We start from the raw sequence: 55,898 nt of genomic DNA, 5'->3' as shown, positions 1-55,898 counted from the left end.
GGTGCAGCCTTTACGGTGCCAGATATCTATCTCGAGAAGTACATTGGCGCCCCACGGCATATCGAGTTCCAAGTGCTCGCCGATGAGCATGGCAATGTCGAGGTGTTGGGCGAGCGCGAGTGCTCGATCCAGCGCCGGCACCAGAAGTTGATCGAAGAAGCTCCTTCTCCTGTCATGAGCCCGCAGTTGCGGGAGGAGACCATCGCGGCCCTGAAGAAGGCGCTGAAGGCGATTGGCTATCGCAACGCCGGCACGGTGGAATTTCTGATGGATGAACAGGGCAAGTTGTACTTCATTGAAGTGAACGCCCGCATTCAGGTGGAACATCCGGTGACCGAGATGATTACGGGGATTGACCTGGTGAAGTCGCAGATTCGCATTGCAGCTGGCGAGCGGCTGGAAGACATTCTCGAGGGACCGATCCGCCTGAATGGACATGCCATTGAGTGCCGCATCAATGCCGAGCATCCCGAAACTTTCGCACCCTGCCCTGGCAAGATTACCGGCCTCAATCTGCCCGGTGGCATTGGCGTACGCGTGGACACCGCTGTCTATACAGACGGTGTGATTCCGCCTTATTATGACTCTCTGGTGGCAAAGCTGATCGTCCATGGCCGTGACCGTACTGAAGCGATCGCGCGGATGAAACGTGCGCTCGATATGTTTGTGGTGGAAGGGATCTACACTTCAATTCCGCTGCAGCGGAAGATCATGGACGATGAAGATTTCGCTTCGGGCAACTTCGACACGACCTTTATCGCTCGCAAACTCGCTTCGATTCAGAAGCACTAAGAGAGATTCGCTTTGCGCGAACGCTTCGTTGCCCTTGGACTGATCACGGTTCTGGCCGTGGCCATCACAACGGAGCTCCTCAGCGCCGTGCACTGGATTGGGCGGCCAGCGATTGCGATTGTCTGGGCGGCCATTCTTGCGCTCTGGACGATGGGCCTGCGCGGGGTGAAGTGGGATTTCTCGTGGGAGTGGATTCCGGTTGCCGGGATCTGGGCTATTGAAGGCTTTACGGCACTGGTTAGCCCGCCCAATTCCAGCGACGCGATGGCATATCATATGCCTCGCGTCGTGATCTGGATCCAGCAGCATAGCGTCGAGTTCTTCGCAACGCCTTATCTCAACCAGATCATGCTGCAGCCCCTGCATGAGTATCTGCTGCTGCATTTTCAACTCTTGAGTGGCGGAGACCGCCTGGCCAACTGTGTCGCCTGGCTTTCCACCGGCGGATATCTGATTGCCGTCAGCCTATTGGCTCGTAACCTAGGCGCCGGCACGCGAGGACAGGCACTGGCAGCCTTTTGCGCCGCCACTTTACCGAACGGGATCATGCAGGGCTCTGGCGTAAAAAATGAGGCGCTGTTGAGCTTCCTGCTGATCACGATGGTCTCCTACGCGCTCTCTGGCCGGAAGTGGGCTGTGGCAACAGCTTGCGGGCTGGCCTGCTTGACCAAAGGCACTGCGTTTCTCTTCTGCGGCCCGCTGGTGCTCTTGCTGATTCCGCGGGCGATTCCCCATGTGGCGCTGCTGGTACTGCTGATCAACGGCCCTTTCTTCTGGCGGAACTATGACCTGAGCGGATCACCGCTTGGCTTTGATTCCGCCCAAGCGGACGGCCGCTACCGGTGGCGGAATGAGTATCTCAGTTGGCAGCCCCTTGCCTCGAATCTGATGCGCCATCTCAGCGAACAGATGGGGTCAGGATCACAGCGTTGGAACGACGGGGTCTATGCGATGACGCTCCAAGCCCATGAAGCCTTGGGCCTGCAGGCCAGCGATCCGGCCATGACCTGGCGAGGTGAAAAGTATGCGGCTCCCCGGCGGACGCTACATGAGACGGACTCGGCCAATGGCTGGCATCTGGCGCTGCTGGTGGGGGCGGCGATCTATCTGGCCTGGAAGCAGGACAAGCGGGCACTGCTGATTCTGGGGGCCATGGCGATGGGAACAGCAGCGTTCTGCTTCTATCTGAAGTGGCAACCCTTCATGTCGCGCATGTGGCTGCCGCTGTTCAGCCTTGGCATGGCGCTGGTGGGTGTGAGCCTGGCCCGCATGCATTGGCTTGTACAAGTTAGCATTTGCTTGCTTTTCCTGAGCGGTGCGCGGCTGATGCTGTTCAAGAACTGGGTGAGACCACTACGAGGACCGGAGAACATGTTCCAGTTCACGCGCGAGGATCTTTACTACAACGACATGAAACCGTGGAATGTGCGGAAGCAGTATGACGAGACAATGCAGCAACTGCGGGCTTCTTCCTGCCGCGATCTGGCGATGGATATCAACATATTTCAGTTGGAGTATCCGATTCAGGCGCTACTGCTCAAAGAGCATCCCGACACCCGCTTTGTCCACGTGAACACCACAAACCCCTCGAAGAAGTACGAAGCACGAATGGATGCGGTGAAGCCCTGCCTGCTGGTTTGCTTGGCCTGTGATCGCTGGGTGGAAACTATTCCCGCTCCGCCACGGCCTTGAGACGATCCAGATCTTCCGCCATCTTCGCCGTAGCCATCCGCATAATGATGGGCTGCAGGAAGCGGGCAAATCCGTAGTTGAAGTGAAAAGTACTGGAGACGGTGAGGGCGGTTCGATTGCCGCCGAGATCTTCCAGCAAGTAGTTGGTGGTGCCTGAGAAGGTCTCTCGTTCGATGAGCTTTACCGTGAGACGCTTCGGAGCTTCATCCACCGTAATCTCGGACTGGATCTCGATCTGTTGCGCGGCGTTGTTCTGGTCCGTCATGACCCAGACTTCTTTTGTTCCAACGCCCTTGGCGCCAGGCGTCAGTTGCTTGATTTCCTTGAGCGATCCGACCCAGGACTTTGCTTTTACAGGGTCATCGAGATAAGTCCAGACAACAGCAGCAGGCCGATTGATTTCCACCCGGTTGCTCATCGAATCGGCACCTTCGCGAAGGCCCATGAGGAAAATGGTGGCTGCAATCGAGCAGACCAGTGCGAGAAAGATGAGGAGAGCCCAGCGGACGTATTTCATTTTCATTCGCTCCGAGGAGATACCTAGCTAGTCTACAACCCGACGCGGCGGGAGAGTCCGAAAACGCGACGGGGATTTCCAAAAGCGGACAGTCGAGGAAGCATCTAGACACAAGAATCACTGTTTTTCCTGGCATTTCGATTGCTTCTGAGCAGATATGCGGATCTCGTGGGAGCCAGTGCGGTCGTTGGCCAGGATGCCGATCTTCACTGGGATTGCCCTGCTGACACTGTCGATTGCGATTGGAGTGAACACGGCCGTATTCTCGCTGCTGTATCAGATTCAGTTTGTTCCTCTGGCGGTGGAAGAACCCAAACAACTGGTGCGGCTTTGGGAAACTTCGCCCGAAGGGGCAAGCGAGATTCCCGTGTCCCCTGCAAACATTGTCGACTGGACCCGACAGTCGAACACGCTGCTTGATAGCGCGACGTGGATCCATGCAGCAGCCCGGCTCGATGGAACAAGCGTTGAGATTGTCGAAGGCCAGATGGTGAGCCCGAATTTCTTCGAGGTGTTGGGCGTGAGGCCGGCGCTGGGGTCGGGATTTCAAATCGCCGATGGGCGCTATGGAGCTCCGCTGGTGGTGATGATCAGCGACCGCTTGTTCACGCGACGCTATGGGCGGGATGCTTCGATTGTGGGCCAGTCGATTCCTGTGAATGGCCGGGACGCACTCGTGGTGGGCGTGATGGCTGCCGATGCATTCACGATGGGGAGCCCCCATTGCGATGTGTGGCTGCCCCTGCGCTTTCATCCGAAGCGCAAGGATCGTACCCATGTGGGGCGATATCTGAATGTCGTCGCACGACTTGCGCCTGGAGTGAGCATTCAGACGGCGCAGCTTGAGTTCAATGGGATCGCCCGGCAACTCGAACAGAAGTATCCGCGTTTCAATGCCAGATGGGGCGTGCGCGCCGTTGCGCTGCAAGAGAGTCTCACCGGAGCGCTCCAGCAACCGCTGCGGTGGGGTGCAAGCGCAGGATTCGCCATGCTATTGCTGGCTTGTGCCGCACTCGTGAAATGGTATCTGAAACGGCAGTCCAGGAGATCGCGAGAGCTGGCTCTCCGTGTGCTGCTCGGTTCGAGAAGGCTGCACTTCTTCCAGCTTTTCGCTGCGGAAGGACTTGTCCTGGGATTGGGCGGGGCAGTGTTTGGGCTGGCGTTGGCCAGGAGGCTGGTGGCGGAAGTTTGTGTATTTGTTCCCCAGATGGACAGTATGCGGTGCGATTCCATTTTTATCGGAATTGCTTTGGGACTGGGGATTCTTTGCGCGGTTCCCTTCTCCGTCGTGCCTGCGATGAGCATCCGCCTGGAGACGCGGGGAAATAGTCGCTTGCGGTAAGGCCCTGGATTCCTGCATTCCGCTGGGCTATATTGTTTTGCAACTCCATGTACACGAGTTCCGCACGCTCCGCGCGCGGTATGCTCGGCCCGCCCTGATCGCCCCGGCCGGGGCCCCGAAATCACAGGAGACACTCCCCATGCTTGCAGCAATGCCACAGTTGAAAGGCTATTCCCGGCGTCACGCGATGCGTGCCGCTACAATTCTCACCGCAGGCGCCGCCCTGCCCTTCTATCACGAGTTTGCAATGGCACAGGATGCAGCAGAGCGGCCCCGCGGCATGCGCGGCGCCATGCCAGCAGATGCCGTACGCATTGGATCGAATGAGAACCCGCTGGGGCCCTGTGCCGAGGCTTGCGAGGCCATCGCGAAGATTGCCAAGTATGGTGGCCGCTATTCGCCGTTCAATGAGCAGGGCGACTTCATCAGGGCCGTTTCCGAAGTGGAAGAATTGAAGCCGGAGTTCATCGCGCCCTATGCCGGATCGAGCGATCCGCTCCATCGCAGCGTGCTTGCATTTACGTCGCCGACCAAGGGATTAGTGATGGGCGACCCTGGCTATGAAGCGGGCGCGGGCACGGCGAAGTTTGTGGGCGTGAAGGTGACCCGGGTAGCGCTGCAGAAGGCAACCTATGCGCATGACGTGAAGGCAATGCTCGCCGCCGACCCGAATGCGGGCGTCTACTACATCTGCAACCCGAACAACCCGACCGGGACAATCACGAAGCGCGAGGATCTCGAGTGGTTACTCGCAAATAAGAACAAGGATTCGATTCTGCTGCTCGATGAGGCGTATATCCACTTCAGCCAGGAGATGCCGGGCAGCGACCTTGTCGCCAAGGAGAAGGATGTCATTGTGCTACGGACTTTCTCGAAGGCCTTTGGCATGGCGGGGATTCGCTGCGGCATGGCGATGGGGCGTCCGGATCTGCTCGCGAAGTTGCGTCCTTATGGCTCAGGGATGCTGCCGATTACGGGGCTGGTGGCCGGCACCGCAAGCTACCGAGCGAAGGGGCTGGTGGCAGAGCGCCGCGAGATCAATGCACGCGTGCGCGGCGATGTGCTCGAGTTTCTCGAGAAGAAGAATATCCAGTACATTCCAAGTGTGTCCAATAAATTCATGATGGAGGCGGGACGGCCGGGCGCCGAGTTGGCACGGGCTTTGGCGGCCGAGAAGATCTTTATCGGACGCACCTGGCCGGTGTGGCCGACGATGGTTCGGGTGACGGTGGGCACGCAGGCGGAGATGAACCAGTTCAAAACCGCACTGGCTAAAGTGATGTCCTAGGCGGGCGATAATCGGTTATGGAACCGAGCATTTCCGACTTGTTCCGCAGCCATTCGGTGCGGAAGTTGCGAGACATGATGGCGTTGATTGAGAAGTGGTGTGCGGGGATGAGCGAGGAGCAGGTGTGGCATCGCGAAGTCCCCGACGCCAATTCTGTCGGGAATCTTCTGATGCATCTGGAAGGCAATCTCGGCCAGTTCATTGGGCATTCTCTTGAAGGGAAACCGGATGTTCGGGTGCGGCCCCTGGAATTTTCGACGCGCGAAGGGATTGAGAAGGCAAGCTTGCTGTCTGCGCTGCAAGCGCGCATCGAACAAACCTGCCTGTTGGTCGAGAGGATCGACGATGAGGGTCTGAGGAAGCCGGTGACCACGCTACATGGCCAGATGACCGGGCTTGAGGTGATTTATCAAGTGGTAGGACATCTGCAGCAGCATACCGGACAGATCATCTTCGCCGCGAAGATCTTTGCGGGACGCTAACGCCGTCCGCCAAAGGTGAAGCCGACCAGGCCGGTGTAGCGGTTGTCGCGCTCCTGTGTCCGGCTGAAGCGAAGCTCGGGAGAGATGGTGACGAAGCGCGTGTGGAACTCAAGACCAGCCCCCGCTGTTGGCCCCCTGTGGGTGTTTGTCGATCTGAAATCGCTATCGCTCGGAGCGGGCAAAGAATAGTCAGCAGGAAGACAGGACCCGACAGGGCCTGTGCAGCGGATGCTTCGATCGCCACGAGAGGATTCGCGCGTCCAGAGGACGCCTCCGCTGACGAAGGGACGAATTGGGCCGAGCTTAAAGCGATACTTCAATAGAAGTGGCATGTCCCAGAAGTTACTTTTGGAGTGAGAGGAGAGTGCATATGCATTGAGCGTTGGAGCGAGTTGCATCGTGCCAGAGCGACTGAAGTTCTCATTCCGATAGAGAGCGTCGAACTCAATCGAGAAGCGTAGCGGGAGATGAAACTCGAAGGTGGGTCCGCCTGTCCAGCGGCTTTGTTGGTAGGAGTCTGCGTAGGCAGCCCGTCCTGAGGGGTTGTTGAGAGAAGAACCGATTTTGGCTCCGGCGGAAAAACTGAAAGGTGATGGAAACTGCGCCATCAGACTGGAAGCAAGAAGAAAGAAGCTTGCAATGTTACGCATAAGCTTAGGAGATGCAAGTGCGGAACCAATCCACATTTCCTGGAATTTTCTTGTATACTCCGATTCTGTTCTGTTACTCAGCAATTACAAGTGTGTGGATAAATCACAATTCAAGTGGGGTGAGTTGATGAGATTCTTTTTTGGGTTCGTTGGTATTGGTCTCTGTGTTCCGTTCATGAATGGACATTTCACGCTCATGGAGCCGAAGTCGTGGGTGGTGGAGAACCAACTCGGCAATCCGCAGAAGCCTGCGCCGTGTGGCGGCGAAGAAGGACCGGGAGTTGTCGCGACAAATGCAGTAACGCCAGTGACAGGCGGGCAGAAGCTGCATATCAAGTTACAGGAGACTGTCTATCATCCGGGGCATTACCGGATTGCGCTAGCCGTGAATTCGAGGGCCGAACTACCGGCCGATCCGGAAGTGCTGACTCGCGATACGGACAAGGGGCCCCGATCGATTTCGGCAGTGATCGATCCGGATCCAAAGCCACCGATCCTTGCCGATGGATTGTGGCAGCATGCGGCGAAGGTGACAGGACCGTTTGAAACCGATATTGAAATTCCAAACATCAATTGCCCGAAGTGTACGCTGCAGATTCTCGAGTTCATGGCCGAGCATGGGTACAACAAAGAGGGCGGATATTCCTATCATCACTGCGCAGTGTTGCAAGTTACAGCGGATCCGAAGAAACCGATCGATCGCCGTTGGCCCGTGGCGCGCTAGGAGAAGGCCGGAAGCCGACGGTGTCGTCGTGAGTGGATTGGCGGATGGAATTGTAGATCGGGCTCATGATCTCGATCTGCGCGTCGTCAAAGGTGTCCTGGATGTGGCGATAGAGCTCTGAGCGAATTGCGACGATCCTGTTGGCCTCGCGGGTGTAGGCGTTGAGCTCGTAGCTGACATTGAAGTCGTTGAGCGCAGTCTGGAGGATGAAGGGCGATGGATCGGACAGGAGGTGGGGAGTTCTCCGGGCTGCCTCAAGCAAGGCCTGGTGTACGTCCGGCCAGGGCACATCGTAACCAATGGTGACTTCCGTGTGGATGATGAGTCCTTCGGCTTGTGCGAGCGTGGAGTAATTGGTGATGTGCGTCGTGAGCAGGATCGCGTTGGGGATGGTGACCACTTCGTTCTTGATCGTCTTGACACGAGTGACGAGCATGGTCCGTTCGATCACGTCCCCGGAGGTATCGCCGATCTTGACGCGGTCCCCGATGCGCAGGGCGCGCATGTAGGTAAGGATGGTGCCAGAAACAAGATTCGAGACCACGCTAGAGGAGCCGAGCGAGAGCAGCACGCCCAGGAAGACCGAGATGGTCTGGAAGGCCGGGCTCGAGGAACCAGGCAGATAGGGAAAGATGCCGACCAGCGCCAGGGCCATAGCCAGAAAGCGAATCAGCTTGTAGGTCGGATCGGCCCAATCGGGATAGAAACCGGAGATGACGATGCGGCCCGAACCAACCTCACGAAAGATCCGGTGCACAATCGCGAGCAGGTAACGAGTGACGATAATAATCGCCAATGCGTTGAAGAGGTTTGGGATGTAGGCGATGAAGTCATCGAAGATGCGTTTGAAGGGGAGAAGAACGACTTCGACGATCCAGTGTCCGGCTTCCTGGGTCTCTTTATAGAGCTCGAGCACATAGGACAGATAACGGATGAACGCAACAACACCGATGGCCGTGCAGATTGCATTGAGCAGGATGTGGAGACGGGCAGCAACTCGATCTGCAGGGAGAATCCGGCTGGCGGTGGCGGCCAGTCCTTCTTTACTCGTGTGACGCCAAGCGTCCAGTTTGCGTGCAACCAGCTTCCGCAGCCAGAGCAACAATGCGATGAGCGCCACGATCAGTGTCGTGGCGCCCAGGGTCTGCCAATAATTGTTAGGCAAAATCACTGCTTAATAATTGTGCCATCCCTTTTGCGAACCTCACCCCACCCACCGTTGTAGAGCTTGCGTTCCCCACTCTCGTTGGCGCCAAAGGGGTACTTCTTTGCGGCTGCTTCATTCACTTCGATGCCCCAGCCAGGAGTATCGTTGACGTACATATAGCCGTTCTTGAGCGTGGGGCAACCGGAGAAGACTTCCTGGACCCGTTCATTGAAGGCCGAGAATTCCTGGATGCCGAAGTTGGGAATGGTGAGGTCGAGCGTGGCGTTGGCGGCGTGACCGATCGGCGAGACGTCGCCGGGGCCGTGCCAAGCGGTACGGACGTTGAAAGCTTCGCAAAGCGTTGCCAGCTTGCGGGCCGGGGTGAGACCGCCAATCATCGTGAGGTGGCAGCGGATGAAGTCGATCAGGCGTTCGCTGATGAGGTCCATCCATTCGAGGGGATGGGTGAAGAGTTCGCCCATCGCGAGCGGAGTGGTGGTGTGCTGCCGGATGCGGCGGAACCACGCGACGTCTTCCGGGCTGAGCGGATCTTCCCAGAAGAAGAGTTTGAACTGCTCGATGTCCTTGCCCATCTGGAGAGCCTGGGTGGGGTGGATGCGCTCGTGCGAATCATGGAGCAACTGGATCTCGTCCCCCAGTTCCTTCCGCGCGGCTTCAAAGAGTTTGATGGTGCGGGCGATGTAGGTGTTGGAGTTGTAGTAGGGACCGTTGTGCAGAACGCTAGCCGGACGCTGGACATTGCCACGACCGGCGCCATAGGCCGCCTCGCCGGGAGTGCCGACCTGGATGCGAACGTAACGCTGGCCTTCCTCAATGAGCTTCTTGGCCTGATCGAGACATTGGGAAATTTCAGAGCCCGAGGCATGGCGGTAGGTATCGACCGCTTCGCGATTCTTGCCACCGAGGAGCTGGTAGACGGGCATGCCCGCCTGGCGGCCCTTGATGTCCCAGAGCGCCTGATCGACGCCGGAGATGGCGTTGTTCAGGACAGGCGAATTGCGCCAGTAGCTGGAGTTGTAGCAGGCCTGCCAGGTGTCATCGATGCGATCGGCGGGCTTGCCAATGAGGAAGGGTTTCAGGTAGCGTTCTACGGCATCGACAACGAGGTCTGCTCGTTGGGTGAAGGTGCCGCAGCCATAGCCGTAGAGCCCGTCCTGGTCTGTGACTACTTTGACCACGACGAGGCGGAGACCGGCGGGAGCAGTCGCGATGACCTGCACATCCTTGATCTTGGGACTGGGCATGCCTCTGCGGGCTTGCCAGGCGATGGCTTCCGCAGGTACATATGAGGCAAGAGCGAGTTTGATGAGGTCACGACGCTTCATGGCGTATTAGTGCTTCTCCTGTGCGAGTGTGCGTTTGAGGGTATCGAGTTGGTCCTGGAGCTTGCGGCCACGAGAGACAAGGCTCACGACATAGAGGGCCAGGATAAACCAGGCCGCCGCGAAGCCATAAAACATATAGGTAAAGTTGCGTTGGTCCATGGTATGAGATGAAAACCGCGTAACCAAACTAACACAAGGCCAGCCGGATGTGCGCTGGAGAATTAGCGTGCGAAAACGAGACGGCGCAGACCTTCGATTTCGCGGCGGCTTTCTTCCTGGCGGAAGCGGAGGCCAACGAGGACGACGGTGAGCATGAGCAACGCAAACCAGTTCTGGTAGATCATCGCTTCCATGGCCGGATCGGTATTGCCGCCCCCAGTGCGGATGGAAAGGATGGGCCCCGGGTGCTGGGTGCGCCACCAGTCGATTGCTTTGTAGGTGATGGCGACGCTGGTAAAGGCGAAGACATTGAGCACGCCGGTGACGCGGAGGCGCTCGCTGGGGTCGTCAATCATCTTGCGCATCATCAGGTAGCCCGAGTAGATGAGAAGCGTGATGAAGGCCCAGGTGAGGCGGGCGTCCCAGGTCCACCAGATGCCCCAACTGATCTTGCCCCAGATCATGCCGGTGACCAGGCCGATGAGCGTGAAGGGCATGCCGACTTCAGTGAGGGCGACGGCCCAGGAATCGGCACGGTAGCTCTTTTTCGAGATTGCAATCGCGCTGGCAATGCCGCTGGCGAGAAAACAGGAAAAGCAAGTGAACCAGCTCGGAATGTGGAAGAACATGATGCGATAGATCGCACCTTGCAGCGCTTCATCCGGCAGCACCATGAACATCACATAGATATTCCGAACCAGGAAGAGGGCGCTGGCCAGGCCCATGGCGAGAAGGAACTTGTCGTTCATGGCTTTCTTTGCTTCTAGTCTACTAGGACCGTGTCGATCAAGCCTAGGGCCAATGCGGTGAAGATGATATCAAATCCGATGAGAACACGGACCCAGAGCATGTTGTCCGATTCGAGGGGCTTTCCGGTGGAGAGTACGGTGGTGAGTTGCATGGCGGCGGCGAGCGCGGGAATGATCATCGGATAGACCATGACCGGCAACATCAATTCGCGCAGGCGCAGGCTTACGGTCATTGCGGCAAAGACAGTGCCGATGATGGCGATTGCCCAGGTGCCGAGGAGGCAGACAAGCAGCATCCAGAAGGGTTGCGCGAAAAGGTTGATGTTGTAAAAGATACCGAAGACAGGCAGACAAACGGCTTCCACCAGCAGAATGAACAGCGTGTTGGCCAGGGACTTGCCAAGGAGCAGCGCCGAGGCCGGGACGCGCGAGGAGATGAGAACATTCATGCAGTCATTCGACTGCTCGCGGGCGAAGCTGCGATTGACCAGCAGAACCCCTGCAAAGGCAAAGAGAATCCAGAGCAGGCCGCCAGAGATCTCGTGGATCTGCTCGCTGGTGGGGTCGAAGGCAAAGCTGAACAGGACGAGCACGACAAGGGAGAAGGCAACGGCGGCGTTGAGTGATTCTTTGCTGCGGAACTCCATGCGGAGGTCCTTGGTGAAGATGATCCAGGAGTGGCGGAGCATCTAGACGCTGGCTCCGTAGGTCCGGTAGATCCAGGTGCTGTCATCGAGCATTTCCTGGGGACGCGGGCCGAAATAGGCGAGCTTTCCGTTCTCGAGAAAGACAATGCGAGAGGCCAGAGCCATCGCTTCGGGAATCTGGTGGGTAGAAAGTACGACGGTGGCCTTGCGAGCGAGGGCTTCTGCAAGAAGGGTCTGGAGAAGAGCCGTCGCTTTGTCGTCGAGTGAGGTGAAGGGCTCGTCGAGGAGGAGCAGTTCAGGATCTCCCATAAAGACACGGGCCAGGGCCAGACGCTGGCGCATGCCGCGCGAGTATTCGCGCAAGGGAGCGTCGGCAACATTGAGCAGATTGACCTTGTAGAGCCATTTGTCGACGTCGATGGCAACGGTGTGCAAGGTGGCGAAGAACTTCAGATTCTCGCGTGCGCTGAGTTCGTCGTAGACCCCAATGCCGTGGCCGAGCAGACTGACGCGCTTGGTGATTTCCAGCTTGCCGTCCGTAGGCCGGGAGAGCCCGGCCATCAGGTTGAGAAGCGTGGTCTTGCCTGCCCCATTGCGGCCGAGCAGCGCGACGCAATCGCCGGATTCCAGTGCGAAGGTCAAGTCTCGCAAAGCCGGGAAGCTCCCGAAGAACTTCGAGACCCGGTCTGCTTTGAGAACGCTCATGCCTTCTTTAAGAGGGAGACGAAGCCGAAAGAGAGCGCGAGCAGAGAAAGGCCGACAATCCACCACATGCGTTCGGAGATCTTCGGAGGAATGGCCTGAGGCTCGGGCATAGCGGTTTCATCGGGGTCGAGAGCGCGGAGTGAGCCGGTGCCGCTGACCTCGATTTCGTAGTCGGGCTTGGACAGGCTGTAGACTTCGGCCTGGGTTTGCGGTTCGGCGCCCAGATCTTCCACGCCGAGGCCCGAAAGCTTGACGCCGCTGGGAGTGACCAGACGAGTGGGACCTTCTTTTTCGCCGACCGGGTGCAGGATGCGACCCTTCAGCTTACCTGCAGGCAACACATATTGGAGATCGAAGCGCGACTCGCCGGGCTTGATGGCGAAGTCGATCTTATAAATGTTGGCCGGACCCGCTTCCTTGGCTTCTCCACGGACCGGCATGTTGCCTGGACCGGAAACGCGAACCTGAAGACTGGCCTTTGCCTCAGGAGGAAGGTAGAAGCGGAAGGTGCCATTCTCGGGATCGCTATAAGTGGACTTGCTGTCGTTGCGATAGATGACGCTCTCGTTGATCGACATCTTGTCCTCGCTGGGCTCGACCAGCATCATGTGCTGAACGATCTTTGCGTCGCCCGGCTTACGGGTGGTGTTGTAGATGTCGAGTTCGAGGCCAGAGGGTTTGTCGCCCGGGCGCAAGAGCTTGTTGTAGTTGACGCCGTCGTAGATCGCCTGCATGAGCAGCGGGCCGTCGATGTTCTGCTTGAAATCGAATTTGCCGTCGGGCCCGGACTTTACGGTACCGACCGGCATCATGCCGCCGTCGCCGAGGCGCATCAGCACGATGGGCACTTCAGCCGCGGGCTTGCCGGTGGACTTGTTGACGACGGTGCCGTCGATGGCGAGGAGGATCAGGAAGAGGGGAGTCATTTGGAGGCAACCCCGAGGGTGGCTTTGAGCGCGTCGGCTTCCGCCAGTACCTGCGCGAGTTCATGCTGCAGGCTGGCCTTGGATTTCGCGTAGTCGTCGTCAGAGAGCTTGCCGAGGCGAAGCTCGAATTGGAGATCGCGCAAGTTCTCGTAAATACGAGCCTTGCGTTCGTCGAAAATCTTAAAGGGATTTTCGGGGGGTAGTTGGGGAAGATCTGCTTCCCGAATGAAGAGTGTCAGGGCGATGACGAGCACCGTGAGCCCGATGGCGATGGCGATGATCATGAGGGCGCTAGGGTTCCATTCGGTCGAATTCACGCGCGGCCGTGGCTTCATAGCCAGCGATGACCTCGGGCTTAACGGTAGATTCGACTTTTACACTTGGACTGCGGAAACGTTTGACGTAGACGAGGATGGCGATGAAGCCGAGCGCGAGGGCAAAGCCGGGCATGAGCCAACCGAGCAGCCCAAAGCCTGTTACTTCCGGCTCCACCAGGGCCTTGACACCCTGCTCCTTGACGAAGCGGCCGACAATGCTCGAATCCGAAGCCCCCATCGTCTGGAGTTGCTTGATCTTCTGTCTGGCCGGTAAGGAATAGCCACAGGCGATCATTGAACAATCGCCCACCGCATTGCGGCAGCCACCGCAGAGGCAGCTCAGCTTCATGCCGACGCGCTTGATCTCGGGTGAGACAAAGTCCATCGGGTTTTGCGCGATGGAGATGGCGGCGAGGAAGGCCAGGAGGCCGAGCGATTTAAGTTTTCGCATGTTCCTCCGTGGGGAGAGACGTAGCACTGGAGCCCAGGACCTGAGTTCTTGCGTAGCTCAGCTTGATCTTGGCAGGCACGAGACAGATGAGGGTGCCGATGAGCACGACCCAGAAGCCAACCCAGATCCAGCTCACGAGCGGGAATACATAGGCCTGGATGATGGCGCCCTGCCCTTCGCTTGCCATGGCGGCAAAGTTCAGGAAGAGGTCTTCGTTGAGGCGGCGGCGGATATCCACGAGGCTGGCTGGTTGACGGCTGGCCTTGTAGATCCGGCGCTCCGGATTCATGGTGTCAATCTTCTTGCCATCGACCGAGACGTCAACCGCAGCTTTCATCCAAGCGTAGTTATCATTCTCGCCATCCGTGAGACCCGTGACCGTAATGTCATAGCGGCCGATCTGGAAGGATTTGCCCATTGCCGCTTCCACGGTGACGTCCTTGTTGAAGGCAGCGCCAGTGAAGCCAACGAACATCACGACAATACCCATGTGGACGATGTAGCCGCCGTAGCGGCGCGTGTTGCGGTGTGTGAGTTCGATCACAGCCCGGACGAGATTCATGCTTTCTTTTTGGGCGATCGCGAAAGCGCCTTTGACGAACTCGCTGCCGATGGTCACCGTGACGAAGAGGCAGAGGCCGAAGCTGATCAGCGCATAGGCACTACGGATGCCAGCGCCAAAGAGCGCGGCCATGAGGATAAACATCGAAACCGTGGGCCAGAGGAAGTTCCGCTTGAGACTGTCGAGCGAACTGCGGCGCCAGGCAACGAGCGGTCCTACACCGGTGAGGAAGATGAGGAAGAGCCCAATCGGGATGTTGACGCGATTGAAGAACGGCGCATCAACGCTGATCTTTTCGCCGGTGATCGCTTCACTGATTACGGGAAACAGGGTGCCCCAGAGAACCGCAAAGCAACTGGCAAGCAGGACCAGATTGTTGAACAGGAAGCTGGACTCGCGGCTGACGACGGACTCCAGGTGCGACTCGCTCTTGAGGAAGTCGAGACGGTCGAGGATCAGCCAGACCGTGCCTGCGATGCCGATGGCGAGGAAGACGGCGAAGTAGTTGCCGATGCTCGAGATGCCGAAGGCGTGGACGCTCTGGACGAGGCCGCTGCGGGTGAGCATGGTTCCGAAGATGCAGAGGAAGAAAGTGGCCGAGACGAGCACCATGTTCCAGACCTTCATCATGCCCTTCTTCTCTTGCATCATGACGCTGTGCAGGAAGGCAGTGGCGGTGATCCAGGGGAGGACACTTGCGTTCTCAACCGGATCCCAGCCCCAATAGCCGCCCCAACCGAGGACGTAATAAGCCCAGCCCATGCCGAGCGTGATGCCGATGGTTTGGAAGAGCCAGGTGATGAGTGTCCAGCGGCGCGTCGTGTGGATCCATTCGTCGCCGGGCTGCTTGGTGATCAGCGAGCCGATGGCGAAGGCGAAGGGAACGATGAAGCCAACGTAGCCGAGATAGAGCATTGGCGGGTGGATCGCCATCGAGGGGGTCTGGAGCAGCGGGTTCAGACCTTGGCCGTCGGGGAGATTGATGATGCCACGTCCGATGGCCCAGAGAGTGAAGGGCGGGACGACGAAATTGTTGAGGATGAGGAAGAAGACCTGGGTCGCGGACATGATCGCGATCACCCAGGGCATCATCGTTTTGAACTGTTTGCGATTGGTGAAAACGACAGCAACGGTGTAGCTCGACAGGATCCAGCTCCAGAAGAGCAGTGAGCCTTCCTGTCCGCCCCACCACGCTGAGATTTTGTACAACAGCGGCATTGCGGTGTTTGCATGGCCCGCAACATATTGCAACCGGTAATCGCCGGTGATCAGCGCATAGAGGAGGATTCCACTGGCCGTGGTGATGAGAGCCCAGACAACGTAGACAGCACGCCGCGAAGCAGCAATGAGATAGAGGTTTTTACGAAGGGCGCCGACGACAGCGCTAAAAAGCGCGAAGATCGCGACGGAGAAGGCGAGAAGGAGCGCGAGTGCGCCTACGTTTTCCATGGTTGGGCTAGCTTCGGCTTACCGTTGTTTTCGGAGCGTGCGAAGGATCGGTGCCAGGCTTGATCTGACCGGGCTTTGCTTCGTACTTCGAAGCACATTTGGCCTGGATGTGGTTTGCCGTAAAGGTGCCATCCGGGTTCATGCGGCCATCGGCGAGAGCTTGCGCCCCATCGCGGAAGGTATCGGGAAGAGGTTCTGTTCCGGTATAGGTGATGCGGAGCGGCATCGCGTTATTCGCGTTGTTCAGCTCGACAATCTGGAAAGACACTTCTGCGCCATTGCGCTGGATGGAGCCTTTGACAACATCGCCGCCCACCTTGAAGCGTTTGCCCAGTGCCTTGGGGCCCATCTGATGGACTTCCGAGACGTTCTTGTAATAAGCAGTGTTGCCGGTGGCGCCATCAATGGCCAGCCAACCGATGGTGGCAATCACTACGGTAATAATGAGGCCAAATTTCATGTAGGGCTTCATAGCGGGATTCCTCTGCCACAATCATATCGCCAAACAAGAATTGTTGCGGTTTAGCAGTAATGAAAAGATTGCGTCTTTACGACTGTAGACGTGCTGTGAGGAAAAGCGCTTCGCTTGTTTTCTTTTTCATTTTCTGCATCCTGGAACCTTTTATGTGAATCAGATTCACATGAGCAAAAACTTGATCTATGCCGTGAGTGGTGCGAGCGGAAACACCGGTCGGTTGGTGGCGGAACAATTACTGCGCGCTGGAAAACACGTGCGGGCCTTGGGCAGGAATCGCGAACGGCTTGCAGGACTGGTGCAGCTTGGCGCCGAAGCCGCGATTTGTGATCTTACAAACCCTTCGCAATTGGAAGAGGCGTTTGCGGGAGTGGAGGCAGTCTATGCGATGGAGCCACCGGATCTTCAGTCTGACGATTACCGGGCGTATCAGGATCAGATGGTCGCAGCCATGGCTGGAGCAATCGAGGCGCAGCGAGTTCCATTTGCGGTGACCCTCAGCAGCTTGGGCGCCGAGCAAGCGGGCGGCACCGGCATGATCCAGGGGCAACATGTTCTCGAGAGCGTCTTCAACCGGATTGCCGGATTGCAGGTGCTGCATCTGCGAGCGGGATACTTCATGGAGAATACGATCGCGCAAGTGCATCTGTACAAGAAGCTCGGCGTGACAGGGGGTCCGGTGGCTGCGGATGTGAAGTTGCCCATGATTGCGACACGCGACATTGCAACCGAAGCCGCACGGGAATTGCTGGCGTTGGAATTTCGAGGCTCCAGCGTTCGCGAGTTGCAAGGCCAACGGGATCTGAGTATGGCGGAAGCGATGCAGATCTTTGGGCAGGCCATTGGCGTGCCGAATCTTGCCTATCATCGCTGGAGCGATGCGCAAGTGAAGCCTGCGCTGTTGCAGATGGGAATGTCAGAGAATGTGGCGGGGCTGATTTTGGAACTGGCGGCAGCCTATAGCAGTGGACTGGTGCGGGCCTTGGAGCCGCGATCCCCCAGAAACACGACAACGACGTCCTATGAAGAATTTGTCACTGAGGTGATGCTGCCACTCTACCGGAAGTCATGAAGAAGCACGGCTATCATCATGGAGATCTGCGAGCCGCACTAGTGACGGCGGCCATCCGGCTAGTGGCAGAGAAGGGTCCGCGAGGATTTACAGCGCAAGACGCGGCCAAGCTCGCCGGAGTTGTTCCCTCTGCGCTCTATCGTCATTTCGCCGACAAGGAGGCGCTGCTGGCCGCAGCGGCGGAAGAGGGCTTCGACCAACTGCGCGAGAGCATTGGCAAAACGAAATCGCTAGAGGAACTGGGATTGGCCTATCTCCAATTCGCCGTGCAGCAGCGAGGACACTTCGAGATCATGTTTCTCGCCGGGATCGAGCCGTCTGCATTCCCTACCCTTGGGCGGAGCGCGACAGCAGCATTCGACGCCTTTGCAGAAGCGGTACGGTCCGCGAGCCAGGCGGGCGTCGATCTTGAAATCAGGCTGGCTGGCCTCTGGAGCTTGTTCCATGGCTTCAGCCTCCTCGCCCATGGAGGAGATCTGGGGCGCGTGGGTTTCCGGCGCTCTCCAGAAGAGTTGCTACAGGCTGCGATTCGCCGTTTTCTCGCAACAGAGTGAATGGATTTTGAGTTAGGTTCTGCGTTTCGTGGACTCATAAACCGAACGGCAATCGTACCCGGCGCATCCCGGAGAATTGGACGGGCCATTGCTCTGCGCCTGGCCCGCGATGGTTTCTCCGTCGTGGTGAATTCTGCCAAGAGCGCCGGCGATGCCGACGCCGTTGTGGCGCGCTGATTTGCCGAGCCGTGAAGACGTTTGGGCAGATCGATGTCGTGGTGAACAACTCGGGATCATGCCGCTTTCCCCAATCGGCAAAGGGGATGTGGAGGCATTCGACCCTGTGATCCGGACCAATCTGCGCCGAAGCTTTCTGGTGCGGCACGGGCAGCGCAACAGGTTGCCGATGGTGGCAGGATCATTGCGTTTTCGAGCAGCATACTGGCGAAGTCGTTTCCGACCTATGGCCCCTACATCGCGTCCAAGGCCGGAGTCGAGGGACTGGTGCATGTACTGGCGAATGAGTTGCGAGGCAGGAAGATCACGATGAATGCAGTAGCGACCGAGTTATTTCTGGCGGGGAAAGGCGCGGCGCAGACTGCACAGCCCGAACAGCTGGGGGAGCCGGAAGATATTGCGAACGTCGTGTCGTTTCTGGGGGGGGGGCCGGATGCGGCGTGGGTGAATTCGCAGGTGCTGCGCGCGAATGGAGGCTTTGCTTAAGACTGAAAAAGGCCCTCTCTTGCGAGAGGGCCTTGGGACTTAGCGTCGGACCGGAAGCAACAAGGTCTGCGGGAGAGCCTTGTTGTTTTGAGTGACCTCGAGGCTGAGGTCGCCTGTGTTCGCATCCGGCGGAACCGTCACATTGAACTGGTAGAGCCCGACGAAGCCCGGCGTGACACCTTGGAAGCTGACGCTTGCATCCGCGCCACCGATCTTCCAGAGCGTTTTGTATTGCAGGGTGCCTAAGGCGGTGGCAATCTGGCCGGCAATCGGAATGTTGAAGGGCGACATGCTGCCGAAGCCAGTGCCATAGAAGATGATCGTTTCGCCGGGCTTGGCAGGAGAAGCGGCATTGACCGGATTGCCATCTGCATGGGCTGCATAGACAAACTGCTTGCCCCCAATGATGTAGCTGGCCGGAGCGAGCAGACCACCGTTGAGCAGCTTCATATCGATGAAGACCTGAGCGCTTTGCTGCGTCTTATAGGTCACAACGACCGGAAGACCGATGCCGACAGAAACAGTGGCAGGCACTTGCACGTTGACCTGTGTCGGGCTGACATAGGTGACAAAGGCGCGCTGGCCACCAACGGTAACGCTCACCCCTTCGAGCGAGGTGGGGGCGGTGTTGTTGGTAAAGTCATCGGAACTCCAACCTCGCGTCACCTCGCCAGCAAGGTTCGAGCCATAGATCTCCAGGAAGGATCCGGGGGCAGCAGAACTGTATGCGCCAAAGGCGGTGGCCGAGACAACGCCACCGTCACTGATGGAGGGCGCAGGCTGCGTGGGGATCTCCGAGATCTTCGTCACAATGACCAGATTGGACTGCTGGACTGTGCCGCCGGAATAGGCGATGAGGGGAATCTGATCGAAGGGCGAGGCCAGGGGGCCGGGACTGGGAACATTGATCGCGGCAATCTTATCCATCACAGAAAGGCTCGCATTGTCGACGACGCGGCCAAAGACGGTGAAGCCGCCATTCTGTCCATTCAAATTGGCCGCATTGTTGGCAAGATTGAAAAACCATTGGTTGGTGGCACTGTTTGGATCGTCACCCAGCTTTGCCATCGCGATGGTGCCACGGATATTGGACTCTTTGAACTCGTTGACCACCGCTGCCGATTGGGCAATCGCGGGAAGCCCCGGCAGGGTCGCCTGGAAGCCGCCACCCTGAACGATGAAACCGGGAACGGAGCGGTGGAAAACGCTGTTGTTGTAAGCGCCCTTTTTCATATAGGCCAGGAAGTTCTCTACGGTTTTTGGGGCAGAACCTGGGAGCAGCAACACATCGATGTTGCCCAGATTCGTTTCAAAGCGGACCGTGGGTCCAGATGTGGTTTGGCCCAAAACGGTGAAAAGGGCACAGCAGAAGAGGAAAGAAAGACGAAGCATGGGAACTATTTGGAGTCTAGCTTAAGCGACGCATGGGCCTCGGCAAACAGGTACACCCCAAAATGCGGTGTGAGCTCTCCCCTGCCCCAGCGGTGCGCCTTCCAGGTGGCCCGGACCTGCGTGATTTCAGGGTGCGCCGCGAGATCAAGCAGCAGCGCCGATTGGCCGGTGTAGAATTTTTGCGGAAAGACCAGAAGAGGTTTTTCCGCCCAGGTGGCGCCGTCTGCAGAGCCTTCAATGTGGATCTCCAGCGACTGCTGTTCGACGATCTTTTCAATCACCAGAGTCAGTTGCAGCAAAGCGCCAGCCGCCGCATGCAGCGCAACCGCCGCGCCGCTCCCGTTGGCCGTAATTGTCGATTGGGGGATGAGAAACTGCGCAAACATCCTAAGCCACCCACTTCTGCAGGCGCTCGCGAGCCGCTTCGAGCGTTTCGATTTTCTTACAGAAGCAGAAGCGAACCCACTGGTCGCCGACGCCAGGCGTTTCAAAGAAGCTGGAGCCCGGAACACAGGAGACTCCCACCTTTTCGACGAGATGACGGGCGAAGGCGCGATCGTTCTCAAAGCGGAAGTCTTTGATTTCCGCCATGACGTAATAGGCACCCTGGGGCTTGAGAGGCTTGAAGCCGGCCGAGGAAAGGATGTCGAGAATGAGGTCGCGGCGCTCGCCGTAGTGCGTCGAGAGCTCGGCGTAATATTCGTTGCTGGAGGCAAGTGCGTGGACCCCGGCTTGCTGCAGGGGTGAAGCCGCGCCGACGGTGAGGAAGTCGTGCACCTTGCGGATGGATTCCGTCAGATCCGGCGCAGCGATGGTCCAGCCGACACGCCAACCTGTGACGGAATAGGTCTTGGACATCGAGTTGATGAGCACGGTGCGCTCCCGCATTCCAGGAAGACTCAGGAGGGGGATGTGCTGCAGGCCGTCGTAGAGGATGTGTTCGTAGATCTCGTCGGTGATGGCAAGGGTATCGAATTCCTGGCACAATTCGGCGATGGTGGTGAGTTCTTCGAGAGTAAACACGCGGCCGGTGGGGTTGTTTGGCGTGTTGAGGATGATCGCTTTGGTCTTGGCGGAGAAGGCACGGCGCAGCTCGTCCGGATCGAAGCTCCAGTCCGGGGCGTGCAGCGTGACCAGCTTGCGGGTGGCGCCGCAGAGTTGGGTATCGGGAAAATAGTTTTCGTAGAAGGGCTCAAAGACAATGACTTCGTCGCCGGGGTTGGTGGTAGCGAGAAGCGTAGCGATCATTGCTTCGGTGGCGCCGCAGGTGACAGTGATCTCGCGATCAGGATTGATTGGGAGCTGGTAGCTGTCCTGGTACTTTCTGGCGATCGCGTCCCGCAGGGGCTTGGCGCCCCAGGTGACCGAATATTGATTGATGTCCGCGTCGATGGCTTCGATGGCCGCCTGCTTGATGCTGGCGGGCGCGGGGAAGTCCGGAAAGCCCTGCGCGAGATTGACCGCGCCATGCTGGATGGCCAGGCGGGACATCTCGCGGATCACGCTTTCGACGAAGTGGCCGGTGCGCTGGGAGGCAAAGCGCGGACGCCGATCGATGTTGCTACTTTGCTGGACGCCGCTGCGTACCGTTGGAATCACCATTTTCCGATGGTAAACCGGGCGAAGGAGTCGCGTAAAGACGGCGGTAGACACCCGCATTGCGGATGACGCTCTGGACATAACCGCGCGTCTCCGTGAAGGGAATCGATTCGATGAACTCGGCGGGGTCGCTATACTCGCCACGGCCGAGCCATTCGGTGACACGCCCCTTGCCTGCGTTGTAGCTGGCGAGGGCCTGTTCGAGACTACCGTTGAGGCTGGTGACAAGGCTCTTCAGATAGAGGCTGCCCATCTGCAGGTTCACCGTGGGATCGAGGAGCATCTTGTTGCTGAAGCCCTTGATGCCGAGACGGCGGGCGAGATCCCGGCCCGTAGCGGGCATGATCTGCGTAAGGCCGTGCGCATTGGCGCGAGAAAGAACCTTGGCGCTGAACTCGCTTTCCTGCCGGATGAGCCCGGCGAGCAGATACGGATCGAGGTCGTTCTTATACGAATAGGTGAGGAGCGGATCCTTGTAAGGCAGCGGATAAGCCAGTTTCCAGAGCGGCAGCGTGGTCGCGTTGAGCGGCAGGCTGAGATAGGCCGGGAAGATGCTCTTCATGTAGCGGATGCCCTGGTCCGGAGCGCCGCGGCGCGTGGCCATCTGGGCCGCCGCCATGGCCAGGAGATGCGCCTGGTTGTGCAAACGTGCGTCGTTTCTCAACTCCAGTTCGGCGTAATCGTAAAGCGCTCCGCGGGCCAGCAATTCGGCGCGGGCGATGCGGCGGCGGGTATTGGAATTCGCATCAAAACTGAGCTGGTTCTGTGGGACGGGAAAGCTGATGTCGCGGAGCTGCGCCTCCACCGTGGGGCTGAGCGCCTGCGTGCCGAGGCCCGCCTGGGCGATGCGCTCGCGGCAGAGTTCGGCGTAGAAATGATTCGGGAAGAGGTCGATCGCGCGCTGGTAGTAGGTCTTGGCGGCAGGCTTGTCCTTGCGCGCCTCGGCGGCGCGGCCCAGGAAGTAGAGAGCAGCCGAGTTGTGGTCCCCTGTGGGATCTGCGGCGAGATAGTTGCCGAGACGAGCTTCGGCATCGGGCCGGCGAAGGATGTAGCTCTGGACGGCAAGCTTCCAGTCACATTCCCGGGCTTCCGGACGGGCGGCGAAGTCGAGCGAGCAAGCCTCATAAAGCGGCATGCTCTTTGCGTTTTGGCCCATGACCCAGAATTGGCCCGCCGCGTTGGCCAGCGCTTCGAGACGGAAGCTGGACTTGGGATATTTCTTATTGAGCTGCTCCATCGAGCTGCCCATCGCGTCGTAGGACTTCGCACGGCGTGCCGCGAGGAGCGTGTAGAAGAGGCGTTCCGCGTCGGCTTCGCCGTCAGCTACCTGGGTTGCCTGGAGCGTGGCTTGCGCGGTGTCGCGACGGAGCCGGTAATCACAGACGCCGATGCGAACCTTGGCCAGATCGAGCGCCGGTCCGGTGAGCTTGGGGAGCAGCGCGACCAGTTCGGCGCGCGCCGCGGTGGGATCGCTTTGATCCAGCAGCTTGTAGGCGCGATCGAGGCGCTCGGCAGGGCTTAGGTCGCTAAGCGGCAGCAATTTGACAGCTTCGGAGGCCTCGGCAGATTTCGGAGACTGTGACAGGACCTGCGCCAGCAGACGCCGCGATTCTTCCGGCTTTGCGTTCAGCGACGAATAGAAGGCGATCTGCGATGGAGACAGGAGCTTCTGGTGCTTCTTGAGCAGACTGGCGAGCTTGTCCTTCTCGCCAAGCTCCCGGGCACTCTTCAGCGCGAGCAGGGCGGCGCGCGGGGCCAGCGGCGACTCGTGGACTTCCAAGACACGCTCTGCGTCTTCGAGAGCGGATTTGAAGTCACGGGCCGTGAATTCCGTCGAGGCGATCATCCAATCGACGTAATCCGAGATCTCCTTCAGATAGCTTCGCGCGGCGCGCAGCTTCTCGAGCGAGGCAGGACCAGGATCGCCATTGTAGAGCAGGAGGCGCGCCAAGGCGCCCTCCTGATCCTTCGGATGTTTGATGAGGAATTGCTCCAGTTTGGCGCGAGTGGGAGGCGTAGGACGCTCCCGGAATTCCTTAGCGATCGGTTCGAGAGTTTGTGCGCTGAGTGCAACTGCAACGAGGAGTAGCGAATACTTCATCCACCCATTAGACGAGCGAACCAGGGTAATCGGGTCCCATAAGTTGCGGATTGTCGATGGCCAGCGTCTCGACAAGTTCCCCATGTAGATAGTCTCGCATGTGCTGTTGCCCATCGAGGAACTGGGACAAATAACGTTCGCGCGCCTCGTCGATCTCGGTCTTCAGACGGAGGTAGATGTTGGCGTCGCGCCGGCCAGCCTTGACCGCATCATCCTTATAGAGACGCATTTCGGCCACCTGGACACGAGCAAAGCGCTGGGCGCGCATGTGCAGTTCCCGCTGTTCCTGGGTGAGTTCATCCCAATTGAAGCTGCGCTCGGGAACAATTTCTGCCGCTGGCGTGCCGTCACCATTCACGGCAAAGGCGCCGACCGGCACCGGGACAAATGGATCGTCCCGATAGGAATCACGATCCTCCGGATTGAGCGCGGAAGCAATATTGACGAGGCTCGAAGACTGCACCGCACGGGCCGAACGAATGCTCTGCAGCGTCAGGCCGGCGGCGGTCACCAGCGTTTCCACCGCGCCCATTTCGAGGGGCTGCGCCGCGGGTTCCAGATAGAGCAGCGCCGTCACCACATCCCCGACCAGAACCGGGAAGAGGTAGCACTTGCCGGGTGTCGCATCGGGACGGAGGCTCATGACATAGGGCGAAACTTCGGAATCGCTCCGGACGGCAACCACGATGTCTTTCGATTCGAGCGCATTGTGGAACGCAGCGGCCTCTTCGAATTCGAGCGCAAAGTTGGTCTCCAATTCCCCCACCACGCCGCGAACGCCTTCCAGACTGAAGCGATCTTTCGTGACCAGGAAGAGGGCGGTAAGTGCGCAGAAGGGCTGCACGGCATCGAGCAGCGCTTCTTTCCACTCCGCACCGTCAACCGCCTGGCGGAAGACGCGAATTGCTTGGCTCAATTGCTGCCCCAATTCCCGGCGGGCAGCATCGCGTGTCCGGGTGGCCGTTTCCTCTTTGGTTTGTTCCACAAGCGGGAGGAACTCGGCATCCCAGACTTCCCGCTCGGCAGCAAGACGGACCGGAATCTCTTCCGCCAGGCGGTTGGCGACGCTTTCCTGTACACGCTCGGGGAGAATCTCACTGAGCTTGTCCTGCACGCCATTCTCGATGTGCCAAGGAAGAATCTGGGCCAGACGAAGAGCAACCTCGTCCTCCAGACGCGCCGCAAGCTGCTCCTGCACGGCCTGCTCCATCCGCCCGGGCAATTCCTGCTGCAGACGTTCCTCCAGGCGGTCCGCTACCGTTTCTTGAACGCGGCGATCGAACTCTTCGTTGATCGACTGGGCCTGATGCTCGGCGAGCCGAGTGTGCCATTCCGCATCGAGACGCTGTGCGACTTGTTCTTCGAGCTGTGCGGCGAGGCTGGCTTCCGTCGCCGCGCTGAGCTCTTCTTTCAGGCTCGTGAAGCGTTGCTCGACGACCCGCGCGATGTTCTCGCGCCAGCCGCTTTCGAGGGTTTCCGCAACACGGTCTACATGCAGCTTCCAGGCTGCTTCAAACTGCTCGCCAGCCTGTCGCTGGGCGTCGTCAAAGAGAGAGTTCCATTCAGCCATATCAGTTCTTCTATGTTCCCATCGCCTGAAACAAAGAATCGCGGAATACGGCAAATCTCTTAGATCGCCCTAGCTAAGCTACTAGAGGAGTCCGCTACTCTTTGTTCTGTTTTTCCAAAAAGGTCTTCAAGCGGTAGCTTCGGCTGGGATGACGGAGCTTTCGGAGAGCCTTCGCCTCGATTTGCCGGATGCGTTCCCGTGTGACGGCAAAATAAGCCCCCACCTCTTCGAGAGTGTGCTCGCTGCCGTCTTGGAGACCAAAGCGCATTTTAACGATTTTTTCTTCGCGCGGGCTGAGCGTCTTTAGGACTTCCGCCGTCTGCTCGCGCAGATTGAGGTTAATGACGGCGTCGGAGGGCGAACCCATCCGCTGGTCGACCAGGAAATCGCCAAGATGCGACTCTTCTTCTTCACCAACCGGAGTTTCGAGCGAAATCGGCTCCTGGGCGATGCGCAGGATCTTGCGGACCTTGTGGAGCGGCAACTCGAGGCGCCGGGCCAGTTCTTCGTTGCTGGCCTCCCGCCCGAGTTCCTGCTGCATGGCGCGCTGGGTGCGGATGATCTTGTTGATGGTCTCGATCATGTGGACCGGCACACGGATGGTGCGCGCCTGATCGGCAATCGCGCGGGTGATCGCCTGGCGAACCCACCAGGTGGCATAGGTCGAGAATTTGAAGCCGCGGCGGTGATCGAACTTCTCCACTGCTCGCATGAGCCCGATGTTGCCTTCCTGGATGAGATCAAGGAACTGTAGCCCGCGGTTGGTATAGCGCTTGGCGATGGAGACCACCAGACGCAGATTGGCCTCGATGAGCTGCTTCTTGGCAACGAGCGCTTCGGCCTCGCTGCGATCGACAATCTGCAGGGTCCGTTTCAGTTCGAGCGCGCTGGCACCGGATTCTTCTTCGATCTGCTGGATCCGTGTGGTGAGCAGCTTGATGTCTTTGCGGTAATCGGCACCAATCTTCATCTCCTCGGCCCGCCGCTGCAGCCGGCTGAGTTCCCACTCATGCGACTTCAGTTGTTCGACAGTCTTGCGCAAACAGGTCATGAAGCGATGCATCAGCCAGGAGCTGAGGCTGTGCTTGCGGATTTCGCGCGAGGCCTCGACAATCGTGCGAGCCAGCAGGAAGCGAAGCTTGCGGTGCTCCTTCGGCTTCATCCCGCGCGAGATCGAGCTGAGCTTCTGGCGCGTCTGCTGCGCGCGGCGGGCAAGACGCCCGACTTCGGCGATGCTGAGCAGAAAGGCTTCCTGTTCGGGCCGCGCCGTGTCCTCTTCGATCTCTTCGATCTCCTCTTCGGTGATGTCGCCATCGATGCCCGCGCTGTCGCTCAGGCTCAATAGATCATAGATTGATACTTCGCCTTGCTCAAGTTCCTGCCCCAGCAGAATCATCTCACCGACTACAAGAGAGGAACGGGAGAGGGCCCGGAGTACAGTCTTTTGGCCCCGCTCGATTTTGCGGGCGAGCGCAATCTCACCTTCGCGAGTGAGAAGAGCCACAGTTCCCATTTCGCGTAAATACATGCGAACCGGATCATTGGTCTTGTCGACGACATCGAGAACTTCCTCCCCGTCCGGGACTTCAGGGGAAACCTCGTCACCCGACTCGGGATCGCGCTCCCCAAAGCCCTCCACGGGAGCAAGCGACTCCAACTCATCAATGCGACGGATCACTTGTTCAGCGACACCTTCGCTCATTTCATCGCCGGATCTGAAGTCCTCTTCCATAGCCCCCCAAACTCAATCCTGAAACGCACTTACTATTTGGCCCACTCTAGCAAAAATTTACGCCGGTAAGAATGGGGTGCGGGGCTAGCTCGGACTAATGCTTCTGCGCGCGCTCAAGGTTTCTTTCCAATTCCATCAAGCGCATTGCCTCAGGCATGTCGCCGCGTTGCTCGGCCTCACGCACCTGCATTCTCAGGTCTTTCCGATGCCGCTCCCGTTGGTCATAGCTAAGTTTCTCGAGACAAGCCCGTAACTGCGCTGCTGGGTCTCCATGCATTTTCTCGACATCTTCCGTATCGGTAGAAAACAGAGCGGCCAATAGGTTTGCATCCGCTTCGCTGAGCTTGGACTGTAAGACAGCGAAGTCCACGGCCCCATCGGCAGCCAGCATGTTGAGTGCCGTTTCGAGGATGTGATGACTCTCCAAGTTGGGAAAGCCTTCCATGCTGAGCAGGGTGTCACAGTATCCGGCCAGCGCTTCCGGATGATGCAGCAAGAGACGGATGAGCACCTTCTCGAGATCGGGCAAGTGACGCTGCGGCGCAATCTGCACTGCTTTTGCAGCATTGCGGTCGCCGGCTGCTTTTCGAAATTGATCAAGGACGACACCCGGCTCGACGCGCAGATGGACCGCCATGTCACCGACCACGGCGAGGCGCTCCAGTTTGTCCGGAAGTTTCTGGATAGCGGGCAGCAGGAAGCGGAAGGCTTCCATCCGGCCTTCGGCTTCGCGCATGTCAAAGCGGGACCGGGCGCGGTCGGCAAGCCAGTGGAAGTAACCAGGGCTCCGGTTCAGTTCGGCGAGATAAGCTTCTGCACCATGTGCCTTTACATACTCGTCAGGATCGAGACCACCGGGCAGAGAGCAGACGCGAATCTGCAGGCTCTCTTCCAGCAGGATCTGGATGCTACGCTCCGCCGCATTCGCACCGGCATTGTCCGGATCGAAGTTGATGATGACCCGGTCGGCATGACGCTTCATCGAACGCACTTGCAGGTTGGTAAGCGAGGTGCCGCAACTGGCGACCACTTCCCGCACTCCAGCGGAATGCACGCCGATGACATCCATGTACCCTTCGACAAGAATCATCCGGCCGGACTTGCGGGCGCCTTCTCTCGCATGGTGGAGGTTATAGAGGACATGGCTCTTGCGGTAGATCGGCGTCTCTGGTGAGTTCAAATACTTTGGTTGATCGTCGCCAAGAGTGCGCCCTCCGAAGGCAATGACTTTGCCGCTCTCATTCCAGATGGGGAACATGAGCCGGTTGCGAAAGCGGTCGAAGTAGCCGGGGCCATCGTTCCGTTTGAGGCAGAGGCCGGACTGCTCCATCAACTCCCCAGGGACACCCTGCTTCTCAAAGAGGCGGGTGAGGCCGCCAGAGGGATCACTGAAGCCCAGACCGAATTCTTCAGCCAGCTTCTGGCCGATGCCACGCTTGTTGAGATAGCCGCGGCCCGGTTCTCCCGCGCTCGCATAGAGGTTGTCGCGGAAATGCTTGGCAGCCACTTCGTGAAGATCCTGGATGCTGGCTTTCTTCCGGCTCTCCGGGTCGAAGTCTTCCCGCTGCTTGGGCATCTCGATGCCGTTCTTCTCGGCCAGCAGCTTGAGCGCTTCATAGAAGCCCATACCTTCAATTTCCATGACGAAACTGAAGACATCGCCCCCCTTGCCGCAGCCGAAGCATTTGTAGAACTGGCGGTCTGCATGCACATAGAAGCTGGGAGTCTTCTCGCGATGGAAGGGACAGAGTCCGCGGTAGCGGGCACTGCCGCCGATCTTTTGCAGACGAATGTAATCCCCAATCGTGCGGACAATGTCGACGGAACTCTTGAGTGTGTCCTTGAAGCCGAAATTACTCACAGCGCTTCTCCGAGAGATTGCCAGTAGCGAACGATTGCCTCGATGCCGCGCTCAATGTTGGGCAGATAAACCTTCTCATTCGGAGCATGCAGATTGTCATCGGGCAGACCAAAGCCGGTGAGGACGCTTGGAACACCCAGCGTCTCGGCAAAGAGACCGACGATTGGAATGGAACCTCCACTGCGAGTCAAGACCGTTTCGCGGCCGAAGACTTCCGTCATCGCAAGTGCCGCTTTTCTGACATAAGGATTGGCGGGATCGACCACGCTCGCCTTGGCGCTATGGAGGATTTTCAACTGGGTGCGGACACCGGGAAGCGCAGCCGCTTCGATGGCAGCGTTGAGCAGTTCACCCACCCGGACGGGGTCTTGACCGGGGGCAAGGCGGCAACTGAACTTGACCGTTGCCTCGCAAGGAATCACTGTTTTCGCACCGGGGCCGGTGAAGCCACCACGGATGCCGTGGATCTCAAAGGTGGGCCGGGCCCAGGAACGTTCGAGAACCCCGAAGCCGGGTTCCCCGGTCAGCGCATGGACACGTGCCTCCTCACGCTGAAAGGCGCCAGCATCGAAAGGAAGGCGAGCCCAGCTCGCCAGCTCTTCCGCGGTGGGAGCGGCCACATCGTCATAGAAGCCGGGGATCAGAATTCGTCCGTGAAGATCTTTCAGCGAAGAAACAATGCGTGCTGCCGCCTCGATGGCATTGGGAACAGCACCGCCATAGACGCCGGAATGCAGATCCGTCTCGCCTGTCTGGACCTCCAGCTCCGCATAGAGGATCCCTCGCAGCCCCACGCAGAGGGTGGGAAGCTCGGGGGCAAACATCTCGGTGTCGCAAATGAGCGCTGCGTCGCAAGCCAGCGCCTCAGGATGGGTCCGGAGATAGTTTGAAACATGATCGCCACCGGATTCCTCCTCGCCTTCAAACAAAAAGCGCAGGTTGACCGGAAGAGGGCCTTGCTGGCGCAGACGCTCAACCGCCTTGATCAGGATAATGGCTAAGCCTTTGTCGTCTGCTGCACCGCGGGCGTAGAGATTGTCGCCGAGCACAGTGGGCTCAAAAGGAGGGGTGTTCCACAGATGCAACGGCTCGGCAGGCTGGACATCGTAGTGCCCGTAGCACAGGATGGTGGGCTTGCCGGGAGCGTGGAGCCAGTCGCCGACCACGAGGGGATGCCCTTCCCCTTCGATCAGCCCGACATTCTCAAGGCCAGCCTTGCGGAAGAGGCCGGCAGTGAAAACGGCAGCAGCGTGAACGTCATTGGCGTGCTCGGGAAGTGCGCTGATGCTCGGGATGCGCAGCCAAGCGATGAGGTCGTCTAGGAAGTCTTCCACTCTGCCTCTAGCTTACGGACTGCGTCGGCACAAAGGACGGCGGCATGCTTCGATTCTGGAATCAAGCCGCCAATAGCCGCGTCGATCGCGGCAGCATCCAGGCGCTTCAAGTCGGCCGCAGAACAGCCGATGAGGAGTTCTGTGAGAGCACTGCCACAGGCAATCGATGCGGTACAGCCGCGTGCGCGAAAGGAAGCACGAACAATCTTTTTCTCAAAACATTCGACGCTAATCCGTAACTGATCACCGCAAATCGGGTTCTCTACTGCGACGATGAACGAAGGTGCAAGAAGTTCCTTAAGATTCCTTGGATTTTCAAAATGATCTAGGAGTAGGCCACTATACACAGGTAGTTTATTGTCTCAAGTCTCATGGAGGTATAGGGTCGAATCGCTCCAAAGCCTGATTCATCAAACTTTTTTGGAATTTGCGCTGACAGGAAGGGTACGATTAACTGATCCTAATTAGATAAATGTTTGACGTCGTCGCGATTGGTGCTGGGCCGGCTGGATTGACCGCTGGCTATTTGCTGGCTGGAGAAGGCAAGAGTGTTCTGGTTCTCGAAAGTGATCCACGCTATGTTGGGGGGATTTCGCGAACGGTAGAACACGAAGGATATCGATTCGATATCGGCGGGCACCGTTTTTTCTCGAAATCGGCTGAGGTTGAAGCGCTGTGGACCGAGATTCTGGGGGATGAACTTCTCGAGCGGCCCAGGCTCTCCCGCATCTACTATCGCGGGAAGTACTTCTCCTACCCTTTGCGCGCCGGTGAGGCACTGCAGAAGTTGGGGCTGCGACAGTCGACTCTTTGTGTCACCTCCTATCTGAAAGCCAGGCTCTTCCCCAAACCCAATCCGAAATCTTTTGCCGATTGGGTGTCGAACAATTTCGGCGAGCGGCTCTATCAGATGTTCTTCAAGACCTATACGGAAAAAGTATGGGGCGTCCCCTGCGACCAGATCTCAGCAGATTGGGCAGCGCAGCGGATCAAGGGATTGTCGCTTTCGACAGCGATCCTAAATGCGCTTTCGGGGAGCAAACCTGCCGCAGAGAGCGAACGGTCGCAAGTGGTCAAGTCTCTCATCGCGAGCTTCCGTTATCCGAAGTACGGGCCCGGAATGATGTGGGAGCGTTGCGCGGAAAAAATGGTGGCGCGTGGCGGCGAGTTGCGCATGGGCTACCGGGTGACAGGATTAAAGCGCTGCGAATCGACCGGGGTCTGGACCGTGGAATCCGTAGACGGCGAAGGCCAATCACATCTCTTCCAAACAAAGAACGTCATCTCCTCCATGCCGATTCGAGCTCTCGGAGTGGCTTTGGGCGAATCCATGGGAGAAACGGCTTCGCAGGCGGCGGGCAAACTGGGATATCGGGACTTTCTGACCGTTGCGCTGATGATGCGCGAAACGAATCCGATCCAGGACAACTGGATTTATGTTCACGATCCGACAGTGAAGGTGGGCCGGATTCAGAACTTCAAGGCATGGTCTCCCTTTCTGGTGCCGGATCCGGCGATGGCCTGCTATGGGCTCGAATATTTCTGTTTCGAGGGGGACGGGCTTTGGAATATGCCCGATCACGAACTGATTGAGCTGGCCAAGCGGGAGATCGAGAAAATTGGCCTCGTCAAAGCGTCCGATGTGACCGGCGGTGTGGTGGTGCGACAGCCAAAGGCATATCCCGTTTATGACGATACCTATGCCAAGCATGTCGAGCATGTGAAGAATGAGGTGCAGGAGCGATTCCCTAATCTGCACCTGGTCGGCCGAAATGGGATGCACAAGTACAATAATCAGGACCATTCCATGATGACCGCCATGTTGACCGCAAAGAATATCCTGGCCGGAAGCCTGGTCTATGACGTATGGAACGTGAACCAGGATGCGGAATACCATGAAGAGCACAAGAGCAACGGTGCGGTGTCGGGAGCTTCAGGACTGCGCGCGGTACCGAGTAGAATCAGTTGATGCACCTTGCAGCGTTTGAACCCCTAGTAAGCTATAGAGATTGATGCCAAAAGCGGTAGCCGTAGTCGCGGGAGTGGTGTTCCACGGGGGAAGGATCCTGATCGGCCAACGAAAACGGAATGATTGGCATGGGTTGAAGTGGGAATTTCCAGGCGGGAAGATCGAAGTGGGAGAAACGCCGGAACAGGCACTCGTGCGCGAACTGCGCGAAGAACTCGGAATCGAAGCCGTCATCGGAGAGATGATGCAAAGCTACCAGTTCAGCTACAACGAGAAGCCACCCGTCGAACTGACTTTCTATGAAGTAACGCAGTTCACTGGAGTTCCGGTGAACTACGAGTTTGAACAGATTCTTTGGGAAGAAGCAGTGCGATTGCCAGACTATGATTTCCTCGAAGGCGATCGGGACTTTATCGAGTTTCTGGCCAAGCGCGGCTAGAATGCGAGTTGGTCGTACATTTCGGCCATCGGAATGGAGAGATTCAGCTCCCGGAACTCGATGGTGTCGCGAAGCGCGGTAAAAGTTTCGGGGAAGCCAGGCCAGACTTCGTCTTCGCGGCGGGTGTAGAGCTGGGCGCCAATGCTTTCCGAATCGACGTACAAAATGTGGCGCAGCGCGGGGATCAGCTTGTAGTGCTCGAGCTTGGTGCTGAGGTCATATTTGCGGGTAGAGGCGGATAGAACTTCAACGACGAGGATGGGGTCGGTGAGGGGAGGGAGCACTACTCCTGGCTTCTCTCCGCAATAGATGCTGACATCAGGAAAATAGACGGCCTCACGAGACGGGGTTTCCACCATGGTGTCGGAGGTCAGCGTGTAGCACTTCTTGCCTTTGAGCTTCGGGTTCAAGATGGCAATCAGATTACTGGCGATCCAACTGTGCGCACGTGTTCCGCCCGCCATCGCATAGACGATGCCATTCAGGAATTCGAGTTTTGAATTGCTGCGCTTATTGTAGGCGAGGTAGTCCTCGTAGGACATCGTTGGCAGCGGCACTAGGGCTGGTGATGCCATATGCCTAGTTTACTCGTAGCGCAGCGCCTCAACCGGATCGAGCTTGGCCGCCTTATTCGCAGGCCAGATGCCGAAGAATAGCCCCACGCCGACGCTGACTCCGACCCCCACCACCGCCGCCCAGATCGGGACACTCATCGGGAGATTGGGGAACAGGAAGGAGCCGATCACGGGGATGAGCCAGCCGATGGCCATGCCAATCAGCCCGCCGAGAAAGGTGAGGACGACAGCTTCCGTCATGAACTGGGTGATGATCTCCGAGCGCCGGGCGCCGAGCGCTTTGCGCACCCCGATTTCACGAGTGCGCTCGGTGACACTGACGAGCATGATGTTCATGACGCCGATGCCGCCCACCAGCAAACCGATCGAGGAGAGCACCACCATCACAAGTGCAGTGATCGACATGATCTTGCGGAAGTCTTCAATCATCTGCTCGGAGGTAGAAATCGAAAAATTATCGGGCTGGTCATATTTGACGCGGCGCTCCTGGCGCAGCACGCCGCGCACCTCATCCATGGCGGCAGGAAGATAGCCCTTCATCGGCTGGACGAAGAGCATGTGCTCCTCCGCCGCGGGATTGAACTTTCGCATCGTCCAATAGGGCATGACGACACGGTTGTCGCGGCTGCCCGGACCATTGGTTCCAGAGGGCTTCATGACGCCGATGACTTCCATCATCTGCCCGTCGAGATCGACCCATTTGCCACTGGGGTCGGCACTGGCGAAGAGCGCCTTGGCGACGTCCTGCCCCAGCACGACAACGCGGGAATGGTGCTGATTGTCGACCTCGTTGTAGAAGCGGCCATGAATCATGTCCACTTGCCAGACGTCGGAGTAGCTGGGATCAGCGCCCCAGACGTCGAGACCAGCGTAGTCGTTGGCTTGGAAACGGATCTTCTGCACCCCGCGCCAGGGGAGCAGCCCGGCGGTGACGCGTTCGACGTGCGGACAACGCTCGCGGATGGCCTGCGCTTGATCGAAAGTGAGGGGCTTGCGCATCCGCTCCTCCGCCGTGCGATTGCCAAAGCGCGGGCCCACCGCAAACTTGAATACGACCATCGTGTCTGAGCCAAAGGTACGCATGGCGTTGGCAAAGGACTCATCCATGCCCGTGATGATCGAGCCCACACCAATGATGGTGCCTGTGCCGATGATCACACCGAGAACGGTGAGAAAAGAACGCAGCTTATAGGTGCGCAGGGTATCGAGCGCCATCCCGACGCTGGACCAAAAGAGAGACTGTTTCATCGTTCCACTCGCAATGCTTCGATCGGGTCCAGCTTAGAGGCTTGCCGCGCCGGATAGATTCCAAAAAAGAGGCCCACCGTCATGGAGAGGCCAACGCCGAGAGCAACGCTCATGATCGGCATCGACATGGGAACAGGAGTGAGAGTGCGAATCACAATCGCAAAAGTCCAGGCAATCGCGACTCCGAAGACACCGCCGCTCGCAGCCAGCACCGCGCTTTCTACCAGGAACTGATTCAGGATATCCTGCCGGCGCGCGCCCAGCGATTTGCGGATGCCAATCTCCTGCGTCCGCTCGCTGACAACGGCGAGCATGATGTTCATGATGACAACGCCGCCCACCACCATGAAGACGCTGACAACCGCAATCGCCGTCGCAGCAATGGCGCCAGTCATCTGGCTCCAGGCATTGGTGAGCGAGTCGGAATTGAAGATCGCAAAATTATCTTCCTTCCCTGGCGTCAAGTGCCGGTAGGAGCGGATCAGCGATCGCACTTCGTCCTGCGACTGCAGCAGTTTGTCGTGAGAGATTGCCACGACGCTGTAGTTGATCCCTTTGCGAGCTCCATAAGACTTGAAGTAAGTCTCAACGGGAATCGAAACAAAGCTGTCCTGCGTTTGTCCAAAGACACTTCCCTTCGCTTTCGCCACACCGATCACTTCGTAAGGACGCCCGTCAATGTGGATGCTTTTGCCGACTGCTTCGGTATTGGGGAACCAACGATCCTTCAGATCGTGGCCGAGGAAGGCGACCATCAAGTGACGGTTGTTATCGATGTCGGAAAAATAGCGGCCACTTTCCACTTGCGTGTTCTCGATTGTGGCCATGTTGGGAGATTCCCCGATGATCTGGACCTGATCCACACGATCCCCGCCAAAAACAAGGGGCCCCCGGCGATACACCGCCATTCCGATCTCTTTGACCAGCGTTGCGTTTTGCCGGATAAAGTCGAACTCTTCCCGCTTCAGTTCCGGATTCCGCCGTTGGTACTCCAGGAACTTTTTCGCGTCCCAGTCTCCGATAAAGGCCATCCGGACGACGCGGAAGCCGTCGGCGCCCATGTCGCTGACTTTCTCCGCGATATAAACATCCATACCGTGGATGAGGCTCATCACCGCGATGAGCGTTGTCGTCGCGAGGATGATGCCAAGCAAAGTGAGGAAGCTACGGAGTTTACTGGCGCGCAAACTGCCCAATGCAACCCACACGGATTCGAGAAAGGCACTACTGCGCTGCGATGGCATTCAGCGTTCATTACGCTGGAGAAACGCCTTAGGTTCCAGAAATCTGCTGCTGAACCCAATCAGCGGCACATTCTTCCGACCAGAAACGCATCCCGCTGCTCGAAAGGAAGCCGACATGGCCACCATAGCGTGTGAGTTTGAGTTGGATGGAGGGATTGCGTTCGGGGGCGGCACGCTCGTAAACCCAGGCGGGAATGAGCGGGTCGTCGGCAGAGTGAATCAGAAGAGTGGGGACTGCAATTCCGCTGAGAAAGCCTTGTGCGGACTGGGTGGCGTAGTAGTTGGCCGCGTCACCAAAACCGAAGGCACGCGCGGTGAACTTGTCGTCGAACTCGAGAACACTCTTGACCAAGTCGAGTCCGTCCAAGGGGAAGCGCTCCGGAAAAACAGCAGCACGGCGGCGGTAGCGAGCTTTCAAGCGATCAATGAACTTGCTCGAATAGATAAAATTGCGGGGCTCCTGCATGCGCTTGCAGCAGGCCATCAGATCAAGCGGGGTTGAAATTCCCACAACACCGGCAACGCCGAGCGTGCGCGCCTCGCTCCCGAGTTCCCCTGTGAGCTTCAGCACGACATTGCCTCCGAGCGAGTAGCCAACCAGAAAGATAGGACCACGCCCAGCGGCGGATAGAGACTGGAGAATCGAGCGGAGGTCGCTGGTGAGGCCGGCGTGATAGAGGGTGGGCGCGAGAGCTTCGGTGCCGCCGCAGGTCCGCATATTCAACCGGTGTACCCGGAAACCCCGCACCAGAGCGGCCTGCGCCATGCTCTTCATGTAGCCGGATTCATGCGAACCTTCCAGGCCATGCAGGACAATCAGTTCGCCGCGCGGAGGCGTCACCGGCTCATGGCGCAGTGCCAGGACCTGAACCTCCGGCTCAGTGCGATGGAGTTCCCGCTGCCCAGGGAAGCGAGTCTCGTCGAGATTGCGGGGCCAGAAATTTGCGGCGATCGTCGAGAGATCGCCGTTACGAAACAGGGGATAGAACTCGTTCAACTTTTAATAGTAAACGGGTTATTCCTTGCCGTCGTCATCGCTCTTGCGGGAAAGTTCTTCGGCAAGAATAATGGCTTCGGCCAGTTCTTTCATCGGTTTGCGGTGGCGGCGGCTTTCATTCCGGAGCCGGAGATAGGCTTCTTCCTCGGTGAGGTTGTAGCGGTGTTGCAGGATTCCCTTGGCACGCTCGACGAGCTTGCGGGTTTCGAGCTGGCGCTTCATTTCTTCGGTTTCAGAAACAAGGCGCTGGTTTTCTTCGGTCAGAACCTCTTTCGAGATGGCGATCCCCATCTGCTCGCCGATGAAGGTGAGCAGTGAAATCTCCTCTGCCGTGTGCGGGTGAGCCTCTTTGTGGTGCACATTGATGACCCCAATGATTTCGCCCTGATTGATCAGCGGCACCGAGAGGAAGGCTTCATAGGTGTCTTCGACAAGGCCCTGGAAGCGCTTAAATCTGTGATCGAGTGCAGAATTCGCAGCCAGGGCAACGACGCTCTTATGTTCGGCCACCCAGCCGGTGACCCCTTCGCCCACCTTCATTTTGAGGAGGCCGAGGTCTTGCGCGTGAGGAACTTGCGAAGCGCGCAGAACAATTTCGTTGCTTTCTTTCTCGATCAGGTAGACGAGCGCGGCGTCACAATTGGTGACTTGAACTGTCAGACCAATGATTTCGCCCAGCATTTCGTCCAGAGAACGCTGCGAACTGACGATACTCGAAATACGGTGCAAGAGAGAAACTTGAGAAGTTTGAGGTTCGGTCATGACGCTGGATCCCATACAGCAATGCTAGGGAATCTCTCCTTATTAAACAATTCAATCTTTTTATCAATACGATTCATGACCTATGTGTGGACCCTGGTGGGGGTGCTTCCGCTGAGCGGCCAGATTGTGCTGCAGTCTCCGCATTTCACCCTGTATAGCAGTTCCCGGAACTCCAATCTTCCTGAGAAAGCACTCCTACGGCTGGAAGAACTCCATACCGCGCTTCCCCTGTTGGAAAGTCCAGAGTGGCGTCCAACCCGGCCCCAGAGAGTCTGGGTCACAGGATCGAGTGCCGAGTGGAAAGCTCTGGGCACCAAAGCAGAAGAGCGAGGCAGCTACCGCAGTGGCCTACGCAAAGACTGGATTGTTGTAAATTCCGAGATCAACGACTTTCTACAAGTACTAAGTCATGAGTACGTACACGCGGTACTCAACCGTGCTTCGCCGGATCTGCCGCTCTGGTTGGAGGAGGGCATCTGCGAATACTATTCGACTCTGGATCTGCGCTACGGGGGCAATCGGGCAACGGTCAGCTTGGGCCGTCCACCGGGCAATAGACTAGCATGGTTGCGCGGCATTGACACAATTGATCTGGAAAAACTTTCGAGCACCCCGATGGACCAGAAAGGCTATGCCTTGAGTTGGGCGGCAGCATCGAAACTCTGGCCCGATTGGAGCCGATCGCTCCAAGGTCTCTCTAGCGTGAAGGCAAGAGATTTCGAGATCCGAAGCCGGACGATCCCAATGACGAAGCCGGTGTTTCCGATTCTCACCCTCACCGCGGACGCAGTGGCGGAGATGGAGGCGGAGTTCCAGAGCTTGATTCGCGGCAATACGGCCTTCAGTGTGGGAGGGAGAGCCGCCGAAGAGGCGCAGGCACTTTTTCTCGAAGGGTTGAGGCTATCAGACGAGGGAGAGAGCCAGCAAGCGATTGGGCGTCTTGAGAAAGCCTGCCAGCTCCGGCCGTCGAACAGTTCCTGGTGGCTTGCCTTAGCCCTGGCTTACCGGGAGGGGGGACAGAGGGATCGGGCGAAGGAGGCTGTGGCGAGAGCCGTGGCAACGGCGGTGAATGCGACAGAAAGCGCGGCGGCAGAATCTTTCAAAAAATCTTTCGACCCATGATCGGAAATTCTGAACTTTGCCGCATGTCCAGATGAAGACGTTGTACGAGTTCGGAGGAACGGCCCGCTCTGGAGGGGGCGGGCCGTTTCTATTTTGGTACTGAGATCCAACCGCACTTGACGAGTGCCAGGCCCTATTGGGCGGCCTGACGCTCATACGCCGCGATGGTCCGGCGAATCCCTTCTGCCAAAGGAGTCTTTTTGAGCTCCGGAATCGCAGCGCGGATCGCACTATCGTCCATGTCCACGGCCACCGGAACTTCCTGGCCAGCAAAAGTCACGAGACCGGCAGCCGAGGGCTTTACGGCTTCGATCTCACGCACGATGTCGGCCATGTGGACGATATCGCCAGCCAGGTTATAAACAAAAGCTCCTTCGTGCGGCGAAAAAAGGCAATCGAGGAAAGCGGCGGCCACGTCTTCGACGTACTGCAGATCCATCCGGCCGCTGACCGGCATTTCGTACTTCTCTCCGCGCGCAACGGCCTGCATCGCGATGGTGGGGGCAGCAGTGAGGCCGGTGTCGCGACCGGGACCATAAACGGTCCAGGGACGCAGGCCGAAGCTGGTGATGCCGCTTGCACGGTAGTAAGCGCGGGCATTGCCTTCATTCGCCTGCTTGAAGACACCATAGTGCGTCGCCGGCTTCAAAACATCATCTTCATTCAGACTGCGGCCTTTGGCGGCGTACTCGGTGGGCGGGCCCCAGACGGCGCTCGAACTCGCGTAGGCCACGCGCACTTCCCTGCCCGCCTCACGAGCCGCTTCAAATACGTTCAGTGTTCCAATGACGTTGATCATGCCGCCAGCAATGGGGTCCTTCTGGCAGAACGGCATCAAAACGGCAGCGAGGTGGACGATCTTCGTAACGCCTTCGCTTTTAACGATGTCCTTGATGCGCGCCGTATCTTCGATCTTGCCGATCTCGCTGCGCAGCGCGCTGCGGTCGAGCCCTGGCGCAATGAGCGGCAGACGGGGATGTTCGTCGCCCTGATCATAGCTGATCACCTCTGCGCCGCGATCGAGCAATTGCTTTGTCACCCAAGCGCCGATGCACCCTTGGGCGCCTGTGACGAGTACTGTTTCCTTCATGTCAATGTCATTATATTGACCAGCCATCGAATGCCACTGCAAAATCGCGTCACTCCCTTCTCAAAGATTGAAAGAAGTCCAGCTCGTGGCCTGTTTACGGGCAATCGCGGAGTTCTGCATAACGCGGAGCAGGAGCTCGTGACGACAACTTGGCGGCATCGTGCCTGGATCCTCTGCGAGCTGGAATACAAGGGCTGGAAGCGGAAGCTGATGCAGCCCAATCGTTGGACGGAGCTTTTCTTTCTCGATGAGGCAACCGCCTTCGCCGCAGGTCATCGCCCTTGCGGTCTGTGCCGGCGGGAAGCCTATCGAAGATTCCTCAATCTGGCCGGCGGCTTTGCGACGGCGAAAGCGCTCGATGCCGCGTTGCATCTCGAACGGATTCAGCCGCAAGCCTTGCTTCCCTACGGCGAACTGGTGCCTGCCTCCTTCTTTGCGCTGGGAGCAAACGCCTACCTGAAACTCCCCAAGCTCGCCCTTGAGTGGACACATGAGGGTTATCGCCGGGCAGGGCCGTTCCCGGATTCGCTCCAGGTGCAGCCCTTAACTCCTCTCATCACACGGCGTGTGCTCGCCCGCGGGTATCAGCCCTTGCTCCATCCATCGGCACTGAGCTTCAGCGCATAGGCGCGCAGGTTCTTGGGCCATTTTGCGGTCTTGAGTTCAAATGCCTCCTGATTGCCCGCAAACAGAGCCCGCAGCGCTTCTTCATAGCCCGAAAGGTTGGCGGCGATCGAATTGAGAAATCGATAGGCGGCTTCACGCGCGAGCCGTGCCCGGTCCTTCTCGGCGTTCACCTTGCGTGCGTCCTCCACCAGCTTTCGCAAAGCCACCGACGCTCCGCCAGGCTGCGCGTTCAACCATTCCCAATGGCGTGGCAGCAAGGTGACTTCGCGCGCAACGACACCGAGCTTCGGACGCCCCGGGCCACGCTGCGCGGCGCCGGGCGCCAAGAGCAGAGCGGCTTCCACCGTCTCACCAGTCTGGTCGTTGAAGATCAGCACCTTGGGTTCGCCGCGCTCCATCGCACGGTGCGCGGCCTGGAGCGCGGCATCCGCGTTTCCAGAAGCGATCTGGCGAAGGTCTTGAAAAACAGTGTAGGAGTGGATTGGTTCTTCTTGCATATATTTACCCGGGTGATTTAATTTTACCCAGGTAAATATAATCTTGCAAGTCCTTAGATGCCCAAGCGCGAAATCGCGTAGAGTCCGGCACCGAAGAGGGCAGCGCCCAGAAAGACACAAGCGGGCAAGGTGAAAATCCAGGCCAGCAACATATTGCGAACCGTATTCATTTGCACCCCACTCCGATTGGCCGCCATTGTGCCAGCGACTCCACTGGTGAGGACGTGCGTCGTGCTGACCGGCAACCCCAACTGGTCCGCGACACCGATGGTGATCATAGCAACCAGCTCTGCGCTGGCGCCTTGCGCATAGGTCAGATGGTCTTTGCCAATCTTCTCTCCTACCGTCACGACAATCCGCTTCCAGCCGACCATCGTTCCCATGCCCAGCGCAAGCGCTACAGCGACCTTGACCCAAACCGGGATGAAGTGCGTGCTGCCATCGAGATCTTCGCGATAATTACGCACCAGGGAGCGAAAGGACTCCTCCGTCCGGCGGCCCTGCTTCAAAAACTTGCTGAGAGATTCATCCACCAGATAGATGTCTGTGCGGAGCTTGGGCCGCTCACTAGAAGGGATGTCCAGCATGCTGCGGCGGCCTTCAAGATTGGCTTCCAACTCCCGGTTCAGGATTGCGATCGCCGCAGGCGTGCGCCGGTTTGGCGAGACGTTCGGCTTCAGGTAATTGGAGAGTTCGAGAGCTGCCTCGCTTGGGCTGAGTTCCGATTTGTCATAGTGTTGCTCAATGTAAGAGCTGACGGCTTTTGCGTTCTGCAGGAGGCGTGCAATCTCCCTCTCGGTCGTAGCTTCATTCAATGCGTAGCTGGCTGGAAGGGCACCGATGAGGATCAGCATCATGAGCCCCATTCCCTTCTGCCCGTCGTTGGAGCCATGCGCAAAGCTGACACCGGTACAGGTGAAGATCAGAATCGCGCGAATCCAGAGTGGCGGCGGATGGTCCTTTGCCGGTGCTTCATAGAGCTTCGGCGATTTGATGAGCAACTTACAGAGCAGAAGAAGCAGCCCCGCGCAACCGAATCCAATCAGCGGCGAGAGCAACAGACTGGCAAAGACCTCTTGGGCTTTGCCCCAGTTCACACCTTCCCCGAAGACCTCGGCACTCATTACCGAATGTGCCAGTCCGACGCCGAGGATGGAACCGATCAGGGTATGCGAGCTGGATGCAGGCAGGCCAAGATACCAGGTGCCCAAGTTCCACAGAATCGCAGCCACCAGGAGCGAAAAGACCATCGCCATGCCAGCCGAAGAGCCCACATTCAAAACAAGCTCAACGGGCAAGAGAGTAATAATCCCAAAAGCCACGGCGCCGTTCGAGACGAGCACACCAATGAGATTCCAAAGGCCCGACCAAACCACCGCGATGGTGGGCCGGAGCGAATTTGTATAAATTACGGTTGCAACCGCGTTCGCCGTATCGTGAAAGCCATTGACGACTTCAAAGCCCAAGGCCAATAAGACTGCGAGCAAAAAAAGCAACGCTGTCGACAGTGCAACCGGTTCACCGAATAAAACCACTTTTACCTATCCTCAGGCAGTAAACCAGATCCGTTGGGCCTGTTGCAACGTATTCATCGAATATTGACACACTCGTTACGCACTGTAAAACTTTGCCAGGGAATTGGACCAACTGTTGGCCTTACCCGTCTTAGCGCAGTTCGACTCGGCAGCCGTTGTTGGATCTGTTCGCGATGAGAAGGGCGGCGCATTAGCTGGAGCCAAAGTTCTCCTCCGCAACAATCATACCGGCTCGACTACAGTGGAAACAGAAGACTTCACTTTTGCTTTGGCACACAGCAGTAAGCACCTCCGCCGGATGTCGTGATACTGCTGGAGTTACCGGACTGAAACTGGCGCACGCGGCGGGGAGGTAAATCTGCTGCGGCCCGCTGTCACTGCACCCTTCCCAAAGCGGGGACGCAATGTTGCTTATGCCTTTCTCACTGAAGCACGTTTGCAGTTCCGCCGTGAGTACGACAGCCTGTTCCACAGGAACCGTGGATCCGCTCTACATCCAGCTCGCCTGGAAGCTGCAGTTTTAGTTGCGAGGCTTGCGCTTCTTTGCGGCTTCTTCCCGCTCCTCATCATCCACCTCGAGGCTGAGCGGCGAAAAGGCCCGGCGCGGCGGAGCCGGATACTCCAAATCCCAACCCTTGGTCTGCCCCCACAGGATGCGGTTCAACCGCTCGGTGGGGGCGGCGTCGGGTTCGGAGAAGTTCATCTTGCGTGAGTCGATGGCAGCCTGGCGCGGCTTGCCCTTGAGAGCCTGCACTTCCGGATTCTTCTCATGGAGGTCCTGCTTCGGAATCTCCGCGGTGAAGGGCGTGAGGTCCGGTGTGTTTGTGAAGCTGGCGCGCATGTCGGTCGCAATCATGTCGAACAAAGACATCGTCGGAAGCCCGAGCATCAGCTCGATCGTCTTCAACATGCTCTGGTGCGAATAGAAGGTGGAATCGATGTGATTGCGCCGCGCATAGGGACTGGCGAGGAAGGCCGTGGTGCGATGGCCATCGACATGATCGACGCCGTTCTGCGCGTCATCTTCGACAATGAAGATCGCCATCTTCGGCCAGAAGCGCGAGTGGCTTAACGCTTCGACAATGCGGCCCAGCGCCAAATCATTGTCGGCCACCATTGCCTTTGGCGAAGAGAGCCCCGGGCTGGCGCCATAGGTGTGGTTCGACGGGAGCTGCAACAGAATCAGATTCGGCAGCTTGCCGCTTGCTTCAAACTGCTTGAAGTCCTGCAAGAAGATTTGCGAGCGGACCACATCGGGAATCGCGGTGGTGTAGGACGGGTATTGGCTAGCGAGGATCTTGTTCAGCGGCTCGATGGGAGCGCGGATGCTCCAGTCTTTGCTGAAGTCGGAACCTTGCTCCCAACGTCGCAGCAGCGCTTCCCTGCTCCTACCCGGAATCTCGCTGAGGGTGCCGGCAAACTCACCATAGACACGAACGGTTTTACCCCGAGCGAGCGCGTAATCCCAGAGGAAACCGCCTGAGGAGTAGGCCATCGGGTCGGTCCCGTCGTAGGGATAACTGCGGCCCTGGTAGCCGGGCCAGAGGCAATACTCGGTCTCATTCGCCTGCGTCAGCCACTGGTGGCCGTCGGCGCTATTGCCGCCGGTGGCGTAGAAGTTATCGAGCACGACAAAGTGGTCCGCCAGCTTGTGCTGGTTGGGCGTAATGTCGTGGCCAAACATGGTGAGCGACGGGTCGCCATTGCCTTTCTTCAGATCGCCCAGCACCTGATCGTAAGTGCGATTCTCCTTGATGATGAAGACGACATGCTCGATGGGCGACGGCTCTCCGGAGCGTTCCGGAACGGCGATCGGTTTTGCGTTGCGATTGGCCGCTCTCGCCTCCACGGGGGCCCCGGCAAGGCGCATGTGATTATTCTCCGCAACCGCTGTCGTGTAGCTCGCAAGCAAAGGACGATCGGGAAGATCGACCACCGCAACAGAGCCGCGATAGGCATGAACAAAACGCTTGGTGGGCGCATCGCGCCAGCCGGATCCGGCGCCCAACAACGACGAGATCGCCAAGCGCTTGCCATCGGCATCGAGGGCGAGTCCGTTTGGATACCAGCCCGTCGGAATCAGCCCGTCGATCTTTGCGCTGGCCGTATCGATGACGGCCACGGCATTGACGCCGCCGCAGGCGACATAGAGCTGCTTGCCGTCGTGGCTCAGCGCGAGCGCTGTTGGGGCAATGCCGCGCACCGGCACCGAGAAGAGTTGCAAAGGAATCGTGCGCACCACGACGTTGGTCTGCGTGTCGATGACGCTGATGCTGTCGCTGTTTCCGTTGGCGACATAGACGCGATGGCCGGCCTCATCCCAGGCCAATGCCGTGGGATGCAGCCCCACCTCGATCTTGTGTGTCACCTGGCCGCTTGCCAGATCCACCCGGGTGACGGTTCCGGTGGAGGCAATGCCCCGCGCGTCCACCGTCACACGTTCGTTTGGCTTGTGGAGCGGCGAGGCAAATCGCTCCTTGCCTTTGGGAGGGCGGCCGCCCAGATTGCTGACATAGGCGAACTTCGCATCGCGATCCATCACAGCGGCAAAGGGTGCGATGCCGGTCTCAACACTTTGCAGCACCGCACCTGTTTTGAGATCGATCACTGCCAGCTTGTTCTCCCAAACCAGCGGCACGGCGGCAACCTTCTTGCCAATCGCGAAAGCACCGGGATGAAAGCGGCCCAGCTCGCCGGCAACAGGAGCGATCTTGTCGCCCGCAAACTGCAGCAACTGCGCCTTTCCGCGCGCCGCGTTGGCCACATAGGGCACAGCGCTGAAGGCAATCGCCTGCGCACCGGACGCGCCACCATGCGCGATGCGCTGCTTGACCTCGTTCGTGCGCCAGTTCAGGCGATAGAGCTCTGTCGCGTGCAGCACCCACAGTTCTTCGCCTTCGCCCCAGGCAACTCCATAGACCCGGCCCTCGAACACGCTCGGCACACCTGCCGGGGTGATCGCTTGCCGTGTGGTGACCACACCGGGGTCAGTGACTGCGCGCAACGGCTGCGCGGTACTCTGCGCAAAAGCAAACTGAGAGATCGCAAGGAGGAACAGGTGCATCCCCCGCGATTGTACCTACTCGTTGCGAAGCGCCTGCAAAGGATCGATGCGCGTGGCGCGCATTGCCGGAATCAGCACGGCAATAAAGGCCGTCAACGCTAGAAGAGTGGGCACAACGCTAAAGACCATCACATCGTAAGGCTCTACGCCATAGAGGAAGTTTGCGATGAGCTTTGCGAGACTCAGCGCAATCCCGGTGCCAAGAATGACTCCAATTCCCACAAAGCGCATCCCCTGCAGCACCACCATCTTTCTCACCGAGCCTGTGTCCGCGCCAAGCGCCATGCGGATGCCAATCTCCTGCGTACGCTGTTGCACGCTGTAAGCCATCAGGCCATAGACGCCGATCGCCGCCAGCAACAGCGCGGCACAACCGAAGATCGTCATCAGCAACATGTTGAAGCGCTGCCGCGAGGTCGAGCGCGACACCACCTCATCCATCGTCCGCACATCGGAGATGGGCAGACCGCTTGCCTGGCGAAGCTGCTCCTGCACCGCTTGGCTCACGCGGATCGGATCGCCCGTGGTGCGCATCACCCAGGCAAGCGGCGTCAGACGTACATTCAGCGCGTTCAGTGCATCGGGAACCTGGGCATTGGGAACATACATCGCCGGCTCGGGCTTCTGATTCAGTGCGCCATCGCGCACGTCGCCAATGATGCCGACAATCTGGCGGGGCTGCTCGGTGGCAAGCTCGGACATGATGCCCTTGCCAATCCAGATCGTCTCGCCCAGCGGATCACCCTTGGGCCAGAACTGCCGGGCCATCGCCTGATTGATCACCACCACCGGCAAGGCGGCCGCCGTATCGCGCTCGTCAAAGCTGCGCCCGCGCACCACCGGAATCTTGAAGACGTCAAAGTAGCCGGGAGAGATCGTCTTCCAGCTTCCTCCTCCATGAAAGGGCCCCTTGTCGAGCGGACGGCCCACAATCAGGAAAGGCAAACCATAGCCGCCTTCGAGCGGCACACAGCAGGTGGCGCTGGCCAGCGTCACACCGGGCACCGCGCGCAGGCGATCGAGACCATCACGCACCAATTGCTCGACCGCCTGCGTCTTGACGAAACGTTGCCCCGACAGCGACATGCGCATGGTGAGGACATTCGTCGCGTCATAACCAGGCTTGACGTCGCCCAAGGCAAGCGAAGTGCGGATGAGCAGCGCAGAGCCCACCAGCAGCACCACGGCCAGCGCCACCTCGGTCACCACCAGGAAAGTACGCGCCTTGTTCTGCCGGAAGCTGCTGCCCGAGCGGCCGCCACCTTCCTTCAGCGTTGTGCTCAAATCGGCGCGGGAAGATTGCAAGGCGGGAATCAGTCCAAACAGCACGCCGGTAAGCAGGGTGATTCCGATGGTAAAAGTGAGCACGCGCCAGTCGGCCCCCACCAGAGCGCCATCCACTCCGATCCGAGGCAGGTTCGCCGTATTGACTGAGAGCAGCATGCGAATTCCAATGAGACCCAGCACCGATCCGAAGATCGCGCCCACTGCCGCCAGCAGAACGCTCTCGGTGAGCAGTTGGCGGATGAGGCGGCCTCTTCCGGCGCCAATCGCCGCGCGGATCGCGATCTCGCGCTTGCGCCCAATCGCCCGCGCCAGCATCAGGTTCGCGATGTTCGCGCAGGCAATCAGCAAGACCATCCCCACTGCGCAGACCAGCACCAGCAGCGAACTGCGTACATTCGCAGTGAGTGCTTCCCGCAGTGAGTCGGCATAGAACTTTTCGTTTCGCAGCGCCATCGGAAACTTCTGGCGGAACACAGCAGTCGAGGCCTCCAATCGCGCGTTGGCTTGGGCCAGCGACACTCCGGGCAGCAATCGCGCGCCGACACTGAAGTAATGGCCCTGGTCCACACTGTTCGGATCGAATTGGAAGGGGCTGAAGACCTCCGGCACACGGCTGCTGAGATCGCTGAAATTAAAGTTCTTCGAAACAATGCCAATGACGGTTTGCGCTTCGCCACCCAGTTGGATCGTCTTGCCCACCAGTTGAGGGTCTGAACCAAAACGGCGCGCCCACAGGCCTTCCGTGATCAGGACGACATTGCCCCCCTTAGGCAAATCCTCTTCCTTCGAAAAGCTGCGGCCCGCCACCAATTGCGCACCAAAGAGCTTGAAATAATCGCCACTCACCTGCGCCGAGCGCAACTGCTCCGGAACCTCGCCCGAAGTGAGATTGACCACGCCGGTGCGAAACGCAGCGGCCGACTCCAGCACATCCTTCTGTTCGCGCCAATGCAGGAACTTCGCCGGAGACCCAGCCGTGTTTTTCCCTTCCTGAGAAGAGACGCCGAGCAGAATGATGCGATCGGAGTCTGGAAACGGCGGCGGCTTCAGCAGCACCGCATTCACCACCGAAAAGATCGCGGTGTTGGAACCAATTCCCAGCGCCAAAGCAGCAACCGCGGCAAAGGTAAAGCCCTTGCTCTTCCAGAACATCCTTAGGGAGTGCTTTAGGTCTTGGAGAAAAGATTGCATGTGATGAACGGGCCTCAGAAGGAGTACGTTCAGGGCGCCAAGAAGTTTCTCCGCTTCGTCACATTTCTTGCAGAATCTTTTCGCTTGAAAAAGTCGCGAGCAATGGCGGCAAACGAATGGACGATCGCCCGGTCCTCTGTACTGCGCAGGGCCAGTTCGATGTCACTCGTGACATTGGCGCCACGCAGCGGCAGACAGATCACTTCGGGGCCGGCGATCGCGGCAACGCAAGCCGGAGCGATCGTCACGCCCAGTTCGGCACCCACCAGGCGCAATACCGTCAGCCATTGCGGCGCCTCTTGTACGATGCGCGGCCGGAAGCCATGCGCTTCACAAAGCGAGATCGGTTTCTGATAAGCGATGCGGCCCGCATTCGGCGGGAAGAAAACAAAAGGCTCCTCGCGCAGATCAGCGGCCGAGAGCGATTTGCGGCTCGCAAGACGATGCTGCAAGGGCAGCACGGCGACGAAGGGTTCGGACAATAGCTTCTCCGTCCGCATCCCTTCTTGCGGGTCACTATCGCGCAGGATCGCGGCGTCGATGACGCCCTTCAGCAGCCGCTGTGTCATGTCCGAGGTGTAGCTTTCCGAAAGCTGCATCTGCACCATCGGAAACTCGCGCCGGTAGAGGCCAAGCATGGCCGGCAACGGGGTGAGCATCGAGGACCCGATGAAGCCAACCCGCAGGAAACCCACTTGTCCTCGACTCACGATACGCGTCTCTTCGATGTCTTCTTCGACATTCCGCAGCGTACGGCGGGCCCGTTCGAGAAACACTTCTCCCGCACTGGTTAGCCGCACCGCGCGGGAAGTGCGGACAAACAGGGGGTGGCCCAGAATCGATTCGAGCTTGCGGATCTGCTGCGACAGCGGCGGTTGCGCCAAATGGAGACGCAGTGCCGCCCGTCCAAAATGCAACTCCTCTGCCACCGCCACGAAGTAGCGCAAGTGCCGTAGTTCCAGGTCCCGTTCCATATCTGGTTGCTCTTGATTCTAACGAACCAGATATTGGACGTCTTGTTCTTTGTCCTCTACACTTTTGAATAAAGGCGAACGAAAACCAGATGAGTCATCTTTACATCCGCGAATTCGAAGCTCAAGACGCCGGTGCTTTCCGCGCTCTCAACGAAGCCTGGATCACAAAGTACTTCACACTCGAAGAGCCAGACAGACAGGTGCTTGATAATCCGGTCGGCGAAATCCTCGAGCACGGCGGCAAGATCCTGATGGCCTTTGCTGACGGCGTTCCGGTGGGGTGCTGCGCCTTGATTCCGCTGTCGCCAGGCGTTTTTGAAGTTGCCAAGATGGCGGTGGCAGAACAGCTGCGCGGTCAGGGAATCGGCAAGAAGCTGATGGCCCGCACGATCGAATGCGCAAAGCAACTGGGTGCAACAGCGCTCGAGTTGGGTTCGAACCGCAAACTGCTGAGCGCCATCCGCCTCTACGAATCGTTTGGCTTCCGCCACACGCCGCCAGAGAAGGTTCCACCATCGCCCTACGAGAGAGCCGACGTCCACATGGACCTCGACCTTTCCGAGGCGGTTACTGCCGCTGGCCCCCATTGACAATCAGAGTCTGCCCGCTCACAAAGCCAACGCCCGAAGCAAGGAAAGTCACCACGCGAGCAATGTCTTCCGGCTGCGCGATCCGGCCAAGCGGCGTTATCTTCTCAAGATTTTTGCGGAAGTCGCTTTCTGCAAAACCAATGGTGTGCAGTCCTTCGGTTTCCACCATGCCTGGGTTCACTGAGTTCACGCGGATCTTCTTTGGCCCAAGCTCTTGCGACAGCGAAACGGTAATCGCATCGACTGCTGCTTTGGTAGCGCTATAGGTTGAGGCTCCGGCAAGCGGCATCGGACCAGCAACAGAACTGACGTTGATAATGGCGCCGCCCTCATCTCCGATCCATTTCACGGCTTCTTGCGTGGTCAACAAAAGACCCAGTACATTGAGATCAAACTGCTTGTGGAAGTGCTCGGGCGTGATGGACTCGAGCGGCGCAAACTCATAGATGCCCGCGTTGTTGACCAGGATGTCGAGCTTGCCGTAGGCCTTCTTCGTCTCGGCGAACAAACGCCCAATGTCGGCAGCTTTCGAGACGTCGGCTTGCACCGCGATCGCTTTACCGCCCTTGTCTGTAATCTTCTGCACAACAGCATCCGCGCCCTTCTTGCTCGATGCGTAATTCACCACCACAGATACACCTTCGGCAGCCAGATGCTCAGCAATCGAAGCTCCAATTCCTTTGGAAGCTCCGGTGACAACTGCTACTTTTCCTGTTAACTCGCTCATTGCAATCTCCTTCTACACTTAGACAACTGTCTAATTGATGAAGATCGGGAACGAAGGATTCAAAGCTGTCGTAGATCTTTGAGGTAGGCCTTCCAGGTGTCGCGCAGAAAACGTGCGCTGACAAACTTTCCTTGCTTGCTCGATTCGATCAGGCCAGCGCTTTCCAGCTCTTTGAGGTGATGGGAAAGCGTGGGTGCGCTGATCGGAAACGCGGCGCGCAGGTCCGTACAGGCCGTGCAGCTTTTGCCCGCAGCAATGTGCTGCAAAATCTCGAAGCGGCGTGGGTCGGCAATCGCTTTCGAGATGAGATGCACTTGGCGGCGCGACAAATGGGTCACGCTCTATTTTGGATCAGGAAGTACTGGAAGAATAGAGAGGATGAAGATTATCGACATCCGAGCCACCACGGTATCGGTTCCGCTCCAGGCGCCCTTGCGCCATGCCAACGGCTGCCATTGGGGGCGTTTTGTACGGACCATCGTCGAGGTGGAAACAGACAATGGGTTGATCGGGCTCGGTGAGATGGGCGGCGGGGGCGAATCGGCCGAGGCTGTCTTTCGCGCGATGAAGGCCTATCTGGTCGGGCATGATCCGGCGCGCATTGAGGAGATGCGCTTCCGCATCGCGAACCCCACAGCCTCTCTCTATAACAATCGAACCCAGATTCTTGCAGCACTCGAGTTCGCCTGTCTCGACATTATCGGACAGGCCTGGGGCGTTCCCGTGTCGGAGATCCTCGGTGGGCGATTGCGCGACCGCGTGCATTTCGCAAGCTACGGTTTCTTTCGCTACACCAACCCCAAGACCGGCGCCGGCGAAGCGCGAACCATCGACCAACTCGTCCAACAGATGCTCGACTCCAAAGCAAAGTACGGCTTTCGCAGCCACAAACTGAAGGGCGGCGTCTTCCATCCGGACTATGAGTTGGAAGTCTATCGCGCCATCGCCGCGGCCCTGCCTGGGGACAGCTATCGCTTTGATCCGAACGCCTCCTGGTCCACCGAGCAGGCCATCCGCTTTGGCCAGGCGATTGAAGATCTGAAGAACGACTATCTCGAAGATCCCGTCTACGGACTCAACGGCATGCGGCGCACCCGGGAGATGGTCCGCGTGCCACTAGCCACCAATACCGTCGTCGTGAACTTCGAGCAGCTTGCCGCAAACACGCTTTCCACCGCCGTCGATGTCGTTCTGCTCGACACCACCTTCTGGGGTGGCATCCGGCAATGCATCAAGGCCGCCGGCATTTGCGAGACTTTCCAGACTGGCGTCGCAGTGCACTCCTCGGGCGAACTCGGCATCCAGCTCGCAACGATGCTGCATCTGGGCGCAGTGATTCCAAACCTGTCCTTCGCCGCCGATGCTCACTACCACCACCTCACGGACGACATCATCACGGGTGGCTTGCTGCCTTATGAGGACGGCGCAATTCGCGTGCCCACGACGCCCGGCCTCGGCGTGACGATCGATCGAGACAAGCTCGCGCAGTATCGCGAAGAGTTCTTACGCTTGGGCAGCTATCCGTATGATCAGGACCCGGCGCGTCCGGGCTGGGCGCCCGTGATTCCGAACGATCGCTGGGCAGACCCGAAGGACGACCGGGCAGTCGCGATTCCGTATTAGGATGCGAGATGACTCAAAACAGTTTTCCATGTTCCTGTTGTGAATTGAAGGTGGCGCAAATGGCCCAAGCCTGAATCAGGTTAAGAACTATTTTCGCGCCATCGGAATCTGCGACCCAGCGTTGAAGGACCGCTCGTGTAGAGGAAGAACGCGGTGCGCTACTGAGTCCGCAACGCTGACGCGACGCGGTTCGCGCGCAAGAACAGCGCCTCTTCGCGTCCCTGCTGCAAAGCCTCGCGCGTCTGCTCGAGGCTCGCGATCATGGCGCTTAGCGCTGCATCAATGTTCGCTGCATTCGTCGAAAGAATGTCCTGCCACAGATCGTGGCTCGACAGTGCGAGCCGCGTCATGTCGAGCACTCCGGGGCCGGCCACCTGTGCAATCGCCTGGTTCTCGAGCAAGGCGGCAAGGGTCGTCGAAACCAATTGCGGCAGATGAGAACTGTAGGCGACTAAGCGATCGTGTTCCGCCGCATCGAGAAACACCGGTTTGCCATGGAGCGCAACAACAAGCGCAACCAGTTCCGGCTCATTGCCCGTCAAGACCCAGGGCCGCCCAGCAAACAGATCAGCCGATGCACCCTCTGGTCCACGCACTTCCCTGCCCGCCATTGGATGGCCGCCAACAAAGCGCGCGCGCCGCAGATGGGTGGCGGCCGCCTGACAGATTTCCGCTTTCGTGCTGCCGACATCGGTTACCAGCGCGCCTTCTTTGACAATCGGATCCAGCAGCGCGAGCGTCTTCAAAATCCGGCGCACCGGCTGCGCCAGCAGCACCAGATCGGCGAGTCCAACAGCTTCTTCGAGAGGCATGGATTCATCGATCGCGCCCACTGCGAGCGCTTTCGCCACCACTGCCGGCGAACTCACACCAATAATGCGTCCGGCGAGACGAGCTCGCTTCAGCCCCAGACCAAAGCTGGAACCCAGCAGTCCGGTTCCGACAATTGCGACTGTGTTCATCGCTCCTGCAGCCGTCTCATCTCCATCATGATCACGGTGTAGATGCGTTCGACAGCATCGGGGTCCAAAGGACCTGTGCTCTTACCAACCATCCGATCGATGACCACGCGCTCACGGCCCAGTTCAACAACCGGCAAGCCTGCGTTGGCTTTCGCTTGTCCAATCTCCAGAGCCACTTCCGCCCGTTCATTCAACAGGAGAATGATCTTCTCGTCAAGCGCGTCGATGCGGCCACGGCATTCGAGCAGTACCTCTTGGGTCTTTGCGTCACTCATGATAGACGCCCCGTCTTTGCGCCCTCTTTCAACTCTCTCGCCATCCGCTCCATAGTATCTGACAGTGCAGCAACAGGAGTCGCTTCAATCGCACGTACCAAAACACTTCCCACAACAACGCCGTCGGCTACTGCGCCCACTTCACCGGCTTGCGCGGCAGTCGAGATTCCGAAGCCAACACCAAGCGGCAAATCGGTAAACTGGCGCAACCGTTCCACCAGCGGCTTCACCGCGGCGGAGACTTGCGACTGTTCGCCAGTGACACCTGTCCGCGACACCACATAGACAAAGCCGGAGCAATACTTCGCCACTAGATCGAGGCGGCGGTCCGTGCTGGTGGGCGCGACAAGAAAGATCGTATCCAGGCCCGCAGCCTTGGCCTCATCGACAAAGCCAGCAGCTTCCTCGACACTCAAGTCCGTCAGCAAAAAGCCGTCGACGCCGCACTCCACCGCGCGTTTCGCCAGCCGCTCAAAACCGTAGCGGATCACGGGATTCAGATAGCTGAACAGAACAATCGGAATCTCGCTGACCTTGCGGATCTCAGCGGCAATGTGAAGCACCTTTTCGAGCGTGGTTCCGGCAGCGAGCGCGCGCTCACTAGCCCGCATGATCACGGGGCCGTCAGCGACAGGATCGCTGAACGGAACGCCCAGCTCGATGATGTCGGTGCCACCACGCTCGAGCGCCGCGACGATTTCGATGGTCGCTTCGGGAGTAGGGTCGCCCGCTGTCACATAAGCGATCAGGGCAGGCTCATTGTTCGCCTTCAGGCGATCAAAACATGCGGCTATGCGTGTCGGCATCCATTTCCTTCAAGTTTTCGCGATAAATATTGATGTCTTTGTCGCCGCGGCCACTCAGGTTGACGACGATAATCTTGCCCTTGGATTGCGGGGCACGGTCCAAAGCTTCTGCAACGGCATGCGAGCTTTCCAGAGCCGGAATAATCCCCTCCGTGCGCGAAAGCTCCACCGCCGCTGCTAGCGCAGAAGCGTCGTCGCAATCCACATAAGTCGCGCGACCGAGATCGTGCAGATAAGCATGTTCCGGCCCGATGAGCGCATAGTCCAGCCCCGCACTGATGCTGTGCGTCAATGCGACCTGGCCATCTTCGTCCTGCAGCAGATAACTATATGCGCCATGCAGAACGCCCGGAGCGCCGCCACTAAAGCGGGCCGCATGGTCGCCGGTCTTTTTACCGCGGCCTCCGGCCTCGACACCCACCAGCGCCACTTCGCTGTCCGCAAGGAAGGCGCGGAAGAGTCCGATGGCATTGGATCCGCCACCGACACAGGCGATGGCCAGATCGGGCAGCCGGCCTTCGGCTTCGAGAATCTGCCGACGCGCCTCATCGCCAATACAACGATGGAAGTCGCTCACCATCGACGGATAAGGGTGCGCGCCCAGTGCGGAGCCGAGCAGATAATAGGTTTCGTCGACATTCGTCACCCAATCGCGCATCGCTTCGCTGATCGCGTCCTTGAGCGTCCGCGAACCATTGGTGACGCTATAGACTTCTGCTCCCAAAAGACGCATGCGGAAGACGTTCGGCTCCTGACGGCGCATGTCTTCTTCGCCCATGTAGACGCGGCACTGGAGACCGAGCAGAGCGCAGGCCGTCGCCGTGGCCACTCCGTGCTGGCCGGCGCCAGTCTCCGCAATGATGCGTTGCTTGCCCATCCGTTTGGCGAGCAAGGCCTGGCCCAGTGCGTTGTTGATCTTGTGAGCGCCCGTGTGCAGCAGATCTTCGCGCTTGAGATAGATCCGAGCCCCACCGAACTTCTCACTCAGACGCTTGGCAAAGTACAAGGGCGTTGGACGTCCGACGTAATTCTTCAACAGGTCTGCAAGCTCGGCCTGGAAAGCCGCATCGTTTTTGGCCTGGAGATAGGCCTGTTCCAACTCTTCGAGCGGCGCCATCAACACCTCGGGGACATAGCGTCCACCATAGGGTCCGTAATGGCCACCCGCATCTGGCACGGTTAACATACTGCGTCGAACTCCTTTCGCGCCGCCTCGATAAAGGCGCGCATCTTCGCACGATCTTTTTTGCCCGGTTCGGATTCGAGTCGCGAGCAGGCATCCACACCCCAAGGCCGCAGGCGCTGGATCGCCAGACCAACATTTTCGGCATCAAGGCCACCGGCAAGGACAATCTTGCCCTTGAGGCCAGCGGCAAGTTCCCAATCGAAACTACGCCCCGTACCACCTTCGAGCGCGCCTGCCGGAGTATCCAGCACCACGGCCTCGGCTTGCTCCTGATCGATCCGTTCCTGGCTTAATACGCCATCGACAGAGATCGCCTTCCAAACGCGAATCCCGGCAATCGCGTCCATCTTATGCAACTGCGCGACGTCAAGTCGATGTTCTGCCATCAGATCCAGCACACGCTGCGGATCTTCATGCACAAAAAGGCCAACACGCCAGAAGTCATCCGGCAGTTCTTTCAGAAACGCAGTGTCCTTGACGTAGCGCGAACTGCCTGCCCAGAAGTTGAAGCCGATCGCGTCGGCTCCGGCGTCAAGCGCGGTCAGCGCGTCCATCGCGGTCGTAATGCCACACACTTTGACGATCATGCCGTCAGTTCCGTCAGCGCGGCGCTGGCATCACCGGACTTCATGAGGCTCTCTCCAATGAGGAAAGCCGCGTAGCCTGCCTCGCGCAGCGTCTCAATGTGGGCGCGGGTGAAGATGCCACTCTCGCTCACCTTCAAGGCGTTCTGCGGCATCTGGCTCGCCAGAGCGAGTGATGTCTCGAGCGTCACCGTAAAAGTCCGTAGATTCCGGTTGTTCACGCCAA

The 55,898-nt window shown here is 58.5% G+C and carries 55 protein-coding genes and 1 pseudogene (2 of these 56 running past the window's edge); 15 read left to right on the top strand and 41 right to left on the bottom strand.

Annotation, left to right across the window (positions count from 1 at the left end; all coding sequences use genetic code 11):
* Positions 1–792 carry the 3' portion of an acetyl-CoA carboxylase biotin carboxylase subunit gene (accC, locus tag M017_RS0118900; RefSeq protein WP_031499719.1) on the top strand. The gene continues 564 nt to the left of window position 1, outside the view, so the window shows 792 of its 1,356 coding nt (coding positions 565–1,356); its start codon lies off the left edge, out of view; it ends in the stop codon at positions 790–792.
* A 12-nt stretch (positions 793–804) separates the two neighbouring features.
* Positions 805–2,484, top strand: coding sequence for a hypothetical protein (locus tag M017_RS0118895; RefSeq protein WP_031499718.1), 1,680 nt, complete (start codon positions 805–807; stop codon positions 2,482–2,484).
* Here the strand turns inward: M017_RS0118895 and M017_RS0118890 are convergent.
* Entirely contained in the window at positions 2,459–3,001 is a 543-nt protein-coding gene (locus M017_RS0118890; RefSeq protein WP_031499717.1) for an SRPBCC family protein, read from the bottom strand. The two genes, M017_RS0118895 and M017_RS0118890, sit on opposite strands and share 26 nt — an antisense overlap.
* A gap of 196 nt (positions 3,002–3,197) precedes the next feature.
* Here M017_RS0118890 and M017_RS0118885 point away from each other — a divergent pair, with 196 nt between their 5' ends.
* The 3 genes from M017_RS0118885 to M017_RS27960 all read left to right on the top strand — a co-directional run bounded on the left by M017_RS0118885 (position 3,198) and on the right by M017_RS27960 (position 6,113).
* Positions 3,198–4,343 carry an ABC transporter permease gene (locus M017_RS0118885; protein WP_031499716.1) on the top strand — a complete coding sequence of 382 codons (1,146 nt, stop codon included), beginning with the start codon at positions 3,198–3,200 and terminating at the stop codon, positions 4,341–4,343.
* A 151-nt stretch (positions 4,344–4,494) separates the two neighbouring features.
* Positions 4,495–5,631 (top strand): pyridoxal phosphate-dependent aminotransferase, encoded by a 1,137-nt coding sequence (locus M017_RS0118880; protein WP_031499715.1) that lies wholly within the window; start codon positions 4,495–4,497, stop codon positions 5,629–5,631.
* Positions 5,632–5,648: 17 nt separating this feature from the next.
* Positions 5,649–6,113, top strand: a complete 465-nt coding sequence (locus M017_RS27960) for a DinB family protein (RefSeq protein ID WP_051670485.1) — start codon at positions 5,649–5,651, stop codon at positions 6,111–6,113.
* Here the strand turns inward: M017_RS27960 and M017_RS0118870 are convergent.
* Positions 6,110–6,763: a porin family protein gene (locus M017_RS0118870; RefSeq protein WP_031499713.1), complete on the bottom strand. Its 654-nt coding sequence runs from the start codon at positions 6,761–6,763 to the stop codon at positions 6,110–6,112. The genes M017_RS27960 and M017_RS0118870 overlap by 4 nt on opposite strands.
* Positions 6,764–6,938: 175 nt before the next feature.
* Here M017_RS0118870 and M017_RS0118865 point away from each other — a divergent pair, with 175 nt between their 5' ends.
* The gene (locus M017_RS0118865; protein ID WP_162179979.1) at positions 6,939–7,487 is read left to right on the top strand and encodes an SCE4755 family polysaccharide monooxygenase-like protein; all 549 of its coding nucleotides are present in this window, start codon (positions 6,939–6,941) and stop codon (positions 7,485–7,487) included.
* Here the strand turns inward: M017_RS0118865 and M017_RS0118860 are convergent.
* The 11 genes from M017_RS0118860 to M017_RS0118810 form a co-directional block, all read right to left on the bottom strand.
* Positions 7,435–8,658, bottom strand: coding sequence for a mechanosensitive ion channel family protein (locus M017_RS0118860; RefSeq protein WP_051670483.1), 1,224 nt, complete (start codon positions 8,656–8,658; stop codon positions 7,435–7,437). The genes M017_RS0118865 and M017_RS0118860 overlap by 53 nt on opposite strands.
* Positions 8,655–9,980 carry an enolase C-terminal domain-like protein gene (locus M017_RS0118855; RefSeq protein ID WP_031499710.1) on the bottom strand — a complete coding sequence of 442 codons (1,326 nt, stop codon included), beginning with the start codon at positions 9,978–9,980 and terminating at the stop codon, positions 8,655–8,657. Before M017_RS0118855 ends, M017_RS0118860 begins: the two co-directional genes overlap by 4 nt.
* A 6-nt stretch (positions 9,981–9,986) precedes the next feature.
* A complete protein-coding gene (locus M017_RS29450) occupies positions 9,987–10,139 on the bottom strand; it encodes a CcmD family protein (RefSeq protein WP_155121492.1) in 153 nt (50 codons plus the stop codon).
* 62 nt (positions 10,140–10,201) lie between these two features.
* Positions 10,202–10,888: a cytochrome c biogenesis protein CcsA gene (gene ccsA, locus M017_RS0118845; RefSeq protein WP_031499709.1), complete on the bottom strand. Its 687-nt coding sequence runs from the start codon at positions 10,886–10,888 to the stop codon at positions 10,202–10,204.
* 14 nt (positions 10,889–10,902) lie between these two features.
* Positions 10,903–11,577, bottom strand: coding sequence for a heme exporter protein CcmB (locus tag M017_RS0118840; protein WP_031499708.1), 675 nt, complete (start codon positions 11,575–11,577; stop codon positions 10,903–10,905).
* A complete protein-coding gene (gene ccmA / locus M017_RS0118835) occupies positions 11,578–12,240 on the bottom strand; it encodes a heme ABC exporter ATP-binding protein CcmA (protein WP_031499707.1) in 663 nt (220 codons plus the stop codon). It abuts the gene before it with no gap.
* Positions 12,237–13,166, bottom strand: coding sequence for a peptidase associated/transthyretin-like domain-containing protein (locus M017_RS0118830; RefSeq protein ID WP_031499706.1), 930 nt, complete (start codon positions 13,164–13,166; stop codon positions 12,237–12,239). Before M017_RS0118830 ends, ccmA begins: the two co-directional genes overlap by 4 nt.
* Positions 13,163–13,450, bottom strand: coding sequence for a hypothetical protein (locus M017_RS0118825; protein ID WP_035957874.1), 288 nt, complete (start codon positions 13,448–13,450; stop codon positions 13,163–13,165). Before M017_RS0118825 ends, M017_RS0118830 begins: the two co-directional genes overlap by 4 nt.
* A 7-nt stretch (positions 13,451–13,457) precedes the next feature.
* Positions 13,458–13,934 carry a cytochrome c-type biogenesis protein CcmH gene (locus M017_RS0118820; RefSeq protein WP_031499703.1) on the bottom strand — a complete coding sequence of 159 codons (477 nt, stop codon included), beginning with the start codon at positions 13,932–13,934 and terminating at the stop codon, positions 13,458–13,460.
* Positions 13,921–15,945: a heme lyase CcmF/NrfE family subunit gene (locus tag M017_RS0118815; RefSeq protein ID WP_051670481.1), complete on the bottom strand. Its 2,025-nt coding sequence runs from the start codon at positions 15,943–15,945 to the stop codon at positions 13,921–13,923. Before M017_RS0118815 ends, M017_RS0118820 begins: the two co-directional genes overlap by 14 nt.
* A gap of 7 nt (positions 15,946–15,952) precedes the next feature.
* Complete coding sequence (locus M017_RS0118810; protein ID WP_035957873.1) at positions 15,953–16,417, bottom strand: cytochrome c maturation protein CcmE; 465 nt, start codon at positions 16,415–16,417, stop codon at positions 15,953–15,955.
* Between the two features lie 169 nt (positions 16,418–16,586).
* Here M017_RS0118810 and M017_RS0118805 point away from each other — a divergent pair, with 169 nt between their 5' ends.
* The 3 genes and pseudogenes from M017_RS0118805 (at position 16,587) to M017_RS30780 (ending at position 18,709) form a co-directional block, all read left to right on the top strand.
* Entirely contained in the window at positions 16,587–17,492 is a 906-nt protein-coding gene (locus M017_RS0118805; protein WP_080507943.1) for an NmrA family NAD(P)-binding protein, read from the top strand.
* A complete protein-coding gene (locus tag M017_RS0118800; RefSeq protein WP_031499699.1) occupies positions 17,489–18,046 on the top strand; it encodes a TetR/AcrR family transcriptional regulator in 558 nt (185 codons plus the stop codon). The genes M017_RS0118805 and M017_RS0118800 overlap by 4 nt, the downstream gene beginning before the upstream one ends.
* Positions 18,047–18,709 (top strand): annotated as a pseudogene (locus M017_RS30780) (SDR family oxidoreductase).
* A gap of 39 nt (positions 18,710–18,748) precedes the next feature.
* On the opposite strand, the gene M017_RS29740 reads toward M017_RS30780, so the two are convergent.
* The 9 genes from M017_RS29740 to M017_RS30775 all read right to left on the bottom strand — a co-directional run bounded on the left by M017_RS29740 (position 18,749) and on the right by M017_RS30775 (position 30,645).
* Positions 18,749–20,101, bottom strand: a complete 1,353-nt coding sequence (locus M017_RS29740) for a peptidylprolyl isomerase (protein WP_051670479.1) — start codon at positions 20,099–20,101, stop codon at positions 18,749–18,751.
* A gap of 5 nt (positions 20,102–20,106) precedes the next feature.
* Complete coding sequence (locus tag M017_RS0118785) at positions 20,107–20,487, bottom strand: hypothetical protein (RefSeq protein ID WP_031499697.1); 381 nt, start codon at positions 20,485–20,487, stop codon at positions 20,107–20,109.
* Between the two features lies 1 nt (position 20,488).
* Positions 20,489–21,703, bottom strand: a complete 1,215-nt coding sequence (locus M017_RS0118780; RefSeq protein WP_080507942.1) for a pyridoxal phosphate-dependent aminotransferase — start codon at positions 21,701–21,703, stop codon at positions 20,489–20,491.
* Positions 21,663–23,801 (bottom strand): lytic transglycosylase domain-containing protein, encoded by a 2,139-nt coding sequence (locus M017_RS0118775; protein ID WP_031499694.1) that lies wholly within the window; start codon positions 23,799–23,801, stop codon positions 21,663–21,665. Before M017_RS0118775 ends, M017_RS0118780 begins: the two co-directional genes overlap by 41 nt.
* Positions 23,802–23,808: 7 nt before the next feature.
* Positions 23,809–25,371: a hypothetical protein gene (locus M017_RS0118770; RefSeq protein WP_031499692.1), complete on the bottom strand. Its 1,563-nt coding sequence runs from the start codon at positions 25,369–25,371 to the stop codon at positions 23,809–23,811.
* Between the two features lie 94 nt (positions 25,372–25,465).
* Complete coding sequence (gene rpoD, locus M017_RS30495) at positions 25,466–27,103, bottom strand: RNA polymerase sigma factor RpoD (RefSeq protein WP_051670477.1); 1,638 nt, start codon at positions 27,101–27,103, stop codon at positions 25,466–25,468.
* A 94-nt stretch (positions 27,104–27,197) separates the two neighbouring features.
* Positions 27,198–28,964 carry a DNA primase gene (gene dnaG, locus M017_RS0118760; protein WP_051670475.1) on the bottom strand — a complete coding sequence of 589 codons (1,767 nt, stop codon included), beginning with the start codon at positions 28,962–28,964 and terminating at the stop codon, positions 27,198–27,200.
* On the bottom strand, positions 28,961–30,298 hold the full coding sequence (locus tag M017_RS0118755) for a dipeptidase (protein ID WP_035957872.1): 1,338 nt from the start codon (positions 30,296–30,298) through the stop codon (positions 28,961–28,963). The genes dnaG and M017_RS0118755 overlap by 4 nt, the downstream gene beginning before the upstream one ends.
* Positions 30,283–30,645 (bottom strand): iron-sulfur cluster assembly scaffold protein, encoded by a 363-nt coding sequence (locus M017_RS30775; protein ID WP_031499687.1) that lies wholly within the window; start codon positions 30,643–30,645, stop codon positions 30,283–30,285. Before M017_RS30775 ends, M017_RS0118755 begins: the two co-directional genes overlap by 16 nt.
* Before the next feature lie 125 nt (positions 30,646–30,770).
* Between M017_RS30775 and M017_RS0118745 the strand changes: the two genes are divergently transcribed.
* Both M017_RS0118745 and M017_RS0118740 read left to right on the top strand, forming a co-directional pair.
* Positions 30,771–32,267: an NAD(P)/FAD-dependent oxidoreductase gene (locus tag M017_RS0118745; protein WP_031499686.1), complete on the top strand. Its 1,497-nt coding sequence runs from the start codon at positions 30,771–30,773 to the stop codon at positions 32,265–32,267.
* Between the two features lie 43 nt (positions 32,268–32,310).
* A complete protein-coding gene (locus M017_RS0118740) occupies positions 32,311–32,706 on the top strand; it encodes a (deoxy)nucleoside triphosphate pyrophosphohydrolase (protein WP_031499685.1) in 396 nt (131 codons plus the stop codon).
* Here the strand turns inward: M017_RS0118740 and M017_RS0118735 are convergent.
* From M017_RS0118735 to M017_RS0118715, 5 genes are read right to left on the bottom strand one after another with little or no spacing between them, the layout of a single operon-like run.
* Positions 32,703–33,281 carry a Uma2 family endonuclease gene (locus M017_RS0118735; RefSeq protein ID WP_080507938.1) on the bottom strand — a complete coding sequence of 193 codons (579 nt, stop codon included), beginning with the start codon at positions 33,279–33,281 and terminating at the stop codon, positions 32,703–32,705. The genes M017_RS0118740 and M017_RS0118735 overlap by 4 nt on opposite strands.
* Before the next feature lie 9 nt (positions 33,282–33,290).
* Positions 33,291–34,529, bottom strand: coding sequence for an ABC transporter permease (locus M017_RS0118730; RefSeq protein ID WP_031499682.1), 1,239 nt, complete (start codon positions 34,527–34,529; stop codon positions 33,291–33,293).
* Positions 34,526–35,773: an ABC transporter permease gene (locus tag M017_RS0118725; RefSeq protein WP_031499680.1), complete on the bottom strand. Its 1,248-nt coding sequence runs from the start codon at positions 35,771–35,773 to the stop codon at positions 34,526–34,528. Before M017_RS0118725 ends, M017_RS0118730 begins: the two co-directional genes overlap by 4 nt.
* A gap of 28 nt (positions 35,774–35,801) precedes the next feature.
* Complete coding sequence (locus tag M017_RS0118720; RefSeq protein ID WP_051670472.1) at positions 35,802–36,770, bottom strand: YheT family hydrolase; 969 nt, start codon at positions 36,768–36,770, stop codon at positions 35,802–35,804.
* An 18-nt stretch (positions 36,771–36,788) separates the two neighbouring features.
* Positions 36,789–37,499 carry an ANTAR domain-containing protein gene (locus M017_RS0118715; RefSeq protein ID WP_238325945.1) on the bottom strand — a complete coding sequence of 237 codons (711 nt, stop codon included), beginning with the start codon at positions 37,497–37,499 and terminating at the stop codon, positions 36,789–36,791.
* Between the two features lie 108 nt (positions 37,500–37,607).
* Between M017_RS0118715 and M017_RS0118710 the strand changes: the two genes are divergently transcribed.
* On the top strand, positions 37,608–38,654 hold the full coding sequence (locus tag M017_RS0118710) for a tetratricopeptide repeat protein (protein WP_031499677.1): 1,047 nt from the start codon (positions 37,608–37,610) through the stop codon (positions 38,652–38,654).
* 133 nt (positions 38,655–38,787) lie between these two features.
* Here M017_RS0118710 and M017_RS0118705 read toward each other — a convergent pair whose 3' ends face one another.
* Positions 38,788–39,744 carry an NAD-dependent epimerase/dehydratase family protein gene (locus M017_RS0118705; protein WP_031499676.1) on the bottom strand — a complete coding sequence of 319 codons (957 nt, stop codon included), beginning with the start codon at positions 39,742–39,744 and terminating at the stop codon, positions 38,788–38,790.
* Between the two features lie 30 nt (positions 39,745–39,774).
* Here M017_RS0118705 and M017_RS0118700 point away from each other — a divergent pair, with 30 nt between their 5' ends.
* Entirely contained in the window at positions 39,775–40,371 is a 597-nt protein-coding gene (locus M017_RS0118700; RefSeq protein WP_031499674.1) for a hypothetical protein, read from the top strand.
* Here the strand turns inward: M017_RS0118700 and M017_RS0118695 are convergent.
* The 5 genes from M017_RS0118695 to M017_RS0118670 all read right to left on the bottom strand — a co-directional run bounded on the left by M017_RS0118695 (position 40,329) and on the right by M017_RS0118670 (position 48,919).
* Positions 40,329–40,868, bottom strand: coding sequence for a DUF2239 family protein (locus tag M017_RS0118695; protein ID WP_031499672.1), 540 nt, complete (start codon positions 40,866–40,868; stop codon positions 40,329–40,331). The two genes, M017_RS0118700 and M017_RS0118695, sit on opposite strands and share 43 nt — an antisense overlap.
* 53 nt (positions 40,869–40,921) lie before the next feature.
* Positions 40,922–42,364: an inorganic phosphate transporter gene (locus M017_RS0118690; protein ID WP_202901667.1), complete on the bottom strand. Its 1,443-nt coding sequence runs from the start codon at positions 42,362–42,364 to the stop codon at positions 40,922–40,924.
* A 559-nt stretch (positions 42,365–42,923) separates the two neighbouring features.
* A complete protein-coding gene (locus M017_RS0118680) occupies positions 42,924–45,467 on the bottom strand; it encodes a bifunctional YncE family protein/alkaline phosphatase family protein (protein WP_051670468.1) in 2,544 nt (847 codons plus the stop codon).
* A gap of 15 nt (positions 45,468–45,482) precedes the next feature.
* Positions 45,483–47,906 carry an ABC transporter permease gene (locus M017_RS0118675; protein ID WP_238325944.1) on the bottom strand — a complete coding sequence of 808 codons (2,424 nt, stop codon included), beginning with the start codon at positions 47,904–47,906 and terminating at the stop codon, positions 45,483–45,485.
* 68 nt (positions 47,907–47,974) lie between these two features.
* Positions 47,975–48,919 (bottom strand): LysR substrate-binding domain-containing protein, encoded by a 945-nt coding sequence (locus M017_RS0118670; protein WP_035957870.1) that lies wholly within the window; start codon positions 48,917–48,919, stop codon positions 47,975–47,977.
* 89 nt (positions 48,920–49,008) lie between these two features.
* On the opposite strand from M017_RS0118670, the gene M017_RS0118665 reads away from it, so the two are divergent.
* A complete protein-coding gene (locus M017_RS0118665; RefSeq protein ID WP_031499666.1) occupies positions 49,009–49,509 on the top strand; it encodes a GNAT family N-acetyltransferase in 501 nt (166 codons plus the stop codon).
* Here M017_RS0118665 and M017_RS0118660 read toward each other — a convergent pair.
* Positions 49,487–50,236 (bottom strand): SDR family NAD(P)-dependent oxidoreductase, encoded by a 750-nt coding sequence (locus M017_RS0118660; protein ID WP_031499665.1) that lies wholly within the window; start codon positions 50,234–50,236, stop codon positions 49,487–49,489. The two genes, M017_RS0118665 and M017_RS0118660, sit on opposite strands and share 23 nt — an antisense overlap.
* A 59-nt stretch (positions 50,237–50,295) precedes the next feature.
* A complete protein-coding gene (locus M017_RS0118655) occupies positions 50,296–50,574 on the bottom strand; it encodes an ArsR/SmtB family transcription factor (RefSeq protein WP_031499865.1) in 279 nt (92 codons plus the stop codon).
* A 40-nt stretch (positions 50,575–50,614) separates the two neighbouring features.
* On the opposite strand from M017_RS0118655, the gene M017_RS0118650 reads away from it, so the two are divergent.
* The gene (locus M017_RS0118650; RefSeq protein ID WP_155121490.1) at positions 50,615–51,859 is read left to right on the top strand and encodes an enolase C-terminal domain-like protein; all 1,245 of its coding nucleotides are present in this window, start codon (positions 50,615–50,617) and stop codon (positions 51,857–51,859) included.
* Between the two features lie 158 nt (positions 51,860–52,017).
* On the opposite strand, the gene M017_RS0118645 is transcribed toward M017_RS0118650, so the two are convergent.
* The 6 genes in view from M017_RS0118645 to trpC are tightly spaced (each overlapping or abutting the next) and all read right to left on the bottom strand, a layout consistent with a single transcriptional unit that may run on beyond the window.
* Positions 52,018–52,821: a prephenate dehydrogenase gene (locus M017_RS0118645; RefSeq protein WP_051670466.1), complete on the bottom strand. Its 804-nt coding sequence runs from the start codon at positions 52,819–52,821 to the stop codon at positions 52,018–52,020.
* Positions 52,818–53,096 (bottom strand): chorismate mutase, encoded by a 279-nt coding sequence (locus tag M017_RS0118640; RefSeq protein WP_031499662.1) that lies wholly within the window; start codon positions 53,094–53,096, stop codon positions 52,818–52,820. Before M017_RS0118640 ends, M017_RS0118645 begins: the two co-directional genes overlap by 4 nt.
* On the bottom strand, positions 53,093–53,902 hold the full coding sequence (gene trpA, locus M017_RS0118635) for a tryptophan synthase subunit alpha (RefSeq protein ID WP_031499864.1): 810 nt from the start codon (positions 53,900–53,902) through the stop codon (positions 53,093–53,095). Before trpA ends, M017_RS0118640 begins: the two co-directional genes overlap by 4 nt.
* A complete protein-coding gene (gene trpB, locus M017_RS0118630; RefSeq protein WP_035957869.1) occupies positions 53,874–55,088 on the bottom strand; it encodes a tryptophan synthase subunit beta in 1,215 nt (404 codons plus the stop codon). The genes trpA and trpB overlap by 29 nt, the downstream gene beginning before the upstream one ends.
* Positions 55,082–55,675, bottom strand: a complete 594-nt coding sequence (locus M017_RS0118625; RefSeq protein WP_031499659.1) for a phosphoribosylanthranilate isomerase — start codon at positions 55,673–55,675, stop codon at positions 55,082–55,084. The genes trpB and M017_RS0118625 overlap by 7 nt, the downstream gene beginning before the upstream one ends.
* Positions 55,672–55,898, bottom strand: the final stretch of a protein-coding gene (trpC, locus tag M017_RS0118620) for an indole-3-glycerol phosphate synthase TrpC (protein WP_031499658.1). It continues 556 nt past the right edge of the window; only the last 227 of its 783 coding nucleotides appear in the window; the start codon falls outside the window, past its right edge; the stop codon is at positions 55,672–55,674. Before trpC ends, M017_RS0118625 begins: the two co-directional genes overlap by 4 nt.

This window comes from Bryobacter aggregatus MPL3 (assembly GCF_000702445.1).
GTDB lineage: Bacteria > Acidobacteriota > Terriglobia > Bryobacterales > Bryobacteraceae > Bryobacter > Bryobacter aggregatus.
The sequence above is the reverse complement of the archived record's forward strand: the minus strand, read 5'-3'. Positions and strand labels throughout refer to the sequence as shown.

What these genes read in the sequence shown, in the direction of transcription:
- M017_RS0118855 (WP_031499710.1), bottom strand. Translation starts at nt 9,980, where the DNA reads ATGAAGCGTCGTGACCTCATCAAACTCGCTCTTGCCTCATATGTACCT.
- M017_RS0118645 (WP_051670466.1), bottom strand. Translation starts at nt 52,821, where the DNA reads ATGAACACAGTCGCAATTGTCGGAACCGGACTGCTGGGTTCCAGCTTT.
- M017_RS0118840 (WP_031499708.1), bottom strand. Translation starts at nt 11,577, where the DNA reads ATGCTCCGCCACTCCTGGATCATCTTCACCAAGGACCTCCGCATGGAG.
- M017_RS0118830 (WP_031499706.1), bottom strand. Translation starts at nt 13,166, where the DNA reads ATGACTCCCCTCTTCCTGATCCTCCTCGCCATCGACGGCACCGTCGTC.
- M017_RS29740 (WP_051670479.1), bottom strand. Translation starts at nt 20,101, where the DNA reads ATGCTTCGTCTTTCTTTCCTCTTCTGCTGTGCCCTTTTCACCGTTTTG.
- M017_RS0118815 (WP_051670481.1), bottom strand. Translation starts at nt 15,945, where the DNA reads ATGGAAAACGTAGGCGCACTCGCGCTCCTTCTCGCCTTCTCCGTCGCG.
- M017_RS0118670 (WP_035957870.1), bottom strand. Translation starts at nt 48,919, where the DNA reads ATGGAACGGGACCTGGAACTACGGCACTTGCGCTACTTCGTGGCGGTG.
- M017_RS0118665 (WP_031499666.1), top strand. Translation starts at nt 49,009, where the DNA reads ATGAGTCATCTTTACATCCGCGAATTCGAAGCTCAAGACGCCGGTGCT.
- M017_RS0118705 (WP_031499676.1), bottom strand. Translation starts at nt 39,744, where the DNA reads ATGAAGGAAACAGTACTCGTCACAGGCGCCCAAGGGTGCATCGGCGCT.
- M017_RS0118650 (WP_155121490.1), top strand. Translation starts at nt 50,615, where the DNA reads ATGAAGATTATCGACATCCGAGCCACCACGGTATCGGTTCCGCTCCAG.
- M017_RS0118710 (WP_031499677.1), top strand. Translation starts at nt 37,608, where the DNA reads ATGACCTATGTGTGGACCCTGGTGGGGGTGCTTCCGCTGAGCGGCCAG.
- M017_RS0118820 (WP_031499703.1), bottom strand. Translation starts at nt 13,934, where the DNA reads ATGCGAAAACTTAAATCGCTCGGCCTCCTGGCCTTCCTCGCCGCCATC.
- M017_RS0118805 (WP_080507943.1), top strand. Translation starts at nt 16,587, where the DNA reads ATGAGCAAAAACTTGATCTATGCCGTGAGTGGTGCGAGCGGAAACACC.
- M017_RS0118730 (WP_031499682.1), bottom strand. Translation starts at nt 34,529, where the DNA reads ATGAAACAGTCTCTCTTTTGGTCCAGCGTCGGGATGGCGCTCGATACC.
- M017_RS0118675 (WP_238325944.1), bottom strand. Translation starts at nt 47,906, where the DNA reads ATGTTCTGGAAGAGCAAGGGCTTTACCTTTGCCGCGGTTGCTGCTTTG.
- M017_RS0118625 (WP_031499659.1), bottom strand. Translation starts at nt 55,675, where the DNA reads ATGATCGTCAAAGTGTGTGGCATTACGACCGCGATGGACGCGCTGACC.
- M017_RS0118785 (WP_031499697.1), bottom strand. Translation starts at nt 20,487, where the DNA reads ATGTTTGCGCAGTTTCTCATCCCCCAATCGACAATTACGGCCAACGGG.
- M017_RS0118735 (WP_080507938.1), bottom strand. Translation starts at nt 33,281, where the DNA reads ATGGCATCACCAGCCCTAGTGCCGCTGCCAACGATGTCCTACGAGGAC.
- M017_RS0118870 (WP_031499713.1), bottom strand. Translation starts at nt 6,763, where the DNA reads ATGCGTAACATTGCAAGCTTCTTTCTTCTTGCTTCCAGTCTGATGGCG.
- M017_RS0118680 (WP_051670468.1), bottom strand. Translation starts at nt 45,467, where the DNA reads ATGCACCTGTTCCTCCTTGCGATCTCTCAGTTTGCTTTTGCGCAGAGT.
- M017_RS0118640 (WP_031499662.1), bottom strand. Translation starts at nt 53,096, where the DNA reads ATGAGTGACGCAAAGACCCAAGAGGTACTGCTCGAATGCCGTGGCCGC.
- M017_RS0118800 (WP_031499699.1), top strand. Translation starts at nt 17,489, where the DNA reads ATGAAGAAGCACGGCTATCATCATGGAGATCTGCGAGCCGCACTAGTG.
- M017_RS0118660 (WP_031499665.1), bottom strand. Translation starts at nt 50,236, where the DNA reads ATGAGCGAGTTAACAGGAAAAGTAGCAGTTGTCACCGGAGCTTCCAAA.
- M017_RS0118745 (WP_031499686.1), top strand. Translation starts at nt 30,771, where the DNA reads ATGTTTGACGTCGTCGCGATTGGTGCTGGGCCGGCTGGATTGACCGCT.
- M017_RS0118885 (WP_031499716.1), top strand. Translation starts at nt 3,198, where the DNA reads ATGCCGATCTTCACTGGGATTGCCCTGCTGACACTGTCGATTGCGATT.
- M017_RS0118725 (WP_031499680.1), bottom strand. Translation starts at nt 35,773, where the DNA reads ATGCCATCGCAGCGCAGTAGTGCCTTTCTCGAATCCGTGTGGGTTGCA.
- M017_RS29450 (WP_155121492.1), bottom strand. Translation starts at nt 10,139, where the DNA reads ATGGACCAACGCAACTTTACCTATATGTTTTATGGCTTCGCGGCGGCC.
- M017_RS0118700 (WP_031499674.1), top strand. Translation starts at nt 39,775, where the DNA reads ATGCCACTGCAAAATCGCGTCACTCCCTTCTCAAAGATTGAAAGAAGT.
- M017_RS0118695 (WP_031499672.1), bottom strand. Translation starts at nt 40,868, where the DNA reads ATGCAAGAAGAACCAATCCACTCCTACACTGTTTTTCAAGACCTTCGC.
- M017_RS0118810 (WP_035957873.1), bottom strand. Translation starts at nt 16,417, where the DNA reads ATGAAGCCCTACATGAAATTTGGCCTCATTATTACCGTAGTGATTGCC.
- trpA (WP_031499864.1), bottom strand. Translation starts at nt 53,902, where the DNA reads ATGCCGACACGCATAGCCGCATGTTTTGATCGCCTGAAGGCGAACAAT.
- M017_RS0118775 (WP_031499694.1), bottom strand. Translation starts at nt 23,801, where the DNA reads ATGAAGTATTCGCTACTCCTCGTTGCAGTTGCACTCAGCGCACAAACT.
- M017_RS0118880 (WP_031499715.1), top strand. Translation starts at nt 4,495, where the DNA reads ATGCCACAGTTGAAAGGCTATTCCCGGCGTCACGCGATGCGTGCCGCT.
- rpoD (WP_051670477.1), bottom strand. Translation starts at nt 27,103, where the DNA reads ATGGAAGAGGACTTCAGATCCGGCGATGAAATGAGCGAAGGTGTCGCT.
- trpB (WP_035957869.1), bottom strand. Translation starts at nt 55,088, where the DNA reads ATGTTAACCGTGCCAGATGCGGGTGGCCATTACGGACCCTATGGTGGA.
- M017_RS0118770 (WP_031499692.1), bottom strand. Translation starts at nt 25,371, where the DNA reads ATGGCTGAATGGAACTCTCTCTTTGACGACGCCCAGCGACAGGCTGGC.
- ccsA (WP_031499709.1), bottom strand. Translation starts at nt 10,888, where the DNA reads ATGAACGACAAGTTCCTTCTCGCCATGGGCCTGGCCAGCGCCCTCTTC.
- M017_RS0118780 (WP_080507942.1), bottom strand. Translation starts at nt 21,703, where the DNA reads ATGGTGATTCCAACGGTACGCAGCGGCGTCCAGCAAAGTAGCAACATC.
- ccmA (WP_031499707.1), bottom strand. Translation starts at nt 12,240, where the DNA reads ATGAGCGTTCTCAAAGCAGACCGGGTCTCGAAGTTCTTCGGGAGCTTC.
- M017_RS27960 (WP_051670485.1), top strand. Translation starts at nt 5,649, where the DNA reads ATGGAACCGAGCATTTCCGACTTGTTCCGCAGCCATTCGGTGCGGAAG.
- M017_RS0118825 (WP_035957874.1), bottom strand. Translation starts at nt 13,450, where the DNA reads ATGATCATCGCCATCGCCATCGGGCTCACGGTGCTCGTCATCGCCCTG.
- M017_RS0118865 (WP_162179979.1), top strand. Translation starts at nt 6,939, where the DNA reads ATGAATGGACATTTCACGCTCATGGAGCCGAAGTCGTGGGTGGTGGAG.
- M017_RS0118740 (WP_031499685.1), top strand. Translation starts at nt 32,311, where the DNA reads ATGCCAAAAGCGGTAGCCGTAGTCGCGGGAGTGGTGTTCCACGGGGGA.
- M017_RS0118890 (WP_031499717.1), bottom strand. Translation starts at nt 3,001, where the DNA reads ATGAAATACGTCCGCTGGGCTCTCCTCATCTTTCTCGCACTGGTCTGC.